Consider the following 57,671-nt stretch of genomic DNA (forward strand, 5'->3'; position numbering starts at 1 on the left):
GTTGCCCAGGCGGCCGATCGCCGAGGCGCCGTTATAGGAGCCGTCGACGCCGACATATTTCTGGTCGCCGGTCTGGAAGTGGGCGCCATAGCGGGCATAGCCGCTGAACTTGAGGCCGAACGGAATGGCCATATCCGGCGAGGCGGCGGTGGTCTGCGGGTTGGTGATCACGTCGACCTTTTTGTCGGCCGCGGCGTCGATTTTCGCCTGGCGGTCGGCCAGCGCTTTATCAACGGCTTTGGCGACGATGGCGTCGATCTGTTCCTGAGTAAATTCTTGCGCCATTACAGAGGTAAGCGGAAAAAACGCGGCGATAACCGCCATGGTTAATGGAAGTTTTTTTATCATTGTCATGAGTTTCTCAATATAGGTTAATTTTATTCAGACAATAACCAGCCTATTCTGAGCTGACAGAATATGTCGCTATCATCAGAACAAGTTATTTTTTATTTTGTACGGTCACAGAGGCATTACACAATTATCGCGACTCTTCCTCCTTCACTAATATTAAACAGGTGGCACAATAGCAGAACCATCCGCACAGCGGATTGTTCATCTATAGACAGTCAAACAGATAGCCTTGCGGCGCAGACAGCATAAATACAACACGAACCAATAAACGCTATTTCCTGGCAGCGGGCAGATGGCGGAATATATGCCCCCGCAGGGGCATATCAGCCAAATTTAACCAAAGATATAGGTATTGACGAGATTTTCGAGTAATTCCTGACGCCCGCTGTGATGCTGCGGATTCAGATTATGCTGCTCAGCGTACCGGGCAATATTATCCAGCGACATGCGGCCGGCCATAATTTGTTGCCCCAGCTCGCCCTGCCAGCCGGCATAGCGTTTTGCCAGAGCCCGATCGAGCTTGCCATCCTCAATCATGCGCGCGGCCAGCTTGAGGGACAGCGCCATCACGTCCATGGCGCCAATATGGCCATAGAACATGTCGTATTTGTCGGTGCTCTGCCGGCGAACTTTGGCGTCAAAGTTCAGGCCGCCGGTGGTGAATCCCCCGGCTTTGAGGATCTCGTACATCACCAGGGTATTTTCTTCCACGCTGTTCGGGAACTGATCGGTATCCCAGCCGAGCTGCGCATCGCCGCGGTTGGCATCAACGGAGCCGAAAATGCCCAGCGCGATGGCGCTGGCGATTTCATGATGGAAAGAGTGCCCCGCCAGGGTGGCGTGGTTGGCTTCAATGTTCACCTTGATCTCATTTTCCAGACCAAACTGCTTCAGGAAGCCATACACCGTCGCGACATCGTAATCGTATTGATGCTTGGTGGGCTCCTGCGGTTTCGGCTCGATAAGCAGCGTGCCGCCAAAGCCAATCTTATGCTTGTGCTCCACCACCATCTGCAGGAAGCGGCCAATCTGCTCGCGCTCCTGGCGCAGATCGGTATTCAACAGCGACTCGTAACCTTCGCGGCCGCCCCACAGCACATAGTTTTCGCCGCCGAGCTGGTGGGTGGCGTTCATGGCGGTCACCACTTGCGTGGCCGCCCAGGCAAACACCTCCGGATCGGGGTTGGTCGCCGCCCCGGCGCCGTAGCGCGGGTGGGTAAAGCAGTTGGCGGTGCCCCACAGCAGTTTCACGCCGGTTTGCTGCTGTTTCTCCGCCAGCACTTCGGTCATCACGGCGAAATTATGCAAATACTCTTTCAGCGACGCGCCTTCTGGCGAGACGTCGACATCGTGGAAGCAGTAATACGGCACGTTGAGCTTATAGAAAAATTCAAACGCCACGTCCGCTTTGCGTTTGGCCATTTCCAGCGCATCGCCCGCGGCCTGCCAGGGACGCTCAAACGAGCCGGCGCCAAACATATCCGCGCCATTCCAGCAGAAGTTATGCCAATAACAGGCGGCAAAACGCAGATGATCTGCCATGCGTTTTCCCAGCACGATTTCATCCGGATTATAGTGGCGAAACGCCAGCGGATTATCGGTTTTAGGTCCGGCAAAAAGAACGCGTTCGAGCTGGTCAAAATAAGTTTGCATGATGAACTCCGAAATTGAGGAAGCCGAAAATTAACAACTGTGACACATCGTGTATTCTCATCGTCGGTTGCTCAATTACGTTATTTCACTCAGCGATTGAGAAAATGCTCAAATGTGAGCCATCTCGCAAATAAAACTATTTTAAATATCTCGCTTCGCGCGCGTATAGCGTACACTTCCTGGGGAATTCAGGTGAACATAGCGAATTAAAATGCCGGTTTTGTCACATTGCATATCTGTCAGAAAATTAGCGGCGGATAACGATTCAACGCAGGTGATACAGGCCTTTGCTTCGAGGATCACAGAAGTAAAAAAACATAATTACTTAATTTAAAAACGTAATAGATTCTTCCAGGTCAACTGTGTCAGAAAGTGTTTCACCTACACAAAACAAACCGGAGTCTGCTTAGAATGAGTAAAAACATAATGCACAGTCGGCATGATGAATATCATAAATTAACCCGCGGAGAACGAATTGGTTATGGCATGGGCGACTTTGCGCAAAACCTGGTTTTCGGCACCATTGGGGGTTTTCTGGCTTTGCATATGCTGACGGTAAATACCATCAGCACGGCAACGGCAGGCTTTATTTTTCTTTTTGTCCGTATCATTAATGTGTTTTGGGATCCGATGGTCGGAACCTACGTGGATAAACGAACCTCGAAAGCAGGAAAATATCGTCCCTGGCTGTTACGAGCCGGCGTGCCGCTGGTGATCCTGTCGGCATTACTGTTCGCGCCCATCCCCGGAGTGAAAGGTTCGGTGGCTTTCGCCTTTATTATTTATCTGGCGCTGGACCTGGTTTATTCCTTAGTCAATATTCCCTATGGCTCGCTGAATGCCTCGCTGACCCGCGACCCGGAATCGATCGATAAGCTGACCAGTACCCGCATGATGCTGGCCAACAGCGCCAACCTGCTGGTCTATACCCTGTTCCCGATGTTTGTGCAGATGGCGGCGCCGAAAGATCGTAGCCTGAAAGACACCGGCTTTTTCGGCCTTGAGCTGAATCTGGGCAACTATACCGATCCGTCGGCGAACTACGCCTGGTTCGGCGTGTACGCCATCTATATGATCATCGGCGCGGTGGCCCTGTTTATCTGTTATAAATTCACCAAAGAACGCGTTGTCGCGACCGCCGAGCAGACCGCCAACGTCAAAACCACCGACCTTTTCCACGAGCTCAGACATAACCGCCCGCTGGTTATTCTCGGCATGTTCTTTATGCTGGCCTTTACCTTCATGTTCTTTATGAACACCGTTAACGGCTTCTTCAACCAGTACGTCGTCGGCCACTCCGAATGGATGGGCGCGGTGGGTCTCGTCGCGTCTATTCCCGGCATCGCCTTTCCGATTTTCTGGCCGAAACTGAAAAAAATCTTTGGTAAAAAAGGCTTCTTCCATCTGTTCCTCGCCATGTTCATCGTCGGCGAACTGCTGACCTACGTCTGGTCCCGTGAAGGGATGCACGACGCCCTGTGGCTGGCCTATATCGCCACCTTTATTAAACAGTGGGGCTTAACCTCCGCCACCGGCTTTATGTGGGCGCTGGTACCGGAAGTCATCGCGTATGGCGAATTAAAATCTGGCAAACGCAATGCCGCCATTATCAATGCCATTATGGGACTCTTCTTCAAGATCGGCTTCACCATCGGCGGCGCGATCCCGCTGTGGCTGCTGGCGGTGTATGGATTTAATGAAAGCGGCGCCGTCCAGAGCGCCAGCGCCATCGACGGGATCATTATGACCGCGGTGTGGATCCCGATTGCGCTGGCCGCTATTTCGATGGTGATCATGCAGGTTTATCCGATCTCCGATAAACATGTTACCGACATCAACCGTCAGCTGGATGAGATCCGCGTGTAGTTAAAAAAATTATAAATCAGACCGATTCGTCACTTTCCATTTTAAAAGGTGTAATGAAATGTCACTTATTCAAAACCCGATATTACGTGGCTTTAATGCCGACCCCAGTATTATTCGCGTCGAGGATACGTACTATATTGCCAACTCGACGTTTGAGTGGTTTCCGGGCGTGCGTTTACATGAGTCGAAAGACCTGAAAAACTGGAACCTGCTGCCTTCGCCGCTCTCCACCACCACCCTGCTGGACATGAAGGGCAACCCCTCCTCCGGCGGCATTTGGGCGCCGGCGCTCTCCTGGGCCGATGGGCAATTCTGGTTGGTGTATACCGATGTGAAGGTCACCGAAGGCGCCTTCAAAGACATGACCAACTATCTGACCACCGCAAAGGATATTCGGGGCCCGTGGAGCGACCCGATCAAGCTGAACGGCGTCGGGTTTGACGCCTCGCTGTTCCATGACGACGATGGCCGGAAATATATCGTCCAGCAAACCTGGGATCACCGGGAGTACCATCACCCCTTCGATGGCATTACCTTAACGGAGCTGGATACCAACACGCTGAAATTAATGCCGGAAACCGCGCGCACCATTTACCACGGCACCGCCGTGGCGCTGGTCGAGGGGCCGCACCTCTATAAACTGAACGGCTACTACTATCTGTTTGCCGCCCAGGGCGGCACCGTGTTTACCCACCAGGAGGTGGTGGCGCGGTCGAAAACCCTCGAGGCCGACAGCTTTGAAACCGAGCCGGGCGACGTGTTCTTAACCAACGTCGATACCCCGGACAGCTACATCCAGAAACAGGGCCATGGCGCGCTGGTCTCCACCCCGGAAGGCGAATGGTATTACGCCTCGCTCTGCGCCCGGCCGTGGAATCGCCCGGGGGAATCCATCTACGACCCGCGCGGCTGGTCAACCCTCGGTCGGGAAACCTCGATCCAGAAAGTGTACTGGGACGACGAAGGCTGGCCACGTATTGAAGGCGGTCACGGCGGGAAAACCTTCGTCGAAGGGCCGAAAGACGCCATCTTCACCGAAAGCGCCAGCGATAATAGCCAGCAGGATGACTTTACGTCGCCAGCGCTCGACCCGAACTGGAATACCCTGCGGGTGCCGTTTACGGCCAAAATGGGCACTACCGGCAACGGCAAATTAACCTTAATCGGCCAGGGTTCGTTAGCCAATACGCATGACCTGTCGCTGATTGCCCGCCGCTGGCAGGCCTTCTATTTTGACGCCGCGGTGAAGGTGAAATTCGAGCCCTTCAGCTATCAGCAGATGGCCGGGTTAACGAATTACTATAACGACCGCCACTGGAGCTTTGTCTTCCTGACCTGGAATGAAATTAACGGCAAGGTCATCGAAGTCGGCGAAAATAACCGCGGGAAATACACATCGTACCTGAAAGATAACGCCATCAAGGTGCCGGACGGCGTGGAATACGTCTGGTTCCGGACCAAAGTCCGCAAGCAGACCTACAGCTATGAATACAGCTTCGATGGCGTGACCTTCACCGAGATCCCGGTCCAGCTGGATGCCGCAGTGCTGTCCGATGACTATGTGTTGCAGAGCTATGGCGGGTTCTTTACCGGGGCGTTCGTCGGCCTGGCGGCGGTAGACTACGCCGGGTACGGTACCCAGGCTGAGTTTTATCAGTTCGAGTATCAGGAGCTGGGCGATAGGTTAGCGGCCGATGGCAGCTACAGCTGGGAGGCTGGCGAGACGCGGGATAAGTAAGGGTGTGTGAGCCCACGCTACCGGTAAGGTAGCGTGGGGTTAGTGGTGTGTTTGATGTAATTAAAGCGAGCGCTGTCGGATGTCAGTCTGCAGGGCGCAGCCGGGCCTTCAGCTCTTCGGGAGTAAACGGCGGATCTCGCCGGTGCAGCATTGCATGGCAGTTGGGACATACCGGGATCAGATCGGTTTCTGGGTTCAGACGGTAGTCCTGCTTTATCCCGGACAGCGGAATGAGATGGTGGATATGAATAAAGCCCTGGCCGATATCGCCATAGCGGCTGGCCATATCCAGACCGCATACCTTACACTGGCAGCCGTGCAGGCGAAGCGCCGCCTGACGAGCCTGACGGTCGCGCTCATAGCGATTGACCACCACCTGCATCGCCGCCCCTTCCACGTACTCCATGGTCGTCTGCCCCTCATCGGGGAAACGCGCAACCTCGTCATCGCCAGCGCCCTGCGACGCGATCGTAAATCCTTGCTCCAGTAACAGACGCACGCATTTGGATTTAATCCCCCCGCTGAAATCCGCCGGGGTAAATTCCGTCCCCGTCTCAAGCGTGGCCGCTAACCCGACGATGGCTTTTGAAGGATACCGACGCCCCTCAAACTCGATCTCATACAGACGCGCGCTTTTAAACTGATGCGCAACGCCTGCATCGTAAGCGCGAATGGCGGCGATGATGCATTCCCTGGATAAATGGTCCGGTAGTTTTTTCATAAGACATAGCTATCTGATGGCGCGAAGCTTGAGTATAAATAGAAAGCTATGGGCTTTTCGAACAAATAACTGGCAGTGATAGTTAAATAGCGATCCACGTAGAATCGCCGCATCTGGTAGGTTGATCGGCAAGGATTTTGCGAGCATCATCGCATTTATTTAGCTGCCAATATCACGCTATGCCCTCCAGCATGACCCTGCAACACGCGATCGAGAACATCACCATCTGGCGCAAAGGCGAACAGCGTGCACCGCATAAGCCACTGCTGCTGCTGTACGTCCTCTCACAGTACCAGCGCGGCCATGCGCGGATGTTCGACTACGCCTCAGAGATACGCGATGAGCTGCATAGCCTGCTGGAACGCTTTGGCCCGCAGCGCCGCCAGTACCGGCCGGACATGCCCTTCTGGCGCCTGAAAGGCGACGGCTTCTGGGAGCTGCACAACAGCGAACAGTGTTCAACCCAGGGCAGCCGACAGCCGCCCGGCAAAGAGCTGGAGCTCTGTCAGGTCGCCGGCGGCTTCGATGAGCCGCATTTTGCACTACTCAACAGAAATAAGAAGCTGATCAATACCCTCGCCCATCAGATCCTCGAAGCGCATTTCCCGGAGAGTATTCAGGAAGAGCTGGCAGAAGAGATGGGGTTTGATCTGCAGCAGATCCGTAAAGAGCGCGACCCGCATTTTCGCCAGCAGGTGCTGCGCGCCTATAACTATGAGTGCGCGATCTGCGGCTTCAATATGCGCCATGATAATACCTCCGTCGCCCTGGAAGCGGCCCATATTAAATGGAAGCAACACGGCGGCCCCTGCGAAATCCCTAACGGCCTGGCGCTCTGCGCGATTCACCATAAGGCTTTTGATAAAGGATCCATTGGTCTGGATGAGGATATGCGCATCCAGGTTTCGCCGGCGGTGAACGGCGGAGGCATCGTTGGCAGGCTGTTCTGGGATTTTGATGGTAAGCCGATTACCTTGCCGCTGGGGAAAGAATGCTATCCCCAGGAGGGATTTGTGGCGTGGCACCGGCGGGAGGTGTTCAGGGGGTGAGGGGGGATGGGATTAGTGGTGGCTCAGCTTTGCATCCCTTAGCCTGTCGTCATCCTTCTGAACAGGCATAAAACACGCCAGGAAAACATAAAGGGATATCAAATGCGCTACTGAATTTGGTTGAAGGACACTCGTTCCAGGCACCGCTGAACTGAATATTACCGCCGTGGATTCGCCAGGTGATTTTCTCATAATGCAGGCTAACGCTTTCAACCTGGTTAATTTTGTCATTCGAGGAAAGAGAATCACCCCAGGTTAAATCAGCGCTTCGAACTAATTTGCAGACTCGGGGTAAATTATATCTCTATATAAGGTACGGCATCATCATTAGCTATTTCTCTCCCTAGCTATCGGGCCGGTTAATAGACTCTTAATGTCGGCACATCTCCCGGAACCAGGATGTGGAGGCATAGCATCTTAAGGCCATACCTCCTTGAGTAGCGCTAAATTAATTCAACACATTCGATACCTGCATTGCTTTAAGCCCCCCTATAACTTCCGCTGCTCCAGGCTGGAATAAATCGCTCTAATTTCCGCTTGTAAGCTTTCGCCACGGTATACCATCGACGTATCGTATCGTTTGTACTTCTCATCACGCGTAGCGCTAAACCAGTTGAACGATCCTATGCACAACAGCCCTTCATCGCCAATCACGATTTTACTGTGAACACGGTTAACCAGCATAGTCACAATGCCCAGCGCATTTAGTTTTTCCACTGCATCATTAAGGCGCTGCTGTTTTGCTTTGTGCTTCTCATAACTGACGTCTTCGGTATTAAAGCTTTTATCCGTTACAACAGTAATGTCGATACCACGAGCACGTGCCTGGATCATTGATGTTAAAAAACCGGTTTGTTCCAATTTTTCCCAGGTCAGCCAAGGGGAAACAATAGTAATACTTTTACCAATAGCGTCAAAAGTCTGGTTCAGAAACTCATCATGCTGTTCAACACCGTGCAAGGTAGAAATCTGTGTTTGCGCTGTATTAAGGTCCTGTCGTTCTTTGTACTCAAACTGCAGTGCATTATTAACGGATGCAAACAGGTATTTTGAAAGCAATCCTCTCGGCGAAGAAGCGGGCTGAATCTCAAACAGGTCCATATCGCCAAAGACCAAAAAGCTATCTTTAGCACGTGAAACGGCAACGTTCAGCATGCTGCTGTCTCTATCAATAAATCCGCCATCTTCATGTTTCGAATACACAGGAGAGAACAGCACAATTGCCCGTTCCGCCCCCTGCAATGAATGAACCGTGCCCACTGTCAGCGAATTTTCATCGCCACTACAATTGATATCCAGCTTACGTAATGACGATTTAATCGCACTGACCTGCGCCGAAAATGGGGTCACAATGCCGACTAATTCATGTAACGGTTTATTGTAGTGATGCTCAATCTCTTCTTTGTGCGCTGCAAGCCATGCAGCAATCGTCTTCGCTTCAAAGTCGTTATAACGACTTCCACCATTGGCCTGCATACCCTTACCATCTATATGCAGATAGCCCATTGCAGGTAATATAGTCCCTTTTTCTTCCCCTCGTTTGGGCTGCAACTTACCGTGATAACTAAGGGTGTTACAGTAGCCAATGATGTTATCGAAGCAGCGACGGTGTTCGTACAGATACATCCCCCGCGCCAGATCCGGATCGTACTGGTAGCGCGAGTTAAACTGTGCAACCTTCATAACGCTGCCGGATGCAGCGCTCTTTCCTGATTCACACACCAAAGCATAAGCTTCCGTAAGTTCTTCCTGAGAACCTTCTGGAAGGATATGCTCCTCAACCATATTGCCAATATCAATACAAGGCAGGCTGTTCCAGATAGGCGCAATCTGTTCTGTGTCACCAATTACCAGAGCTTTCTTCGCCAGTGCGAAAGAAGCTGCAGCAACCTCAGGAAGCACCTGCCCCGCTTCATCGACGATCAACAAATCGGCGAAGTTATATAAATAACCATCATCAAATTTCTTGCCACCAACATGTTCTCTGATAAGCATATGGTGAGGAAGCATAAAGCAGGTCATGACGACACAAGGGGTGAGCTTCATTCTACGCAGCCAGCGGGCTTTAATTGCCTTCGCCCCTTTGCGATCTTTTTCTTTTTGAAGGTCCTCGATAGCAGCCATATCCATCAGCCACCGACCTTCCCAGTAATGCGTCGCCAGCAAAAACGCCGGGAAACGGAGCTGTGTATCGGCAAGCTCATCGGCTTCGCTCAGATTCAGCTCCGTCTCGCCTGCATAACCCAGCGAATGGGTTATCTCGCACCAACGGATGACGGCTTCACTTTCACGTCGGGAAATGTCCTCAGCGTGATCAATTTGCTGTTGGTACCCGGCCTGTTCTTTATGAGCTTGCTCAATCAATCCATCGATAAAGGCATCAATTCCATCAGGCTGAGATCCCTGGAATGCTGTCATTCTTTCGCCAAACGTAGCCTCCAAAAACAGCTTCATTTGATAGTGACGCTTAGTACGAACGGCGGGAAGCCAGGAGAAGAGAGTGAACATGATCGACTCTCCGGCTCGATATTGTTCCCACTGTTTTTTGCCCTGCGTTAATAGCGAGATTTCATTGGTGCTATTAAGCAGTAACGTTCTCTTATCCTGAATATACTGTTCGAGATCGTCACTGATGACATGCCGCTCCTGACGGATTGCGTTCAGGTCATCCCACGCAGGCTCGATTTGCTCAAGCTCTGCAGAGAGTTCAACCAAACGCTGATGCAGGAGATCCACAACCTGTTCTGATGAATGACATTTCTCATTCGGAAAAGCTGCCCTTGCCTTTTCAAGGAAGAAGCACCGGGCATCTTCAACATATTCAAGAGATTCAACACGGTTAAAAAAGTCTTCCGTCTGGTATTTTTTTACCGCCTCGGCTCTTCGTCCCGAAGACGGGAAGTAAGCGCCAAAGCTTTTTACATCTGGTAACCAACGCCCGGCCATAGGCCCGGTACCGATAGAAAAATCTTTGCCGAAGGCCTCGATAATGTTGGTTACGGCCTGATTATTGGTTGATGTCGCAACCACCACAGGTGGTTCAGTTTTGTTTAAAGCTGCTCTCGCCCACTCAGTAGCGATGATGGAGAGAACCAGAGTAGTTTTCCCGGTACCCGGAGGACCATTCACGGCAAGAATATCGCCGGGCTGTTGAGTGAGGTAATGGCTCAGGGCATCGCGCTGCGCGACAGCCAGCGGAAACTTATCACCGGAGTGTCCCAGACGCTCACTAAACATGGCATTACTGGCGAGGAGCGGCTCAACAGGAGACTTCTCTTTCGAGGCAAAGCGCGCCAGCAATGGCACCTCTTTTTTGCACGTCAGCAAATGATCGTACATAGGCAGGATATGGGTGCTGGCCCCTCCAGGCTGGTTGGCTTTAATAATGTAGCCATAGCCAGCTGGTTCATATTGCTCAGGTGATGCGAGCCATTTGCCAGCAACATGTTTTAAAAGTTCATTTGAATCTTTAAGGTACTTTTGCCACCACTGCTGATAACGAGCATATCGTTCTACTCGTTGTTCATCAGTCTCCTCACGGAGCTCATCCTCATTACCGGGACCAAAAGTGAATGAATCATGCGTGGTTTTGTACTTGTCATATTCCGCCATCTCACCAACAGAAAAGGTGCCTTTGGGAAGGGGTTCGAGCAGGTCACGGGGAATGGTGGCTGGCGATGTAGGGAATAAAAAGCCTTCGCGGTTGAGGAGTGCAGCGGTAACCAAAGGTGAAATAATATCAGGTGCTCCAGCAGTCCGCGCCTTGCCATGCTTTAACAGGCGGATCCATACCTCTGGCCGTAACAGCACCTCGACGGTCTTGACCTGGGTGTCTTCACCATTGAAGAATAATTCCACAATATCTTCACCCAACCTCCCTCTATCGACGTTCGTCCATTTCGTAAATGATTCATCCTCTCTACGCTCAAACGCCCCTTTTCCAGACTCGGCATCTGCTAAGGTATTACGCCAATATGAAGTGAATCCCTGAGTATTACTGTCCATTCCCCATCCCGTAAATTAAATGAGACAATTGATGTTGTCGTATAAGTTCATCATGGTTAAACATTGTCCACGATGCGAGGGGGATCGCAAGAATTGTTTGTATCACTAAACATGGCGTGCCAATTTACACATCGATGGCTACTGAACGGGTATTCTCAATTTTTAAAATGCTGTTTGTCATATCTCTGATGCAATAAATGAGGATAGGAATTGTCCTCCTGATACGGGTCATTTCTTTGTCCCTTTCCGGTTGCGATAGTCCCTGTAGCAGGTATTATTTTGCGTACTACGTTCCAACACGATTTTTTGCCGGAGCACTTTGCTCCATGGCCGCATTCTCTTCCGAGGGCTTCATGTCTAACACTAACTTTTCTAAAACGGCTGCGTTTATCTGGTCGGTGGCCGATCTGCTGCGCGGTGATTTCAAACAGTCTCAGTACGGGCGCGTGATCCTGCCCTTCACGCTGCTGCGTCGTCTTGAGTGTGTGTTGGCGGAAACCAAAGATGCGGTGGTGGAGAAATATGATGAATTAAAAACCAGCACACTGCCGGAAGATGCCAAAGAGAAGATTCTGCTGCGCGCCAGCGGGCTTTCCTTCTTCAACACCTCGAAGATGGATCTGGGCAAGATGGGCCAGAACGACATCAAAGCCAACCTGGAAAGCTACGTACAGGCGTTCTCCCCGGATGCGCGTGAAATCTTTGAACATTTCAAATTCAGCGAGTTCGTCGGCCTGCTGGAAGATGCCAACCTGCTATTTAAAGTGGTCAAGAAATTCGCCACCATCAATTTGAGCCCGAAAGCGATTTCCAACTATGAAATGGGCCTAGTGTTTGAAGAACTTATCCGTCGTTTCGCGGAGAGCTCTAACGAGACCGCCGGTGAGCACTTCACCCCACGCGATATCGTACGTCTGACCACTTCGCTGGTGTTTATGGAAGATGATGAAGCCCTGACACAGGACGGTATCATCCGCACCATTTACGACCCGACGGCTGGAACCGGCGGTTTCCTCTCTGCGGGCATGGAATATGTGCACGAGCTAAACCCTAAAGCCGTCATGCGTGCCTTTGGCCAGGAGCTGAACCCGGAATCCTACGCTATCTGTAAAGCCGACATGCTGATCAAAGGTCAGGACATCAGCCGCATTAAGCTAGGCAACACCCTCTCTAACGACCAGCTGCCGCAGGACCAGTTCGACTACATGCTCTCTAACCCGCCGTTTGGCGTGGACTGGAAAAAGATTGAGGGTGAGATTAACGACGAACATACGCAGAAAGGCTTTAACGGTCGCTTTGGCCCGGGCCTGCCTCGTGTTTCCGACGGCTCGCTGTTGTTCCTGATGCACCTGATCAGCAAAATGCGCGACAGCCACAATGTGGATGGCATCTTGAGCAACGGCGGGCGTATCGGGATTATCCTTAACGGTTCATCACTGTTTACCGGCGGGGCGGGCAGCGGTGAGAGCGAAATCCGGCGCTACATTCTGGAAGCCGATCTGCTGGAAGGCATCGTCGCTCTGCCAACAGATATGTTCTACAACACCGGCATTGCCACCTACGTCTGGATCCTCTCCAACAAAAAAGCGCCTGAGCGTAAAGGTAAGGTACAGCTGATTGATGGCACCAACCTGTGCGGCAAAATGCGTAAATCGCTGGGTTCCAAGCGTAACCTGATGGGCGAAGATGATATCAAACTGATCACCCAGACCTTCGGTAACTTTGAAATGGTGGATGCCACAACCCTGGGAGAACTGGGCCTGGAAAAAGCCGCCGAGCAAAAATCCAGCCGCGGTCGCCAGCCTGCAACTGCCAAAACCGAAACGCCCAAAACCTTCGCCAGCAAAATTTTTAACAGCACCGACTTTGGCTATCGCCGCCTGACCATTGAGCGCCCGCTGCGTTTATCCGCTCAGGTGACGGATGAGGCGATTGCGACTCTGCGCTTTGCACCGAAGCCGTTTAACGCGCCGATGGAACGTCTGTATGAAGAGTTTGCATCCCAGTGGCAGAAGGATACCTACGGTGATTTCTCCGGACTGGAAACAGAAGCGCGCGCCATCATCAAAGCCGAATTTGCTGAGCTGAAAGAGAAGCAGATTAAAGACCTGCTCGACAATAAACTGTGGCTGGTGCAGCGCGCCTTGCTGGAAAAAGCGCAGCAGATTCAGACGGCTCTGGGTACGCAGGCGGGTGGCAAAACGCTGGTGAGCAATGACTTCAACCAGTTCCAGCTGACTCTGAAAGGCGCCATCAAAGCGGCTGGCGTGAAGCTGGATGAGAAAGAGAACAAGCAGTTTATCGATGCCATCACCACCAAAAACCCGGAAGCCGAGCCGGTGGTGAAGAAGGTGCTGAAAGAAGCCGTTCAGCCGCTGTACGGTGCGTTTGAGTACAAAGGTAAAGTGGTCGAGTTTGAGCAGGACGACGACCTGCGCGATAACGAAAACGTGCCGTTGAACCCTGCGGTGTCGACCAGCGACCTGATTGAAAACTACTTCAAAGCGGAAGTACTGCCATTGGTAGCTGATTGCTGGATTAATGCTGAAAAGCAAGATAATAATGATAATAATGTCGGAATAGTTGGTTATGAGATCAACTTTCATTCCTATTTTCAACGAAAGCACTACAGAGATAAGCTTCTTCAAGGAAAATCGGTTCGTTTAAAAGAAATAGTGAGAATAAACAATTCTGGGTTTTATGTATTGGATCAATTAACTGGAAGGATAAATGAATTTTCTTCCTTAAGTGAAAAGAGAATAGCACTAAATCCAGTTCGCTTTGATTTTCACAATGAAACACTTCTCCCTGATTTTTATAATATATTTTTACAACAGGAAGAAGGTGTGGACTGGCTTAAAAATAATTTTAAATCCTCTTCCGCACTCTCAAAAAATATATCAATGTCAGCATGGTTAAATGCGAGATTCTCGCTTCCAACCTTAGGTAATCAGTCACGATTAATAGAGTTTTGGAATGAGTGTGAGGCAGTGTTAGCTAGAGTAGCTTTACTTAAAAAATCTGTTTTTTCAAATTTTAACTCGGCACAAGAACAATTACTACCATATCTAAGTGTTGCGCATAGATATGAACAAGAATTCTCAGCAATGCTGCCTACACCTTTAGCCATCCTATGGGAGTTAGCAGAGTCAAAATTTAATAACAGGGAGCGATGTGAGGCTTTTATCAAGTTTTTTGAATATCTAGGTTTGTATTTTGTTTCATTTATTTTTGGGCATAGAAAGCCATCAAAAGAATGCTTTTGTAAAAAGAAAAAAGACTTGCCAGATATTACAATGGCCTTCAGTTATAATCGAATTAACGACTATAAGAATATATTTGATTTAAGTGATGGTAATATCAGCTTGATATGTAGTGACGAGATTGCAAACATTCTCCGTGAAGCCACTGAGCTAAGAAATGATATATCTCATAGAGGATTACCCTCTGCTACAGCTGTAAATTCAACGAAAGAGATCGTTCAGCATTTAGTTAATCGCATGCAACTTGAATGTCGAGTTTTTTTTGAAATAACCACTCTTATAAAACCAATTCAAGCAAAATTCGATGGGAGTGGATTTTTGAATGAAGTTGAGGTTCTTAAAGGGTTAGGAATTAATCCGAGTAAAACTACGCAATTTAAAACTTCTGAGCCAATGATCTCCGGAGAATTATATCTTGCACATGGTGATTTATCGGCCAATGAAAATATAATCGTAACAAAAATTTTTCCTTTAATGGTCATGAGAGAAATTTTACCCGAAAGTGATATAATGGGGTTTTACTTTTATAGTGACATTTTTGACGATAATATTCGTTTTGTTTGTCCTTATCCTAACGTTACAACTTACACATTCCTTGAGAAAAACATTATTACAAATAGCTTCGGGTGAATTGTCTTACTTGGTCAGGATCTCTGATAAAAAATTAGATTTGTCACTAGTTATGTCCTCGCACAAATAAATCTTGGAATGTGAGGGCATCCAGTATAGTGAGTTTTGACGTCTGTAACTCACAAGCATATGATTCAGCAAATTTTCTTTTCCTCATAAGGGATGGGTATGAGCAACAGAGGGTGGATGATTCGCGGTGATGGCGGCAAACTCTATGATGACTTTCGCGATAGACAGATCGTAGGTATCGGTTGGTCGCAACTGGCTCCTTTGATCAAACCCGGTCTGTCCCCAGCCCAGCTACTGGCGTTATATCAAAAAGCAGATCCTCTCACTAAATTAGGAGCAGCCCGTTCTGGGGCGTCTCAGGTTTGGCGTTTTGTAAATGAAATCCAAAAGGGTGATTGGGTTATTACCTATTCGCCAGCCAACCGTACCTATCTGTTAGGCAAAGTAACAACCGACTTTTAGTACCATCCAGAATGGGCAGAAGAGGGGATGGGAATTGCTCGGCAGATTAAATGAAATACTGAAGAAATCGACCGCGATCGTTTTTCTGCTGCGACCAAAAATACACTAGGCTCTACGCTGACAATTTTCCAGCTGCCGGAGTATGCGTTAGTAGAGCTTTTACAGGATAAGAAACCCGCCGTAGAGGTTATTACTCAGAATCTCGTTCGAATGGATGAAGATGAAGTTGTTTCAGAGCCGCTTCGAGATATGGAAATGCTTGTGTAAATAGACCCTCCACCGTGCAGAACTGGCCGCTCAGTAGCCCTTTCAACAATTCCCGCAAATCCCGCTGTTTTCCCGTAAAAAAGCCATGTATGCGTAAGGTGCATGGTTTTGCATGCGTTTTACCGACACTGGATCCCTCGCCAGCGCCAGCACTGGCGGGCCCTGAGGCCGTTCATGCACCTGCATTAAAAGCGCCCCCTTAAGCGGGCAGGCGGGGCGGGGAGAGCATTGCGCGCCAACATCAGAAGCATTATTAGAAATTGATGACCTTTCAATCATAAATGATGTAGCCTTATAACACTTGTAATACAATTACATTGAGCTGATTCGAAATTTAAGCAACAAAATGATGAATCTTAAATTTTTATCATTAGAGAGATTAAATATTAAACTACAGGGTAATCATGAAAATTAAAAATGAGATCTCAGCAGCCACAATCCTTTCAATAATGATGTTCATTTCAGTTTATGCTTTCAAAAGTGGCGAAGCTATGTTTTTTGGCTATCCGTCATATTATATTTATTTAGATACAAATGAGGTCATTAACACCTTACTTAAACTATCAGTTGTAATAATAACGCTTATCACACTAACTCTATTTATACGCATCCCCACCAAATTTTTTATTTTATTTGTTGCTGTAGCACTTATCACAAAATTTATAAGAATTGCTGTTTTAAGCCATCACCAGCCCTTAAATGTCATGGCTGTAATAAATCTTGGCACTAGTCATATTCTTTTTATATGCTTGTTATTCTTAATTCCAAAAGCTATTAAGCAAGAAACTGTATATTACTCATTGAATGCTAAGCCATGTATGTTCGCAGTCCTAGCCTTCCTTAGCTTCTCCTATTTCTTCGGACTTAATTACCATAGTTTTTTCCCTGGTGGAATTTGGCAAACAGATGATGAAAAAGTTGTAGTTGGACGATACCAAGACAAATTTATCTTGAGACAATGCAACAATGGCAAGGCTTTATTCTATATAGATGAAATTAGTAAAAGTAAGTTTGAGAAATTTAAAATTGACACCCGTAGCGTTCTTCTTCTTAGATGTCAAACAGAACTCGATGAGATGAAAAAAACAGAACCAATGGTAAACTGGTAATACTATAACCATCAATTCAATCAGAACATTAATATTGAGGAGTTAAAAATGAAAAGAATAATATTTTACTCTTGGCAATCCGATTTACCGTCAAAATCGAATAGAAATATAATTGAGGGCGCTTTAAAAAAAGCTTTATCTGCGATAAAAAAAGATGCAAGTGAAACCGTTGAGCCTGTGCTGGATCGAGATACTGCTGGAACCCCTGGCTCGCCATCAATAAGCGATACGATTTTTAAAAAAATATCGACATCAGATGTTTTTATAGCAGACGTTTCGATTATTAATGCTTCTGAGAGTAGCAAAAAAACTTCAAACCCAAATGTTTTAATTGAGCTAGGATTCGCTATTTCTCAATTAGGGTGGGATAGAATAATTCTTATACAAAACACATTTTTTGGTGGGCCAGAAGAATTACCTTTTGATTTACGCGGGCGCAGAGTTGTCACTTATAGTTACGATCCAGAAGATGATACTAAGTCTGAAGTAAGAGGTATATTACAAGGCAGACTTGAACATGCTTTAAAATATGCACTGAAAGACTCAAGCGTCGGTTCGTTACAAAGCGGTTCAAGTGCCCCTGTATGGTGGGGCGAATGGATTAATTACAATCATAATAGAAGCTATGGAGGACATTTATTCATAAGAGAAACATCCTCAGCTGGTTTTTTATTTGACCTATCAGTTTATAGTGGTTCTCATTCTGGTAAAATAACATCACAAGCTGTCTTTGTCTCAAGAGATATGGCGTATGCAAAAATACAAAACCAGAATGGCGAATATGGTGAAATCAGTTTCAGACGCAACATAGTTGATGGGAAAAAATTTCTATCTATAGATGAAACAGCTGATTGTTCAAGCCATAGAGGTATGGGCGTAATATTTAGTGGTGAATTCCAATGGTCCAGTGATAACCTTTTTGAACTAGGGTTTTTAAACGAACTTGACTTACAAAGAATATACAATGTTTTAGGCTCATATTATTTTGATTTTAAAAAGAGAATGGAAGGTATCGGTGAAGGCGAAAATCTAGATACTTTTGATGCCAAAGTTTTTTATGGCGGCGTTAGAGGAATGTATACCTATATGGAAGGGATAATAATGCTCTCTTCAAAAGGAGGGATATGGTTGGCATATTTAGATGATAATGATATTAAATACTTCACCAATGACATTAACTGGAAAACCAAAACACCTAGGACAATTGATAATTGGCGTAGTCGATTTCAACAGGTAGAAATAAAATACATATCAGATACAAGTACTTTACCACATGATGCCTTAGGCGATATACTCAAAAATTTAGAAGATGAAATGACAGAAGAATAGAAATAAAAACAGTGAGTATATTAAGGCATCGTTTGACCATTGATGCTTCAATATACTCACATTAACTAAAAAAATAACCTCGAAATAGTTTACTCCCTTTTATTTTTAGCATAATCGTATGGACTCACTTCGCTCGATTTATTTGCATCAAGGTAATCTGACCACCATTGCACCATCATACGACGTTCATCCAAATGCTCAGATGTATGAATATAAGCTGCACGTACATTATTTCGCTCTGAATGGCTCAATTGTCGCTCTATAGCATCATCACTCCATAACCCCGACTCACCCAATGCACCACGCGCCATTGTTCTAAATCCATGCCCGCAGACCTCAGTTTTCGTGTCATATCCCATCGCACGTAATGCGCTGTTCACCGTGTTTTCACTCATAACCTTAGCTGCGTCATGATCCCCCGGAAACAGCAACTCTTTATCACCACTAATCTGCTTTAACTGGTCTAACAAAATCATCGCCTGCCGACTAAGCGGAACGATATGCTCCTCTTTCATCTTCATGCCACGGTACGAGTAACGCACGCCTTTAATTTCTTCTCGTTTTGCAGGTACTCGCCAGAGAGATTTATCGAAGTCGAACTCATCCCAACGCGCGAAACGTAACTCACTGGAACGCACAAAAGTTAGTAAGGAAAGCTCGACCGCGATCCGCGTCATTACCCTACCGCGATATGCAGCAAGACGAGCAAGAAACTCAGGGAACCGGCTTGAAGGTAAAGCGGGGTAATGTCGCGCTTTGGTTGTCGATAGCGCACCGGCCATATCACTTGCTGGATTTGAGTCGATGTAATCGTTCTGTACGGCATAACGCATAATGGCCGTGACGCGCTGTTGTAGGCGCTGAGCGACATCGTGTTTACCACTGGCATCAACTTTTTTAATCGGGGCTAACAGGTGACTGGTTTTGAGCTGGCGAATGTCGGACGAACCGATATGAGGGAAGATATAAAGCTCAAGATAGCGAAGAACACGCGATCGATGATCTTCACTCCATCGCTTGTTACTCGCATGCCATTCGCGAGCAATGGTTTCGAAAGTATATGCACCCGAATTCTCGGCCTGAGCTTCTTTCTGTTCGGCTTTTGGGTCAATGCCCAGCACTAACAGCTTTTTAGCTTCATCGCGCTTTGCTCTTGCCTGAGCAAGCGTCACCGTTGGCCAAACACCAAAAGCGAGGCGATCTTCTTTTTTGTTTGAAGGGCGTCTGTATTTCATGCGCCAGTATTTAGCCCCCCTTGGCCGAAACCGCGAGATACAACCACCGCCACCGGCCATTTTGTAGGTTTTGTTTTTTGGTTTTGCGGTCTCGATCTGTCTGGCGTTGAGCTTCATTTGGGGCACATTTCTAATCAAAGTTAAGATGTCCCCAATGACATCCGGATTTCAACGGACAACCTCGGACGACTCAGGACGTGAAAATCGCTGCAAGCATTGATTTTAAAGGGATAATTTGACTTTCTCGGATGGTCTTGGAAGTACTAATGGTGCCGAAGGCCGGACTCGAACCGGCACGTATTTCTACGGTTGATTTTGAATCAACTGCGTCTACCGATTTCGCCACTTCGGCACTGAAGGGGATGCGGAAACGTTCTGGATTATACCTGTCGGCGGCGGTCATGCAAGCGACAGCGTGTCGTCATTGCGCTAAGTGTTGAAAAAAACAGCGCTATCCTGCGCGGCGTCACCTTTTGCTACCGTTCCATAGAGCAACTGCCACCAGCAATCTTCATCGTCCCCTCCCGCAAACCCAGCTCCCCCTGCCAGCCATCTCCCTTCTCCCCCAGTACTCCCAAACCCCACTCAAACTTATCTCAAATTTTTCTCATTTCATTCTCACCTGCATCCCCATCATAATCCATCTCTTCCCAAACAAATCCCCTCACCAATCGCCAAATATCTCACCAACCCCACCCGCCACCATTCCCATATATTCCAGAAAGTTTTAGCCAATGCCTTTTTGTTATTCATCCGTTCCCGCAGCTGCGTATTAATTTCATCAATATTTTTATAACTTTACATTAATGAAAAGTTTTCTTTTTGCCGTTTATTCCAGGATTTTCCTCAGGCGTGAAGGGTTCCGGTAAACACTATTTTTACTAGTCGCTGTACGAGTCTTGATGGACATATTCACTCGATGAATTAACTCAGGAGAATACTTGTGACGACGTTAAAACCTTTGCTGGCCCGCAACCGCAGCTGGGCGCTGCAAAAGTGTCAGCATGATCCGGACTATTTCGAAAAATGGGTCGACGGGCAGCGGCCCCACTCACTGTGGATCGGCTGCTCCGACAGCCGCGTTCCCGCCGAGGTGCTCACCGGCAGCCAGCCCGGCGAGCTCTTTGTCCACCGCAATATCGCCAACATGCTCGACCCCACCGACGACAACGTCATGAGCGTCCTGCAGTATGCCCTCCACTACCTTGAGGTGGAGCGGGTGGTGCTCTGCGGCCACTACGGCTGCGGCGGCGTGCAGGCGGCGCTTTCCCTGCCCACCCTGCCGCTGGCGCAGGAGTCCTCGGCGCTGGCTCGCCGCATCGGCCAGCTGCGCCACACCCTGCATCAAGAAATTGCGCAGATCGCCGATGGGTGTTGTGTTGCGGCCTCCCCCGGCGCCAGTGCCAGCGCCAGTTCCGACGCGGAGCCCTCTCGCCGTGCCCTTGACGCCCTGGTGGAAGCCAACGTTCGCGCCCAGTTCGCCCGTCTGCTGGAGAGTGAGCCGGTGCAGAAGGTGCTCGCCAGCGGGCGGCCGCTCAGCCTGCACGGCTGCGTCTACGATCTGGCCTCCGGCCATTTAACCACCCTCGTCGAACACCTCTCACTGCAGGAGCACGCCCCATGAACACGCTTCGTCAGGACTCTCTCGCCGGCATCGTCGTCTTCCTTGTCGCCCTGCCGCTGTGCCTCGGCATCGCCCAGGCCAGCGGCTTACCACCCTTCGTCGGCCTGCTGACCGGCATCATCGGCGGCCTGGTCGTCACTGCCCTCAGCCCCTCCCGCTTCGCCGTCAGCGGCCCCGCCGCCGGACTGGTCACCATCGTCGTCGCCGCCATTGAATCCCTGGGTTCCTTCTCCCTCTTCCTGATGGCGCTGGTGCTGGCCGGCGTGCTGCAGCTGCTGTTCGGCATCCTGCGGGCCGGGCGCTTTATCTCGCTGGTTCCCGCCAGCGTCATCAAAGGCATGCTGGCGGCGATCGGCATCCTGCTGATTATGCAGCAGATCCCCGTCGCGCTCGGCACGGCGGAAGAGACCGGGCTTGCCGATGTGGTTCAGGGCAATGCCGCTTTCTCTGTCACTGCGATGGCCGTGGCCGCGGGCGGCCTGCTGGTACTCTGGCTGTGGGGCTCGCCGCTTATCCGCCGGGTGAAGAGCCTGCGCTGGATCCCCGGGCCGCTGATCGCCGTCCTGCTCGGCTGCGTGACCACCCTGCTGCTGACCCATTTTGCGCCGCAGCAGCTGGCCGCCCTGCCGCGCATTACCCTGCCAGCGTTCGGCAGCCTCGGCGATCTGCTGGGCGAGCTGGAGTCTCCGGCGTGGAGCGCGTGGCGCAATCCGTCGGTGTGGGTGGTGGCGGTAACCCTGGCGCTGGTCGCCAGCCTCGAAACCCTACTCAGCCAGGAGGCGCTGAAAAAGCTGCGCCCGCAAAATCCGCCGCCTTCGCCGAACCGCGAAATGGTCGCTCAGGGCGTCGGCAACCTGCTCTCCGGCGTGCTGGGGGCGATGCCGATCACCGCGGTGATCGTCCGCAGCTCGGTGAACGTCAGCAACGGCGCGCAGAGCAAACTGTCGATCTTTATCCACGGTGTGCTGCTGTTGATCTGCGGCCTGTGGTTTAGCGGTCTGCTGACCCTGATCCCGCTCGCCAGCCTCGCCGCCGTGCTGTTGTATACCGGCTATAAGCTGGCGACGCCGCGGCTGTTCATCGAGCAGTTCCGCCAGGGGGCGGCGCAGTACGTCCCGTTCCTCGCCACCATCGGCGGGATTATTGCCTTCGGCATGCTGGCGGGGATCGGGATTGGTCTTGCCACCCAGATGGCGTTCAGCCTCTGGCGCAGCCATCGTCACTCGCTGCAGCTGGCGCGCTACGATGACCACTACGTGCTGCGCATCCAGCAGAATCTGACCTTTATGCACAATCCGCATCTGCTGGCCCTGCTGGCGAAAATTCCGGAAAAGAGCGTGGTGATCGTCGAGCACGACAGCGTCGGCTACCTCGACCCGGACGTGCGGGCGGTGCTGGATGATTTTGCCGAGAGCGCGCCGCAGCGCGGCATCCGCCTTAATCAGTGGCCGCTCGCCAGCCGCTGACCTTAACGGGCGGCTGGTCCGCCCGCTTCGCGACCCCTCCGATTGCCAAGCGCCGTGGAATGCCATGCTCTACACTTTCTGGGTTATCACGCCAACCCCAAGGAAATGAACATGAGCATCATTAAAAGCTACGCCGCCAAAGAAGCGGGCGCCGATCTGTCGCTGTGGGAGTACGATGCCGGCGAGCTGCAGCCGGAAGATGTCGAAGTTGAGGTAGAATACTGCGGGATCTGCCATTCGGACCTGTCGATGATCGACAACGAATGGGGGATGTCGAGCTACCCGCTGGTAGCCGGCCACGAGGTGATTGGCCGGGTGGCGGCGCTGGGCAGCGCGGCGCAGGATAAAGGCCTGAAGATTGGCCAGAAGGTCGGCATCGGCTGGACGGCGCGCAGCTGCGGCCATTGCGACGCCTGCATCAGCGGCAACCAGATCAACTGTCTGGAAGGCTCGGTGCCGACCATTCTCAACCGCGGCGGCTTCGCCAATAAGCTGCGTGCCGACTGGCAGTGGGTGATCCCCCTGCCGGAGAGCATCGCTCTGGCGTCCGCCGGCCCGATGCTGTGCGGCGGCATCACCGTCTTTAAACCGCTGCTGACCCACCATGTCACCGCCACCAGCCGCGTCGGGGTGATCGGCATCGGCGGCCTCGGCCATATCGCTATTAAGCTGCTGCGGGCGATGGGCGCGGAAGTGACCGCCTTCAGCTCCAACCCGGCCAAAGAGCAGGAAGTGCTGGCGATGGGCGCCGATCGCGTGGTCAACAGCCGCGATCCGGAAGTCTTAAAAGCGCTGGCCGGCCAGTTTGACCTGATCATCAACACCGTGGCGGTGGATCTCGACTGGCAGCCGTACTTCGAAGCCCTGGCTTACGGCGGCAACTTCCATACCGTCGGCGCGGTGATGAAGCCGTTCCCGGTGCCGGCCTTTACCCTTATCGGCGGCGACCGCAGCATCTCCGGCTCGGCGACCGGCAACCCGTCCGAACTGCGCACGCTGATGAAGTTCGCCGGGCGCAGCAAAGTGGCCCCGACCACCGAGCTGTTCCCGATGTCGCAGATTAACGAAGCGCTGAAGCACGTTCGCGAAGGCAAAGCCCGCTACCGCGCGGTGCTGAAAGCCGACTTCTGATGGTTCTCTCCCGCCGGGCGGCCCGCTCGCCCGGCGTTTTCCCCGTCGCTTCATCAAACCGTCATCTCCCCGCCATGCCTCTGTAGTCATTGCTTCCCACAATCCGGGCTTCGATAAATGGCTGAACGAGATGCGCGTCACCATGAGAAAGACCTGGCTTCCCTGGCTGATCCTGTCGCCTTCCCTGCTGTTTTTACTGCTGTTTACCTGGTTCCCGCTGGGGCGTTCGGTGTATGACAGCCTGTTTGATACCCGCATGGCCAGCGACGGCGCACAGTACGTCGGGCTGGATAACTTCGCCCGCCTGTTTGCCGATAACGTCTTCTGGCAGTCGCTGGGCAATAACCTGCTCTATATCCTGCTGACGGTGGTGCCCGGGGTGACCCTCGCCCTGCTGCTGGCGGTGGCGCTGAGCGAGAACCATCGCGTCAACCGCTGGCTGCGCACCGCCTTTTTCTTCCCGATGATTATCCCGATGGTCAGCGCCGCCGCGCTGTGGCTGTTTATCTTTATGCCCGGCCTCGGCCTGCTCGACCACTATCTGGCGAAGCTGTTCGGGCCGATGAACAACAACTGGCTGGGGCGCAGCAACAGCGCGCTGCTGGCCCTGGCGCTGATCGGCGTATGGAAGTTTGCCGGCTACTACATGCTGTTTTTCCTCGCCGGGCTGCAGAGCATTCCGGCCTCGACGCGGGAAGCGGCGCTGATGGAGGGGGCTACCCGCACGCAGGTCTTTTTTAAGGTCACGCTGCCGCTGCTGCGCCCGACCCTGAGCTTTGTGATCACCACAGCGCTGATCTACTCCATCACCCAGATCGACCACGTGGCGGTGATGACCCGCGGCGGGCCGGACAACGCCACCACCGTGCTGCTCTATTACATCCAGAATCTCGCCTGGGATACCCACGACCTTGGCAAAGCCTCCGCCGCCACCTTCCTGACCCTGGCCGGGCTGTTCGCCTTCTCGCTGATTAACCTGAAACTGCTGGAGAAAGGAGCCCACTATGAGCGCTGACATCTCGCCGCTGCTGGTCCGCACACCCGCCGCTGCGCGTCCGCTGTGGCTGCGCCTGCGCCGCTCGTCGCCCTTTACGCTTACAGTATTAATGTGCTGCCTGGCGCTGCTGTGGATCAGCCCGTTTATCTGGATGCTGGCCACCTCGTTCAGCGCCACCACCTTCGGGGAAGACATGGCCTCGCTGCTGCCGCGCCTGCCGCTAACCCTCGATAACTTCCGCGACGCCTGGAACAGCGCCGACTGGCTGAGCCTGTACGCCAACACCCTTATCTTCACCTTCGGCACCTTCTGCGTGCAGCTGTTGACCATCACCACCGCCGGGTACGTCTTCGCCTGCCACGAGTTTCGCGGCAAGCAGACGCTGTTTCTCCTGTTCCTGGTGCAGCTGATGATCATGCCGGTGGTGATGATGGTGCCGAACATGCTGACCCTGAAAACCTTCGGCCTGCTCAATACCCTCACCGGGGTGATGATGCCCTACTTCACCTCGGCGTTCGGCGTGTTCCTGATGCGTCAGGCGTTCCTCGCCATCCCGAAAGAGCTGGAGGAGGCGGCGCTGATGGAGGGCTGCCGCTGGTGGCAGGTGTTGTTCCGCGTGCTGCTGCCGATGTCCTGGCCGTCGGTGCTGGCCTTCGCCACCGTCAGCATTACCTACCACTGGAACGAGTACCTGTGGCCGCTGATGATGCTCAACGATCCCGACAAGCAGGTGCTGACCGTCGGGCTGGTCTCCTTCGCCATGGGCGCCGAATCCGGCGGCCAGTGGGGCACCATCGGCGCCGGGACGCTGATGGTCTGCCTGCCGCTGATGCTGGCGTTCATCCTTTTTCAGAAACAGTTCCTGCGGAGCTTCGGCTTCTCCGGGATCAAATAAGGAGTGATTCATGCTGTTAGCGCACATTTCCGATACCCATTTCCGCAGCCGCGGCGAGAAGCTGTACGGCTTTATCGACGTCAACGCCGCCAACGCCGATGTGGTCTCGCAGCTTAACGCGCTGCGCGAGCGCCCGAACGCGGTGGTGGTGAGCGGGGATATCGTCAACTGCGGCCGCCCGGAGGAGTATCAGGTGGCCCGCCAGATCCTCGGCAGCCTGAACTATCCGCTGTATCTGATCCCCGGCAACCACGACGACAAAGCCCATTTTCTGGAGCATCTTCACCCGCTGTGCCCGCAGCTGGGCAACGATCCGCAAAATATGCGCTATGCGGTGGATGATTTCGCCACCCGCCTGCTGTTTATCGATTCCAGCCGCGCCGGCACCTCGAAGGGCTGGCTGACCGACGAGACCATCGGCTGGCTGGAAGCCCAGCTGTTCGAGGGCGGCGACAAACCGGCGACCATCTTTATGCACCACCCGCCTCTGCCGCTGGGCAATGCGCAGATGGACCCGATCGCCTGCGAAAACGGCCACCGTCTGCTGGCGCTGGTGGAGCGTTTCCCGTCGCTGACGCGCATCTTCTGCGGCCATAACCACAGCCTGACCATGACCCAGTATCGCCAGGCGCTGATCTCCACTATCCCTGGTACCGTCCATCAGGTGCCGTACTGCCACGAAGACACCCGGCCCTATTACGACCTCTCCCCGGCTTCATGCCTGATGCACCGCCAGGTCGGCGAGCAGTGGGTGAGCTACCAGCACTCGCTGGCCCACTACGCCGGGCCGTGGTTGTACGACGAAAACATCAGTTGCCCAACGGAAGAGCGCTAACCGCCATGCTCAGTCTGCAAAACATCAGTAAACGTTTCGACGGCAAGCCGGCGCTCAGCGCCCTGTCGCTGGATATTCACGAAGGCGAATTCGTGGTGCTGGTCGGCCCGTCGGGCTGCGGGAAAAGCACCCTGCTGCGCCTGCTTGCCGGGCTGGAGCCGGTTAGCGAAGGCCAAATCTGGCTGCATGATGAGAACATCACCGCCGCCACGCCACGCGAGCGCAACTTCGCGATGATCTTCCAGAACTATGCCCTGTTTCCGCATCTGTCGGTACGCGACAACATTACCTTCGGCATGCAGGTGCGCAAGGAAGAGAAAAGCAGCTGGCAGCCGCGGGTGGACAAAGTGGCGCAGATGCTGCAGCTGGAGGCGCTGCTTGACCGCAAACCGGCGAAGCTCTCCGGCGGCCAGCGCCAGCGGGTGGCGATGGCCCGGGCGATCGTGCGCAATCCGCGGCTGTTCCTGATGGACGAGCCGCTCTCCAACCTCGACGCCCGCCTGCGCAGCGAAGTGCGCGACAGCATTATGGCCCTCCACCAGCAGCTGAAAACCAGCACCATCTATGTGACCCACGACCAGACCGAGGCGATGTCGATGGCCGACCGCATCGTGGTGATGAACGGCGGCCACGTGCAGCAGGTCGGGCGCCCGGAGTATCTGTACGCCAACCCTGCCAACCTGTTCGTCGCCGGGTTTATCGGTTCGCCGGCGATGAACCTGCTGTCGCTACCCTGCGCCAACGGTGAAGTACTGTTGGGAGAACAGCGCCATCCGCTGCCGCCGCGCCACCGGGATCAGACTCGCGTCTGGCTGGGCGTTCGCCCGGAACATATTACCGACCGCGTGGAGGAGGGCCATCTGCGCCTGCCGGCCACCGTTCTGCAACGAGAACTGATGGGAGCCGACTACCTGCTCCACGTCAGCACCCCGATCGGCACCCTGCGCTTTAGCCGCCGCCACCGCGGCACGGTGCCGGAGAAAGGCGAGTCGCTACCGATCGGCTTCTCGCCTGCCGATGTGCATCTTTTTCATGCTGAGACCCAGCATAATTTACTGATGGAGTGTAATCATGTTTAAACCTCTTACGGTAGTCGCGGTTGGCCTCAGTCTTGCCCTGAGCGGCGCGGCGCTGGCAAAAGAGAAAATAGACTTCATGTTCCCGGCGCCGGTGGACGGCAAGCTGACCATGGAGATGACCCGCGTCATTAAGCAATTCAACGACTCGCAGCAGGATGTCGAAGTGCGCGGCATCTTCACTGGCAACTACGACACCACCAAGATCAAAGCCGAATCGGCGCAGAAGGCCGGCCAGCCGCCGGCGCTGGTGATCATGTCCGCCAACTTCACCACCGATCTGGCGCTGAAGGATGAGATCCTGCCGATGGACGAGCTGTTTAAATATGGCGATCAAAAGGCTGGCGATTTTCTGCAAAAGGAATTCTGGCCCGCGATGCATAAGAACGCCCAGGTGATGGGCACCACCTATGCGATCCCGTTCCATAACTCGACGCCGATCCTCTACTACAACAAGACGATGTTCGATCGGGCCGGGATCAAACAGCCGCCGCAGACCTGGGCCGAGCTGCTGGCTGATGCCAAAAAGCTGACCGACGAGAGCAAAGGCCAGTGGGGGATCATGCTGCCGTCGACCAACGACGACTACGGCGGCTGGATCTTCTCGGCGCTGGTACGCGCCAACGGCGGGAAATACTTTAACGAAGACTATCCTGGCGAGGTCTATTACAACTCGCCGACCGCCATCGGCGCCCTGCGCTTCTGGCAGGATCTGATCTACAAGGACAAGGTGATGCCGTCCGGGGTGCTGAACTCGAAGCAGATCAGCGCCGCGTTCTTCTCCGGCAAGCTCGGGATGGCGATGCTCAGCACCGGCGCGCTGGGCTTTATGCGCGAAAATAGCAAAGATTTTGAGCTTGGGGTGGCGATGCTGCCGGCCAAAGAGCAGCGCGCGGTGCCGATCGGCGGCGCCAGCCTGGTGAGCTTTAAAGGCATCAGCGATGCGCAGAAGAAAGCGGCGTATCAGTTCCTGACCTATCTGGTGAGCCCCGACGTGAACGGCGCGTGGAGCCGCTTTACCGGCTACTTCTCGCCGCGCAAGGCGTCATACGATACGCCAGAGATGAAGGCCTATCTGCAGCAGGATCCGCGGGCGGCGATCGCCCTTGAGCAGCTGAAGTACGCCCATCCGTGGTACTCCACCTGGGAGACCGTTGCGGTACGTAAGGCGATGGAGAACCAGCTGGCGGCGGTGGTTAACGATGCCAAAGTGACGCCGGAAGCGGCGGTGCAGGCGGCGCAGAAGGAAGCCGACGCGCTGATGAAACCTTATGTGGATAAGACCGCGCTGGCGGAAGTGAAGTGACGCTTTACCCGTCATCGTCACCCTCACCCTGGCCCTCTCCCTGAGGGAGGGGGGACGGTACGGCGCTGTGGTTAAGCCCTGGGCCCGGGAGAGGGAACTGTCCGGCGCCGTGGTTGAGCCCTGGGTCCGGTTGAGAAAGGAAAAAAGCAGGCCATACCCGGTATGGCCTGAAAATGTCACAACGATTAGATCCCTGCCGTTTCGCGAATATATTTGCGCGCTTTGACGGCGTATTCGAAAGGATTGGCCAGGGCAGGATCCTGCTCGGCTTCCACCACCATCCAGCCTTTATAGCCAAAGTCGTCCAGCAGCTTGAACACCGGACGGAAATCGATCACCCCGTCGCCCGGGACGGTGAAGGTGCCTTTTTTCACGCCGTCGAGGAACGACAGGCCGTCGCGGCGCACCTGGTCGATCACCGGCGGACGGACGTCTTTCAGGTGAACGTGGTTGATGCGCGGCAGATACTTTTTGAGGATCGCCAGCATCGGCGCTTCGCCGCCTTCGGAATACCAGGCGTGGCCGGTGTCGAACAGCAGGAAGACGCGCTCGTCCACCAGCGACATAAACTTGTCGATTTCCGCAGTGGTCTGGATGCCGGTGCCCATGTGGTGGTGCAGACAGACCTGCATCCCCTTCTCCGCCGCCAGGCGACCGAGGGTGTTATAGCCTTCCGCTACCCGCTGCCACTCTTCGTCGCTGAAGCACGGCTTCGCATCGCCGAGGATCGGTTTATCCAGCCCCTGGATGCTGCCGCTCTGCTCGGAGCAGCCAATCACTTTCGCGCCCATCGCATGAAGGAAGTTCATGTGATTGACGAATTCATCAATGGTTTTTTCCCGCTGGCCGTTGGCGAAAAAGGTGCTGAACCAGGCGTTGCAGATCTGAATGCCGCGGATGTCCAGCATCGGCTTGAGGACCGCCGGGTCGCGCGGATATTTGCTGCCGACTTCGCTGCCGGTAAAGCCGGCCAGCGCCATTTCGCTGACGATCTGCTGGAAGGTGTTTTCGCTGCCGAGCTCCGGCATATCATCGTTAGTCCAGCCGATCGGGGCGATAGCCAGTTTGACGTTATCTTTGTTCATAGTAGGGCTCCTGCCGCTGCGCCTTAGCGGCGCAGCAATTCACGTTCAATGAGTTCACGGGTTTCCACTGCCTGGTATTTCATTTTTTCCGGGTAGCCAAACAGCGAGGTGGCGACAATCGGCTCCCCGCCGACCTTGAAGGTCTGCTCGGCGAATTTCATTTCGCGCAGGGTGCGGAACAGCGCGTCGAAATCCACATCCCCTTCCCCGACGCCTACGTGCTGGTGCACCACGGCATCCACGCCCGGTGGGTTAACGATATAGCGGCAATGTTTCGTATGATTGCGGGTGTCCGCAATCAGGACATGGGAGAGATCGCTCCCGGCATAGCGCAGCATGCTCGCCACATCGCCGACGCCTTTGTCGTAGAAAAAGGTGTGCGGCACGCTGTAGACGTACTTCACGTTATCGCTGCGGAACGACTTCACGATATCGACGGTTTCATTGTTCTCTTCGCAGAAATCCCAGGGATGCGCCTGGATCTCCACGCGGATGCCTTCCCGCTCAAAAATCGGCAACAGCTCTTCCATCGAGCGATAGAACATTTCATCGCAGATCTCAGGCTGATTCGGATCGCCGGAGAACTCGGTGTTGATCACCTGAACGCCCATCTCCACCGCAATTTCCACCAGCCGTTTCCAGTTTTTCACCGCCGCCTGACGGCGCAGTTCGTCCGGGCCGGACCAGCGGTAGACGCAGATAAACGACGATAGCTCAAGGCCGGTATCGCGCAGCGCCTGCTTGTACTCCGCCATGATCTCCCGGCTGGCGCGCGGGTGCTTGTAGAACGGGTTAATCTGCGGGTGCGGCGACTGTTCAATGTACTTGTAGCCCCACTCCGCTACCTGATGGACCATGCGGGTGATCCCGAGGTCCTTAATCACATCCACATCAAAGGCAATTTTCATCGTCGTTACCTGTGCAAAGAAGTTCCGTCAGCAAAACGTGCTTAACGTTTATAGAATGCCGGGCACTCAGGCAGCGTCACTTCAACCGGCTCGCTGGTTCCCTGCGCTTTAATGCAGGCGTCCGCCGCCACCGACGCCGCGTAGCCGTCCCAGGCCGAGGGGCCGTGCAGCTGGCCGGCTTTGACGTCGTTGATAAAGGCCTGCAGCTCGACGTCGTAGGCTTTGATAAAGCGGTCTTTCCAGTCGGTGAGAATGGCGGTCGACAGGCTGGCGGACTTGCGCATCTGGACGGCAGACGGCTCCGGCAGACGGGCAATCCCGGTCTCGCCGACCACTTCGCACTGGATGTCATACCCGTACTGGCAGTTCACGAACACTTCGACGTCGATCAGGGTGCCTTTTTTGGTTTCAAAGGAGACGATCTGCGGATCTTTCAGGCGCGCATGGGTGTGCGAGGTGGAGCGCGGGAAGCGCACCTGCACGGAACGGTAGTCATCGTTCAGCAGCCAGCGCAGCACGTCCAGCTCGTGGATCAGGGTGTTAGTGATCGCCATATCGGTGGTGTAGTTCTCGCCGACCGACTGGTTGCGGTGGGCGCAGCGCAGCATCAGCGGCGCGCCGATATCGCCATCGTCGATCACTTTTTTCAGCGCCAGATAGCCTTCGTCGTATGGGCGCATAAAACCTACCTGCACCAGGCGACGGCCGGCCTTCATTTCGGCATCGACGATGCGGCGGCAGCCTTCCGCAGACATCGCCAGCGGTTTTTCGCAGAACACTGGCTTACCGGCGGCGATGGCGGCCAGGGTGTACTCTTCGTGGGTCGGGTCCCAGGAGGTGACCAGGATGGCATCGACATCGCTGGCGTTAATCACGTCGTGGCCGTCGGCGTAGACTTCCGCCTGCACGCCCGGCAGCGCGACCGCCGCGCGGGCGTTGTCGGCATTGATATCAGACACCGCCACAACGGTGGCGCCCTGCAGAACCTGGGTGCAGCGACGGATGTGTTCTTTACCGATAGCGCCAGCGCCGATGACACCTAATTTGAGCGACATAATGGTTTTCTCCGTAAGTCTGTAGGATTCAGGGTGGATGTTCGTTTTAGTAATCACGCGCCTGGGCGCGTTTTTCATTAATCATTTGCGCAACTTTGCGGATCCGCTCAGAGAGCGCCGTCTGGGCGACCCCAACGTTCCACCAGCTGCCGTATTTGTGCACCATGGTCTTCGGCAGCACTTTAATATCAATCAGGGTGCTGACCGTTTCGCGACGGGCGGCGTCCAGCGCGTGGCGCAGTTCGTCCAGGGTGGTGACGCGCCAGGTTTTGCAACCGTAGCCGGCGGCGATGGTGGCGAAGTCCACCGGCACCAGGCCGCCCTGCAGCTGGCCGGTTTCCGGCTGGCGGTAACGGAACTCGGTGCCGAAGCTGTCCATCCCGTGCTCCATCTGCAGGTTGTTGATGCAGCCGTTGGCCATGTTGTCGAACAGCACGACGTTGATCTTCGCCCGCTCCTGCAGAGAGGTGACCAGTTCAGAGTGGAGCATCATGAACGAGCCATCGCCGACCAGGGAGTAGACTTCGCTCTGCGGCTGCGCCAGCTTCACGCCCAGCGCGGCGTTGACCTCATATCCCATGCAGGAGTAGCCGTACTCCACGTGGTAGGTGTTTTCCGCGCGGTTGCGCCAGACGCGCTGCAGATCGCCAGGCAGGCTGCCCGCCGCCGCGACGATCACCGCCTCGGCCGGCAGCGTTTCATTCAGTACCCCAAGGACGCTGCTCTGGGTCAGGGTGGAGTCGGTGATCTGGCGGAATTCGCGATACACTGATTCGCGATCGAGATGATCGTCGATCTCCGGGACAAAGGATTTCTCCTGCCACACCGCCTGGTAGACGCGCTGGGTCTCTTTTAACTGACGGCTCTGCACGCTCTCGATCTGCGCGCCCCAGCCGGCCTGCCAGCCGCTGTCCGCCAGCGCCGCGTCGAGGGCGGTCATCGCTTCCCGGGCGTCCGCCAGCATGGCAATGCCGTCCAGCTTCCAGGCGTCGAAGTTGCTGACGTTAATATTCAGGAAACGCACCTCCGGGTGCTGGAAAATCCATTTCGAGGCGGTGGTAAAATCGCTGAAGCGGGTGCCGACGCCGATCACCAGGTCGGCCTCTTTCGCCAGCAGGTTCGCCGCCAGACAGCCCGTCTCGCCGACGCCGCCGACGTTCAGGGGGTGAGAAGAGACCACCGTCCCCTTCCCGGCCTGGGTTTCGGCGAAGGGCACCCCGTAGCGCTCGGCGAAACGGGACAGCGCTTCGCCCGCGCCGGAGTATTTCACCCCACCGCCGCAGACGATCAGCGGTTTACGGCTGGCTTTGATGGCCGCCACGGCGTCCGCCAGCTGCGCGGCGCTGGCCGGGCGGCGGTCAAGACGGTGCACCCGGCGCGCAAAGAAGGATTCCGGGTAGTCCCAGGCTTCGCCCTGCACGTCCTGCGGCAGGCACAGCGTCACCGCGCCGGTTTCCGCCGGGTCGGTCAGGACGCGCATGGCGTTGATGCAGGCGCTCATCAGCTGTTCCGGGCGGGTAATGCGGTCCCAGTATTTGCTGACTGCGCGGAAAGCGTCATTGGTGCTGATGCTGAGATCGTAGCTCTGTTCAATCTGCTGGAGCACCGGGTCCGGCTGGCGGGTGGCGAAGACATCGCCCGGCAGCAGCAGCAGCGGAATGCGGTTGGCGCTGGCGGTGCCGGCGGCGGTGATCATGTTGGCCGCCCCCGGACCGATGGAGGAGGTGCAGGCGATAATCTGCCGGCGCAAGGCCTGGCGGGCAAAACCGGTGGCCGCGTGGGCCATCCCCTGCTCGTTGCGCCCCTGATAGACGCGCATGTCGCCGCTGTCCTGCTCCAGCGCCTGCCCCAGCCCCAGGACGTTGCCATGGCCGAATATCGCGAAAATGCCTTTCACGAACTTCAGCTCTACGCCATCCACTTCCAGGTACTGGTTATCGAGGAACTTCACCAGCGCCTGCGCCGTTGTCAGTCTCAGTTTGCCCATGATGCACAATCCTTATTGTTCAGTATTTGTGTGTGGCGTCGCGCCGATGCCGCCGGGGCCGTCGTTCACGTCACTGGAATACCTGTGGATTATAGGCAAACATTTTTTTCATTAAATACAAATACAGAAGAAATATTTCATTTTGCGAGAAGGATCAAACTCTCTACCCATTTCATACGTTTCACTTACATTCCTGACACGTTTTCGGGCCCTTTTTTGCCGCAGCACACGGCAATATCCCCTTAAAAATCATAGGTAAATGGATGTCGTGTGGCGTTTCATTTCCTCCCGGGTCAACAGTGGGGACGATCCGCGCTCACGCGAGGCTCAGTGCGGCAGAGTGGTAGATCCCTCACACTTTTGGTTTTTTAATTTCGAACGAGTTTGCAAATGAAATATTTATTTCTCAAACTAAGGGTAACCAATAACCCTCAGGCTGTTCACGGAGTCGACGTCGGGATCCCGACCCTTCCAGGCAGCAGACACCAAAAAGGAAATCCTAGCTATGAATGCAGCAGTAAAGCGGCTCGACGTCATCTGTATAGGTCGGGTGGCCGTCGACCTCTATGCCCAGCAGATCGGTTCGCGGCTAGAAGACGTTGCCAGTTTCTCGAAATATCTGGGCGGCTCCTCCGGCAACGTGGCCTTTGGCACCGCGATTCAGGGGCTGAAATCGGCCATGCTGGCGCGCGTTGGCGATGAACACAACGGCCGTTTCCTGCGTGAAACGCTCAACCGCGCCGGGGTGGATACTGAGTATCTGATTACCGACAAATCCCGCCTGACCGCGCTGGTGATGCTGGGGATCAAGGATCAGGAGACTTTCCCTCTGATTTTCTACCGCGATAACTGCGCCGATATGGCCTTAACGCCTGACGACATCAGCGAGGAGTATATTGCCTCCTCCCGGGCGCTGGCGGTGACCGGCACCCATCTGTCGCACGCCAACACCCGCGCCGCGGTGCTGAAGGCGCTGGAGTACGCCCGCCGTCACGGCCTGCGTACCGCGCTGGATATCGATTACCGTCCGGTGCTGTGGGGACTCACCTCGCTCGGCGATGGCGAAACCCGTTTCATTGAGTCCGGGCCGGTCACCAGCCAGCTGCAGGAAGTGCTGCATCTGTTCGATTTGGTGGTGGGAACCGAAGAAGAGTTTCATATTGCCGGGGGCAGCACCGATACCCTGACCGCGCTCAAAAATGTGCGCCATGCCACCAAAGCCACCCTCGTCTGCAAGCGCGGGCCGATGGGCTGCGTGGTGCTGGAAGGCGACATCCCGGACAGCTGGGACCAGGTGCCGCTGCAGCAGGGCGTGCGCGTGGAGGTGCTCAACGTGCTGGGCGCCGGAGATGCCTTTATGTCGGGCCTGCTGCGCGGCTGGCTTAACGACGAGGGCTGGGAGCAGGCTTGCCGTTATGCCAACGCCTGCGGGGCGCTGGTGGTCTCCCGCCACGGCTGTGCGCCGGCGATGCCGACCAAAGTCGAACTCGATGACTACCTGCAGCGCGCCGAATCGGTGCCGCGCCCGGACGTCGACGAGCGCCTCAACCACCTGCACCGGGTGACCAGCCGCCGCCAGCAGTGGCCGGAGCTGTGCATTTTCGCCTTCGACCATCGCAAACAGCTGGCCGATCTGGCGCGGGAGGCCGGGCGCGATGAAGCCTGCATTCCGCAGCTCAAGCTGCTGTTGTTGGCCGCGGCCGAAGCGGCGGCGCAGGAGGCGGGTCTTGACCAGCGCAGCGGTATTCTGGCCGACGGCACCTACGGCCAGCGTGCGCTGAACGCCATTACCGGCAAGGGCTGGTGGATCGGGCGCCCTATCGAACTGCCCAGCTCGCGACCGCTGCGTCTGGAGCATGGCAACATCGGCTCGCAGCTGATCGAGTGGCCGCTGGAGCATGTCGTCAAATGTCTGGTCTTCTATCACCCGGACGACCCGGCGGCGCTGCGTGCAGAGCAGGACGCCCTGCTGCTCGAGGTGTGGCAGGCCTGTAACAAGTCAGGCCATGAATTGCTGCTGGAGGTGATCCTGCCGGAAAATGGCCCGGACAAAGACGAGCGCCATTACCACACCATGCTGGAACACTTCTATCAGCTGGGGATCAAGCCGGACTGGTGGAAGCTGCCGCCGCTCTCCAGCGCCAGCTGGCAGCAGATCACCGCCCTTATCGAGCGCGAAGATCCGTGGAGCCGCGGGATCCTGATCCTCGGCCTCGACGCGCCTTCCGACAAACTGCGCGCCGGTTTCGCCGAAGCGGCCGCACACCCGATGATCAAAGGTTTCGCCGTCGGGCGCACCATCTTTGGCCAGCCGTCGCGGCGCTGGATGCAGGGTGAGCTCAGCGATGAGGCCCTGATAGAGGAAGTGAAACGCAACTACCTGACGCTTATTGGCTACTGGCGCGAAGCCCGCCGCTGATCCCCCGACGCCCGTCTCCGTCACCTTGCGGAGCGGGCGTTTTTCTGTTTCTTCGTGAAATGAATCGCGTATTTCGTCGCAATAAATGAAAAATTCGCTTCATTTGGTACACTGGAAGCCATATTCCTTCCATTTTCTCAGAGCGCACTCTATGGCCAATAACCCAACACAGCTGACCATCCTGCAGGATGAAATCAGGCGTCGCTACGATACGTTAAGCAAACGCCTGAAACAGGTCGCCCGCTATATCCTTGATAACAGCAATAGCGTGGCTTTCGATACCGTGGCCTCCATTGCGCAACAGGCGGACGTTCCCCCTTCCACGTTGATTCGTTTTGCCAACGCCTTCGGCTTCAGCGGCTTTAACGAAATGAAACAGATGTTCAAGCAGCATTTGATGGAAGAGACCGCCAACTATACCGAGCGCGCCCGTCTGTTCCGCCAGACCACCAGCGATGAGTCCAGCCCGCCGGAAACGCCGACGGAAATCCTCAATATGTTCACGATGGTGAACAACCAGGCGCTGCAGCAGCTGGCGATGCAGACCTCCAGCGATGAGCTGGAGCGCGCGGTGGCCCTGCTGGGCGAGGCGGAAAATATTTACGTCATTGGCCTGCGCCGGTCGTTCAGCGTCGCCTCCTATCTGACCTATGCGCTGCGCCACCTCGATCGCAAAGCCTTTCTGATCGACGGCCTCGGCGGCATGTTCACCGAGCAGCTGAGTCTGGTCGGCCCGAAAGACGTGGTGGTGGCGGTGAGCTTCTCGCCGTACGCTCGGGAAGTGGTCGAGCTGGTGGAGCTGGGCGCGCAGCGCAAAGCGCGGCAGATCGCCATTACCGACAGCCAGGTCAGCCCGCTGGCGGCCTTCAGCGATGTCTGCTTTGTGGTGCGGGAAGCGCAGGTGGATGGCTTCCGCTCGCAGGTTGCTTCGCTGTGCCTGGCCCAGACGCTGGCGGTCTCGCTGGCGCTGAACAGCAGTCAGGAGTCTGAGGCCAAGCAGAAGGCGTGAAATAAGCCGCCTGGCGTTAGTTGCCCGGCGGAGTAGCATAAGCCTGTGGGAGGCGCCGGTAGGCCGGGCAAGGCATTTATGCCGCCATCCGACACAAAGGCGGGTATGGCGCCGGAGGTGTCCTGCCCGGCGGCGCTGCGCTTGCCGGGCCTGGGGTATGTGCGCCTGCGGGTCGCCGTAGAGACTGTTATCGGTTTGCAACTTTCCCGGCCAGACAATGCGTTTATCACGTGTAACTTCAGCGAAATTTGCGCTCCCGGTTAATCGTCTGCGTTATGCCTGGCATGGCGCAGGGAGCGCACAGGGGGCGGCCAGTCGCCGCCGCCCCCTGTACCCCCGGGCTCCGGCCAGCAAAATCGCCGCTGCGCGGTCCCTTCGACTTATCCCTGCAGGCTTCGGGTCGGGCCGAGGCAGCGTCCCTGCAAAACACGGCCCTCAGCCCGCATCCATGCGGGCTGCCCCGGCCTTCCGGGAACGTCTCAGCGATTTTGAGGCCGTCAGCACCGGCAGTTTCAGTCGCGCAAGTGGGTAAATCAAGGACAGGTCGCACGAACCCTGTAGGCCGGATAAGCGTAGCGCCATCCGGCACAGTCACGGGTACGGTGCCTGACGGCCCGGCAACGCTGCGCTTGCCGGGCCAGGGAGTGGGATTCCGCGGAGCCTTTCGCTAAAAAACACCCGCAGCCTCAAACAACAAGGCCGGTTAGCATCGCTAACCGGCCTTTTTTATCGGCGTCTGCGCGTCACGTTAGTCGTGGCGCGGATATTCCGGCGTGTTGATCCAGGCGTGGTCCTCTTCCCAGGTGAACAGCCATTTCCGATCCGGCCCGGCCATGACGTTCAGATAGTAGCTGTCGTAACCGGCAATCGCCGCCACCGGATGGTAACCGCGCGGCACCATCACCACATCGTGGTTATAGGGCGCCATGCAGGCGTCCAGGCTGCGGTCGTCGGTGTAGACCCGCTGGAAGGCAAAGCCCTGCGGCGGATCGAAGCGGTGATAGTAGGTCTCTTCCAGTTGCGTTTCTTTGCCCGGCTGGGCGGTATCGTGCTTATGCGACGGCCACGAGCTGGTGGCCCCTTCGTCGGTGTAGACTTCCACCACCAGCAGGCAATCCGCCTCGGCGCTGTCCGGCAGAATATTATGCACCCGACGCTGGTTGCGCCCTTTCCCACGATGCTCGACGCCGACATCTTCCGGCCGAATAAGGCGTGCCGGGAAGCTGCCTTTGCCCGGCGCGCTACACACCGCCAGCTCCAGATCGGAATCGGCGGTCACCTCGACCCGATCCTGCGGCGGCACGTACACCGACCACGGCGGGGTGCGTTCAAACGGCGACATCCGTTTACCGAGATTCGGGAAATCGGCCTGCTGCGTTTTCACCGACGCCAGGCCGGCGACCAGCACCAGGCACAGCTCGCGGTCGCCGCTCTCCAGCGTCACGGTCTGCCCTTTTTTCAACATCCAGACATCAAAGCCGATATAGCGCCAACCGGCGCTTTGCGGCGTAATATGCTGGATCTGTCCCTCTTTTCGCGATTTAGCCAGTAACGACATGGCGCTCTCCTTCGCCGATTAACCTAACGTCGGCATGCTGAATTCAGATACGGTCTGCTGCCCTGCCGGCCAGCGTACGGTGGCGGTCTTCATGCGCGTGTAGAAGCGCACGCCGTCCGGCCCGTGAACGTTCAGCGCCCCGAACACTGAGCGCTTCCAGCCGCCGAAGCTGTGGAACGCCATCGGCACCGGGACCGGCACGTTCACCCCGGCCATCCCCGCCTGCACGTCGTGGACGAATTCACGCGCGGTGTGGCCGTTGCTGGTGAAGACGGCGCTGCCGTTGCCAAACTCGTGGCTGTTGACCAGCTCGAGGGCGCTGTCATAGTCCGCCGCGCGCACAATCCCCAGCACCGGGCCAAAGATCTCTTCGCGCCAGATGGTCATCTCCGGGGTGACGTGATCGAACAGGGTGCCGCCGACATAATAGCCCGCGTCGTAACCCGGCACGCGCAGTTTGCGGCCATCGACCACCAGTTTTGCCCCTTCGCTTTCGCCTTTATCAATATAGCCGAGGACTTTTTTCTGGTGAGTATCAGAAACCACCGGCCCCATCTCGTTCTCTTCCTGGCCGCGCATGCAGCCCGGGCCCACTTTCAGCGCTTCCACCAACGGCTTCAGGCGGGCGATCAGTTTGTCGGCGGTTTCATCTCCCACCGCGACCACCACCGGCAGCGCCATGCAGCGCTCGCCCGCGGAACCGAAGGCGCCGCCCATAATGGCGTTAACGGTGGCGTCGAGATCGGCATCCGGCATCACTATCGCGTGGTTTTTGGCAGCGCCAAAGGCCTGCACGCGCTTGCCGTGGGCGCTGGCGGTCTTATAGATATACTCCGCCACGCCGGAGGAGCCAACGAAGCTCACTGCCGCAATGCGCGGGTCAGTGTACAGCTGCTCGGCATCTTCATTGCTGCAGTGCACGACGTTAAACACGCCGTCCGGCAGACCGGCCTCTTTCAGCAGCTCTGCCAGACGCACGGCGGCCGTCGGCGCCAGCGCCGGCGGTTTGAGGACGAAGCTGTTGCCGCAGGCCAGCGCCAGCGGGAACATCCACATCGGCACCATCGCCGGGAAGTTGAACGGGGTGATCCCGGCCACCACGCCCAGCGGCTGCATCAGCGAATAGCTGTCGACGCCGGTGCCGACGTCAGAAGAGTATTCACCTTTAATCAGGTGCGGGATCCCGCAGGCGAATTCGACCACTTCCATGCCGCGGGTCAGCTCGCCCAGCGCATCCGACCACACTTTGCCGTGCTCGCTGACGATGATCCCCGCCAGCTCTTCCACGTGCTGCTCCAGCAGCATTTTGAAGTTGAACAGCACGCGGGCGCGGCGCAGCGGCGTGGTACGGGACCAGCTGTCAAACGCATCGCGAGCAACCTGAATCGCCTCAGAGACTTCCTGCGCGGTCGATACCGTGACTTCGCGCACCGCTTTGCCCGTCGCCGGATCGTACACCGGCATCGTTTCGTTGCTGCTGCTGATAACGGTTTTCCCGCCAATAAAGTTTCCTGTGATCGTCATGTTCTCGCCTCATAGTGAAGAGGGCCAGCGCACACCGGCCCGTCGCTGATTCTGCTGTGCTATAACCGTAGTAAAATGAAATTTATATTTCAACATTGTTGTGAAATGAAATTTCATTTTGGTGATAACAGTCGCATTTTGCGCTCACGCATCGCTTACACGCTTCCCCCATCGAGCCGCGCCGCCTCGTGATGCCAGGCTCCCCGTCCCGGTCGCTCCCGCCGCGGCGGCCGGGAATATTTTGCGAGGCAGCTCAAACAATCATCATTTTCATTCTTGCTTATTTTGGAATAAACGTTTTGACTGTTAGCCAATTGAACGAACCTACCCCTCTTCCGTCAGGAGTGTCCTATGGCCATCGCAATGCAACGTTTTTGTATTAACCGCAAAATCGCGCCAGCGCTCAGCATTGAAGCGTTTTTCCGTCTGGTGAACCGTCTGGGCCTGAATAAAGTCGAGCTGCGCAACGATTTACCCAGCGGGAAGGTGACCGACGATTTAAGCCATCAGCAGGTGCGCGAGCTGGCGGCGCGTTATCACATCGAGATCCTGACGATTAACGCGGTCTATCCCTTTAACCGCCGTAGCGAAGAGGTGCGGCAGCTGACCGAGTCGCTGCTGAAAGAGGCTCAGGCCATCGGCGCCAAATCGCTGGTGCTCTGCCCGCTCAACGACGGCAGCGAGGTGCCGGCCAGCGACACCCTGGGCGCCCTGCGCGATCTGGCCCCGCTGTTCGCCTTCTACGGCATCCACGGCCTGGTGGAGCCGCTGGGCTTCCCGCAAAGCTCGCTGCGATCGGCGCACCAGGCGCAGACGCTGATCCATGACGCGCGCGTGCCGTTTAAGCTGCTGATCGACACCTTCCATCACCATCTCTACCCGCAGGCGGCGGACGAGTTCAGTCAGGTGGAGGTAGCGGACATCGGGCTGGTCCACCTTTCCGGAGTGGACGATACCCGTCCGCGCGAGCAGCTCACCGATGCCGAGCGCATCATGCTGACGCCGCAGGATCGTCTCGGCACCTGCGAGCAGGTTAAGGCCCTGGAAGCCCGCGGCTATCAGGGGATATACGCTTTTGAACCCTTCGCTCCCGAGCTGGCGCAGTGGAGCGAAGCGGATATCGAGCGCGAAATTGAGCAGAGCATCGCGCTTATCCAACGCCACTGCGCCTGAGGCCTCTCGCGACAGCGTGCGCGGCGCGTGACGATTTCCCCAACGCCGGACGACGAGGTTGCCTATAATCGTCGCAGGATAAATGGAGGAATCGATCATGAGCTCACCCCTGTTGATTGCGCGCACGCTGGATAACACGCTCTATTTGCTGCCCGCCATGGCCAACCGCCATGGGCTGATCACCGGTGCGACCGGCACCGGTAAAACCGTCACCCTGCAAAAGCTGGCTGAGTCGTTTTCGGAGATTGGCGTGCCGGTATTTATGGCGGACGTCAAGGGCGACCTGACCGGCATTGCCGCCGCGGGGCAGAGCTCAGAGAAACTGCAGGCGCGGCTGGAGAAGATCGGCGTCAGCGACTGGGAGGCGCACGCCAACCCGGTGGTGCTCTGGGATATCTTTGGCGAAAAGGGCCACCCGGTGCGGGCGACGGTCTCCGATCTTGGCCCCCTGCTGCTGGCGCGCCTGCTCAATCTCAATGAGGTGCAGAGCGGCGTGCTGAACATTATTTTCCGCATCGCGGACGACCGCGGCCTGCTGCTGCTCGACTTCAAAGATCTCCGCGCCATCACCCAGTTTATCGGCGACAACGCCAAATCTTTCCAGAATCAGTACGGCAATATCAGCAGCGCCTCGGTCGGCGCCATCCAGCGCGGGCTGTTGACCCTGGAGCAACAGGGCGCCGGGCACTTCTTCGGCGAGCCGATGCTGGATATTGCCGACTGGATGCGCGTCGATGCCAGTGGCAAAGGGGTGATCAATATCCTCAGCGCTGAAAGGCTCTACCAGATGCCGAAGCTCTACGCCGCCAGCCTGCTGTGGATGCTCTCCGAGCTGTACGAGCGCCTACCGGAGGCGGGCGATCTCGACAAGCCCAAACTGGTGTTCTTCTTCGATGAGGCGCATCTGCTGTTCAACGATGCGCCGCAGGTGCTGCTGGATAAAATCGAACAGGTGATCCGTCTTATCCGCTCCAAGGGCGTCGGCGTCTATTTTGTCTCGCAGAACCCGGCGGATATTCCCGACGCTGTGCTCGGCCAGTTGGGCAACCGTGTGCAGCACGCGCTGCGCGCCTTTACGCCGAAGGATCAGAAAGCGGTGAAAACCGCCGCCCAGACCATGCGCGCCAACCCGGCCTTCAGTACCGAACAGGCGATCCAGGAGCTGGGCACCGGCGAGGCGCTGATCTCCTTCCTCGATGAGAAAGGCAGTCCGTCGGTGGTCGAGCGGGCGATGGTTATCGCCCCCTGCTCGCGGATGGGGCCGGTAAGCGATGACGAGCGCAATGGCCTGCTGAATCACTCGCCGCTGTACGGCAAGTATGAAGAGGAGGTGGACCGCGAGTCGGCCTTCGAGATGCTGCAGCAAGGGGTGCAGGTCACTACCGAGCAGCAGTCGGCTCCGCCGGCGAAGGGTCAGCAGAGCGGAGAAGACGACGGGCTGCTCGGCGGCCTGAAAGATATCCTGTTCGGCAGCACCGGCCCGCGCGGCGGCAAACGCGACGGTATCGTGCAGACCGCGGCGAAAAGCGCAGTTCGCCAGGTCACCAATCAGATCGTCCGCGGCATGCTGGGCAGCCTGCTGGGCGGACGCAAGCGCTAAAAAAAAGCCCCCTCATCAATGAGGGGGCTTAGGTTTCAGACTTACCCGCTAGGCCTTACGCATCATCAGCCAGAGGCTTATCAGGAAGAAGCTGGCGCTTGGCAACAGCGCGCCGATGATCGGCGGTATGCCGTACACCAGGGTCAGCGGGCCGAAAATCTGATCCAGCACGTAGAAGATAAAGCCGAAGCTAATCCCCGTCACTACCCGGACGCCCATCGGCACGCTACGCAGTGGGCCAAAGATAAACGACAGCGCCATCAGCATCATCACCGCCACTGACAGCGGCTGGAAGATTTTGCTCCACATATTGAGCTGGTAGCGTCCCGGATCCTGACCGCTGGATTTCAGGTATTTCACATAGTTGTGCAGCCCGCTGATCGACAGCGCATCCGGATCCAGGGCAACCACGCCGAGCTTGTCCGGCGTCAGGTTGGTTTTCCAGGTACCGCTCACCATCTGCGACCCGGTCACCTGCTTCGGATCGGTCAGATCGGATTCATCCACCTGCGACAGGCGCCACACTTTATTCTCGCTATCGAATTTTGCCGAGGCGGCATAGCGCACCGACTGTAAACGACGCTCCGGGTTGAAGGCATAAATGCTGACGCCCCCCAGCTCATCGTTACCTTTCACCCGTTCGATATAGACAAAGTTATGGCCATCTTTCGCCCACAGCCCCTGCTGGGTGGAAAGTAGCGAACCGCCGTACATCTGCTGGGCGCGGTAGTTGCGCGCCATCTGTTCGCCCTGCGGCGCCACCCACTCGCCGATCGCCATGGTCAGCAGCACCAGCGGGATAGCGGTTTTCATCACCGCCAGCGCCACCTGCAGCCGGGTGAAACCGGACGCCTGCATCACCACCAGCTCGCTGCGCTGGGCCAGCATCCCCAGCCCCAGCAGCGCGCCAAGCAGCGCCGCCATTGGGAAGAAGATCTGGATGTCTTTCGGCACGCTGAGGATGGTATAGAGGCCGGCGCCCAGCGCGTCGTAACTGCCCTGCCCGGACTTTTTCAGCTGATCGACAAACTTGATAATGCCGGAGAGCGACACCAGCATGAACAGCGTCATCATGATGGTGTTGAAAATCGTCTTACCGATATAACGGTCAAGTACGCCAAACGCCTGCATCAGGCCGCTCCTTTATTAAAACGGGCGCGGAAGCGGCGCATCGGCACCGTGTCCCACAGGTTTAACAGCACCGCCAGCGCAAAATAGAGCAGGTTGATCGCCCACATCCAGATAGCCGGGTCCATTTTGCCTTTGCCGCCGTTCGACTTAATCGAGGTCTGCAGCAGGAAGAACACCAGGTAGAGCAGCATCGCCGGCAGCATCGACAGCACGCGGCCCTGCCGCGGGTTCACCACGCTGAGGGGCACCACCATCAGCGCCATAATGAAGACCGTCGCCACCAGCGTGAAGCGCCAGTGCAGTTCGGCGCGCGCGCGGTCGGTGTGGGTCTGCCACAGAGTGCGCATATCCATCTGTTCGGTGTCGTCCGGATCGGAGGTCACCGCCTGGTGGCCGATAATGGCCTGATAGTTATTGAAATCGGTAATGCGGAAATCGCGCAGCATCGCGGTGCCTTCAAAGCGGGTGCCCTTGTTGAGGGTCACCACCTGCGAACCGTCTTTCTGCTGCGACAGCTCGCCGGAATCCGCCACCACCACGGAAGGTCGCGCGTTGCCTTTCGGACGCAGCTGGGCAAGGAAGACGTCATGGAAGCGGTTGCCGTTGACGCTCTCGATAAACATCACCGCGTTACCATCGCTGGCCTGCTGGAACTGGCCCTGGGCCAGAGCGGCCATGCCGGGGTTGGCTTTGGCTTCCGCCAGCACTTCATCCTGATGGCGCGACGACCACGGCCCCGCCCACATCACGTTGACCGCCGCCACCGCGCCGGTGAACAGCGCGAGGATCATCGCCGCCTTGATCAGCACGGCTTTACTCAGGCCGCAGGCGTGCATCACCGTAATTTCGCTTTCGGTGTACAGCTTGCCGAGGGTCATCAGCAGGCCAAGGAACAGACTTAACGGCAGGATAAGCTGCGCCATCTCCGGGATGCCGAGCCCCAACAGCGAGAGCACCAGATTGGTTGGGATATCGCCATCCACCGCAGCGCCGAGGATCCTGACTAATTTCTGACAAAAGAAAATCAGTAACAGGATGAATAGGATCGCCAACTGGCTTTTCAGCGTCTCACGAACCAGATATCTTATGATTATCACTATAAATACGCCCGTAAAAACCCGTTTTAGTGCAGGAAAATTGCTTGTTTCATGGCTTAAACGTCATTTATTCTCTTTGGTCGTCGAAAACGTCGCTAAGATTAAATGACTCATCGGTTCTGCATGTCAGGATCTTTTCTGACGAACCCAGGCCTTAATAACGTTAAGATTAACACGAAGTCACCGCAACAGCGGATATGAGTTACGAAAGCTTGCAATTATATACTCAATGGATTTCGAGTTGTAAGAAGGCAGCAGGGCTGTGGCCCCTGGCGCGCACAATGTGCCACGTCAGGGTAAGCAGGCGCAGCCGGCGCATCTGCAACTTGAAAGGCGACGAGTATAGCCGTAGCCACCACTGTTGTCTTTAAGATTCAGGAGCATAGTGCATGGAGTTCAGTGTAAAAAGCGGTAGCCCGGAGAAGCAGCGGAGCGCCTGTATCGTGGTCGGCGTCTTTGAACCACGTCGCCTCTCCCCCATCGCCGAACAACTCGATAAAATCAGCGACGGCTACATCAGCGCCCTGCTGCGTCGCGGCGAGCTGGAAGGCAAACCTGGCCAGACGTTATTGCTGCACCATGTGCCAAACATTCTGTCTGAGCGCATTCTGCTGATTGGCTGCGGCAAAGAGCGCGAACTGGATGAGCGTCAGTACAAGCAGGTCATCCAGAAAACCATCAATACCCTGAATGATACCGGTTCAATGGAGGCGGTCTGCTTCCTGACCGAGCTGCACGTCAAGGGCCGTAACAACTACTGGAAAGTTCGCCAGGCCGTTGAAACCGCCAAAGAGACGCTGTACAGCTTCGACCAGCTGAAGACCAACAAAAGCGAGCCGCGTCGCCCGCTGCGTAAAATGGTCTTTAACGTGCCGACCCGTCGCGAGCTGACCAGCGGCGAACGCGCCATTCAGCACGGGCTGGCGATCGCCGCTGGCATCAAAGCGGCGAAAGATCTCGGCAACATGCCGCCGAACATCTGTAACGCCGCCTATCTGGCCTCCCAGGCACGCCAGCTGGCCGATACCTATAGCAAAAACGTTATCACCCGGGTGATCGGCGAACAGCAGATGCGCGAGCTGGGAATGAACGCCTACCTCGCCGTCGGCAACGGTTCGCAGAACGAGTCGCTGATGTCGGTCATCGAGTATAAAGGCAACCCGTCGGAAGACGCGCGCCCTATCGTGCTGGTCGGTAAAGGCCTGACCTTCGACTCCGGCGGCATCTCCATCAAGCCGGCTGAAGGCATGGACGAGATGAAGTACGACATGTGCGGCGCGGCGGCGGTGTACGGGGTGATGCGGATGGTTGCTGAGCTGCAGCTGCCGCTGAACGTGATCGGCGTGCTGGCGGGCTGTGAAAACATGCCTGGCGGTCGCGCGTATCGCCCGGGCGATGTTCTGACCACCATGTCCGGCCAGACGGTGGAAGTGCTGAACACCGACGCCGAAGGCCGTCTGGTGCTGTGCGATGTGCTGACCTACGTTGAGCGCTTCGAGCCGGAAGCGGTTATCGATGTCGCAACGCTGACCGGCGCCTGCGTGATTGCCCTCGGCCATCACATCACCGGCCTGATGTCGAACCATAATCCGCTGGCCCATGAGCTGATCGGCGCCTCTGAACTGGCGGGCGACCGCGCATGGCGTCTGCCGCTGGCCGATGAGTTCCAGGACCAGCTGGAATCCAACTTTGCCGATATGGCGAATATCGGCGGCCGTCCTGGCGGCGCGATCACCGCCGGCTGCTTCCTGTCGCGCTTCACCCGCAAGTACAACTGGGCGCACCTCGACATCGCCGGCACCGCCTGGCGTTCCGGCAAAGCCAAAGGCGCCACCGGTCGTCCGGTCGCTCTGCTGTCGCAGTTCCTGCTCAATCGCGCGGGTTTTAACGGCGAAGAGTGATTGCCGTCTGATGCCCGGTGGCGCTACGCTTACCGGGCCTACGGAAAGATGCCGTTTGTAGGCCGGGTAAGCGTAGCGCCACCCGGCTTTGCATTTAAATCCACGACAAGAAGCCCCATATATGAAGAATGCAACGTTCTACCTTCTGGACAACGAAGACACCGTCGACGGCCTGAGCGCCGTCGAGCAGCTGGTGTGTGACATTGCCGCAGAACGTTGGCGCAACGGCAAGCGCGTCCTGATCGCCTGTGAAGATGAGCAGCAGGCGATTCGTCTCGATGAGGCGCTGTGGTCGCGGCCGCCGGAGAGCTTTGTGCCGCACAATCTGGCGGGCGAAGGCCCGCGAGGCGGCGCGCCGGTGGAGATTGCCTGGCCGCAAAAGCGCAACAGCAGCCCGCGGGATATTCTGATCAGCCTGCGGCTTAACTTTGCAGATTTTGCCACCGCTTTCACAGAAGTGATAGACTTTGTCCCTTACGAAGAAAATCTGAAACAACTGGCGCGCGAACGCTATAAGGCGTACCGCATGGCTGGTTTCAACCTGAACACGGCAACCTGGAAATAATGGAAAAGACATACAACCCACAAGATATCGAACAGCCGCTTTACGAGCACTGGGAAAAGCAGGGCTATTTCAAACCGAATGGTGATGAAAGCCAGGAGAGCTTCTGCATCATGATCCCGCCGCCGAACGTCACCGGCAGTTTGCATATGGGTCATGCCTTCCAGCAAACCATCATGGATACCATGATTCGCTACCAGCGCATGCAGGGCAAAAACACCCTGTGGCAGGCGGGGACCGACCACGCGGGTATCGCTACCCAGATGGTGGTTGAGCGTAAGATTGCCGCTGAAGAAGGGAAAACCCGCCACGACTACGGCCGCGACGCCTTCATCGACAAAATCTGGCAGTGGAAAGCGGAATCCGGCGGCACCATTACCCGTCAGATGCGCCGTCTCGGCAACTCCGTGGATTGGGAGCGCGAGCGCTTCACCATGGACGAGGGGCTTTCCAATGCCGTGAAAGAAGTCTTTGTTCGCCTGTACAAAGAAGATCTGATCTACCGCGGTAAACGCCTGGTTAACTGGGACCCGAAACTGCGCACCGCCATTTCCGACCTCGAAGTGGAAAACCGCGAATCGAAAGGTTCGATGTGGCACATCCGCTACCCGCTGGCCGATGGCGCGAAAACCGCTGACGGTAAAGACTACCTGGTGGTCGCCACTACCCGTCCGGAAACCCTGCTGGGCGATACCGGCGTGGCCGTTAACCCGGAAGATCCGCGCTACAAAGATCTGATTGGCAAATTCGTGGTGCTGCCGCTGGTAAACCGCCGCATCCCGATCGTGGGCGACGAACACGCCGACATGGAGAAAGGCACCGGCTGCGTGAAGATCACCCCGGCGCACGACTTTAACGACTACGAAGTGGGTCGTCGTCACCAGCTGCCGATGATCAACATCCTGACCTTTGACGGCGACATCCGCGAAAGCGCGGAAGTGTACGACACCAAAGGCAATGAATCTGACGTCTACTCCAGCGAGATCCCGGCGGAGTTCCAGAAACTGGAACGCTTCGCGGCGCGTAAAGCCGTCGTTGCGGCGGTTGACGCCCTCGGCCTGCTGGAAGAGATCAAACCGCACGACCTGACCGTCCCTTACGGCGACCGCGGCGGCGTGGTTATCGAACCGATGCTGACCGACCAGTGGTACGTGCGCGCGGACGTGCTGGCCAAGCCGGCGGTGGAAGCCGTTGAAAACGGCGACATCCAGTTCGTGCCGAAGCAGTACGAAAACATGTACTTCTCCTGGATGCGCGATATTCAGGACTGGTGTATCTCCCGTCAGCTGTGGTGGGGTCACCGCATTCCGGCATGGTATGACAACGACGGCAACGTCTACGTGGGCCGTAGCGAAGACGAAGTGCGTCAGGAAAACAACCTGAGCGCCGACGTTGCGCTGCGTCAGGACGAAGACGTTCTCGATACCTGGTTCTCCTCCGCGCTGTGGACCTTCTCCACCCTCGGCTGGCCGGAAAACACCGACGCCCTGCGTCAGTTCCACCCAACCAGCGTGATGGTGTCCGGCTTCGACATCATCTTCTTCTGGATCGCCCGCATGATCATGATGACCATGCACTTCATCAAAGATGAAAACGGTAAACCGCAGGTTCCGTTTAAGACCGTCTACATGACTGGTCTGATCCGCGATGACGAAGGCCAGAAGATGTCCAAATCCAAGGGTAACGTTATTGACCCGCTGGATATGGTTGACGGCATCACCCTGCCGGAGCTGCTGGAGAAACGTACCGGCAACATGATGCAGCCGCAGCTGGCGGAGAAAATCCGTAAGCGCACCGAGAAACAGTTCCCGAACGGCATCGAGCCGCACGGCACCGACGCCCTGCGCTTCACCCTGGCGGCGCTGGCCTCTACCGGCCGCGACATCAACTGGGATATGAAGCGTCTGGAAGGTTACCGTAACTTCTGTAACAAGCTGTGGAACGCCAGCCGCTTTGTGCTGATGAACACCGAAGATCAGGATTGCGGCTTCAACGGCGGCGAGATGGTGCTCTCCCTGGCCGACCGCTGGATCCTTGCGGAATTCAACCACACCGTCAAAGCGTATCGCGAAGCGCTGGATAACTTCCGCTTCGATATCGCCGCCGGCATCCTGTATGAGTTCACCTGGAACCAGTTCTGCGACTGGTACCTGGAACTGACCAAGCCGGTCATGAACGGCGGCAGCGAAGCGGAGCTGCGCGGCACTCGCCATACGCTGGTGACTGTGCTGGAAGGTCTGCTGCGCCTGGCGCATCCGATCATTCCGTTCATCACCGAGACCATCTGGCAGCGCGTGAAGGTCATCTGCGGGATCACCGCCGACACCATCATGCTGCAGCCGTTCCCGCAGTACGATGCCTCTCAGGTGGACGACGCGGCGCTGGCCGACACCGAATGGCTGAAGCAGGCGATCGTCGCCGTGCGTAACATCCGTGCGGAAATGAACATCGCTCCGGGCAAACCGCTGGAACTGCTGCTGCGCGGCTGCAGCAAAGAGGCCGAGCGTCGCGTGAACGACAACCGCAGCTTCCTGCTGAATCTGGCGCGTCTGGAAAGCATTACCGTGCTGCCTGCCGAGGATAAAGGTCCGGTCTCGGTGACCAAGATCGTCGACGGCGCCGAACTGCTGATCCCGATGGCGGGCCTCATCAACAAAGAAGATGAGCTGGCGCGTCTGGCGAAAGAAGTGGCGAAAATCGAAGGCGAGATTGGCCGCATCGAAAGCAAGCTGGCCAACGAAGGCTTTGTCGCCCGCGCGCCGGAAGCGGTGATCGCCAAAGAGCGCGAGAAGCTGGAAGGCTACGCGGAAGCGAAAGCGAAGCTGATTGAACAGCAGGCAGTGATCGCCGCGCTGTAACCCTCCCGCCCCTTGCCACCCGGCAAGGGGCGTTTTTATGAAACATCCTCGCTTGCGCTCTCCCCTGCCGCGATGTTATTAACATCATCATTCGTCTTTTTTGGGTAATGAGTCATTGTATGAATACGAGCGTCCCCGCGGCGACGTTGCTGCGTCGCATTACGGCGGCAGACAATCCCGCCATCGCCAGGGTCATCCGTCAGGTCTCCGCTGAATACGGCCTGACCGCCGATAAAGGCTATACGGTCGCCGACCCGAATCTCGATGAGCTGTATGAGCTGTACAGCCAGCCCGGCTCCGCCTACTGGGTGGTGGAGAAAGAGGGAGAAGTGGTTGGCGGCGGCGGCGTCGCGCCGCTCGCCTGCAGCGAGCCGGATATCTGCGAGCTGCAGAAAATGTATTTTATGACCAGCGCCCGCGGCCAGGGGCTGGCGAAGAAGCTGGCGCTGTTGGCGCTGGACTACGCCCGCGAGCAGGGCTTTAAACGCTGCTATCTGGAAACCACCGCCTTCCTGACGGAGGCGATCGGCTTATATGAGCATCTTGGCTTCGAACATATTGACGGTCCGCTGGGCTGCACCGGCCACGTGGACTGCGAAGTGCGGATGTTGAAAACGCTGTAGCGCCTCGATATCGCAGGCGTCCCCGGTAGCGCTACGCTTACCGGGGCGACAGTTCGGTAGCCCGGCTAAGCGCAGCGCGAGCCGGGGTATGTCCCGGATGGCACTGCTTGCACCTTACCCGTGCTCGCGGTGCCGTTTTTTTGTCGGGTGGCGGCTAACGCCTTACCCAACCTACTGCCCGTACTATTGCGAGCTGAAGCTCTCAACGCTATCTCTCCCCATGACTACTGAAACTGCCGGTATTAGTGGCTACCGGGGCTACAGGGGCCGAATAGCGTGGGCTACGCCGCCGCCGGCACGCCGCTGTGAAAGCGGAACTCGGCCTCCGGACGGAGGATCAGCGCCGCTTCCGCCTCGCCGAGCTGGCGTACCCGCTCGCTGATATCTTCTCCGGCAATCTTCTGCGCCAGATCCAGGTAGTCCTGATAGTGACGCGCTTCCGAGCGCAGCAGCGACAGATAGAACTTCTGCAGATCGTCGTCCAGCCACGGCGCCAGCGCCGCAAAGCGCTCGCAGGAGCGGGCCTCGATATAGGCGCCGCAGATGAGCTTATCGATCAGCATCACCGGCTCATGTGAGCGCACTTCGCGCCGCAGGCCGCGGGCATAGTTGCTGGCGGTGATTTTGACATAGGGGATATCGCGCGCCAGCATCATCTCCCGCACTTGCCAGAAGTGATGCAGCTCCTCTTTAATCAGCAAAATCATGCTGTCCAGCAGCTGACGGCCCCATGGGTCGTCGGTCTGCGGCATGGCGCTTTTGTTGATCCGCTTATGCAGAGCGACAAAATCCGGCTCCGGCCCCCGGCGGTAGGTGAAGTCTTCATACGGCTTCAGGCAGTCCAGAAGCTCATCGGCGTCGGCTTTATCCGCGACGTAGCGACGCACCAGCAGCATGGCGTTCTGCGCCGCTTTCAGTTCGCACACCATATGGTCGGTCAGCAGCAGCGGCAGGTTTTCCGGCTTGCGGGCTTCGTCAATCCACGCCTGCGGCGTCGGGCAGTGCAGGAAGTTGATAATCGGGGAGAGTATCTGCGGGTAATCCATGGAAGTTCCTTGCTATACGGCGGCTGGCGCCGCCGTATCCATCTACAACATCTGCGACTTAGTGACGAACGCCATCGTCGTCTTCATCGACAAAATCTTCGTCATCATCGCCGTCTTCTTCGCCGTTGGGGTCTTCATAGTAGGTGCCCCACCCGTCATACTCGACGTCAAATTTTTCTGCCAGCGTCATCAGCTGTTCCACCTGGGCATCGATCAGTTCTGCGTTCAGGGCGCATTCGCTCAGAATATCGCAGCAGATGACCACTTCACCCTCTTCCACTTCCAGCTCTTCGGGCTCGGTTACTTCGTAGCCCAGCTTAAAGGCTTCCACCGCCACTTTCTCCAGGGTTTCGAAATCGTCTGCAGAGAGGTGATGCTCAATCGTGTACAGTGCGTCCGGATCGCTGCCATCCTCCAGCAGCTCTTCGATAATCAGACGCGTCTCTTCACGCTGTTCTTCCAGGTGTTCCGGGTTTGCCATGGCTCGTTCCTCATAATGTGCGGCAGTTATCCCTATTGTCACATACCGCCGTCATTGCCTCCACTTCTCAGTGAAAGATTTCGATCACAGACTTGCAAATGAATATTCATACATATAAATTGAATTTTAATTCAATTAGTGGCCTATGCCAGGTGAGGGAACCATGTCTGCGTTTTACCAGAAGCATTTTTTAAAGTTACTCGATTTTACGCCTGCAGAAATCACCGCCCTGCTCGAGCTGGCGGCAAAGCTGAAAGCCGATAAGAAAAACGGTATCGAAGTCCAGAAACTGGCAGGGAAAAACATCGCGCTCATCTTCGAAAAAGACTCAACCCGTACACGATGCTCTTTCGAAGTTGCCGCATACGATCAGGGCGCCCGCGTGACCTACCTGGGGCCCAGCGGCAGCCAGATTGGCCATAAAGAGTCGATCAAGGACACCGCCCGTGTGCTCGGACGGATGTACGACGGCATTCAGTATCGCGGCCACGGCCAGGAAGTGGTGGAGACCCTGGCGCAATATGCCGGCGTGCCGGTATGGAACGGCCTCACCAACGAGTACCACCCTACCCAGCTGCTGGCGGACCTGCTGACCATGAAAGAGCACCTGCCGGGCAAAGCCTTTAACCAGATGACGCTGGTCTACGCCGGCGACGCGCGCAACAACATGGGCAATTCGATGCTGGAAGCCGCCGCGTTGACCGGTCTGGATCTGCGCCTGGTGGCGCCATCGGCCTGCTGGCCGGAGGCCGCGCTGGTGGAAACCTGTACCGCGTTGGCGAAACAGCAGGGCGGCAACATCACCCTGACGGAAGATATCGCCGCGGGGGTGAAAGGCGCCGATTTTATCTATACCGACGTCTGGGTCTCAATGGGCGAGGCGAAGGAAAAATGGGCCGAACGTATCGCCCTGCTGCGCGACTATCAGGTTAACAGCGCGATGCTGGCGCTGACCGGCAATCCGCAGGTCAAGTTCCTCCACTGCCTGCCGGCGTTCCATGACGACCAGACCACGCTGGGCAAACAGATGGCGGCCGATTACGGCCTGCACGGCGGCATGGAAGTGACTGACGAGGTGTTTGAGTCGGCGGCAAGCGTGGTCTTTGACCAGGCGGAAAACCGGATGCACACCATCAAAGCGGTGATGGTGGCGACGCTGAGCAAATAGTCCTTCGCTCGCCGTCAAATCCCGGATCGCTCGGCGCGTATCCGGGATACCGCCCGTCAGGGCGCTGCGTTACGCCATCAGCATCTTCACCACCGCTTTGCGCACCTTCGCCGGCGCGCCCACGGCGCACAGCGGTTTATGCACTTCCCCGGGATAAAACACCACAAAGTCCCCTTCGTTAAGGATCACCGTTTGCTCCTGCGTCCCCTCCGCCAGGAAAGCGATGTCTTTCTCCGCCAGCCAGTCGGTCTGCGGCTCTCCTGCCGGCAAGGTGCTGAAGGTCATCCCCTCGCTGCCGCGGAGCACAATCTGGATATCGAGATAGCGGGTATGATATTCCGCACGGCGTGCGGCCTGCGGCTCGGTGGTGTCTTCGGAAATCAGATAAAACAGGTTGTCGCCGTCGATATCGTGTTTACCCAGCGGCGTCGCCTCGCTGACATGGGCGATAACGTGTTCGATAGCCTCGCGCAGCGCGGCCGGCAGCCACGGCTGCAGATGGTGGATATTGCCAATAATCATCGCTTACCTCAAATATAAAACAACATTTCATTTTTGCGTTTTATACCCCCATCGCCGCTGCCATACCAGTACAGTTTCATGGTTCTTTGCGCTGGCGCACTTTTCTGCAGGCAAACGATTACCTGATTGTGAATGAATCGCTTGATCGTCATAACGGTCTGCGTATAATGCCAGTCGTTTTGCCGGGAGGAAGCATGGCCAATTGCGTACGACATTCTGTCTTAGCGCGTCTCAATGCAGACGCTGGCCTGCCGTTTTTCTTTCCGTTGCTCATTGGATTCCCGAAGCCCCTTATTTAAGGGGCTTTTTTTTTGCCCAGGCGTCAGGAGATAAGCATGGCTAACCCGCTATATCAAAAACATATCATTTCCATAAACGATCTCAGCCGCGAAGACCTCGAACTGGTGCTGGCGACGGCGGCAAAGCTGAAAGCCAATCCACAACCCGAGCTGCTGAAGCATAAGGTTATCGCCAGCTGTTTCTTTGAAGCCTCGACCCGCACCCGCCTCTCTTTTGAAACCTCGATGCACCGCCTGGGGGCCAGCGTGGTCGGCTTTTCCGACAGCGCCAACACCTCGCTGGGCAAAAAAGGGGAAACGCTGGCGGATACCATCTCCGTCATCAGCACCTACGTTGACGCCATCGTGATGCGTCATCCGCAGGAGGGCGCGGCCCGCCTGGCGACCGAATTCTCCGGCGGCGTGCCGGTACTGAACGCCGGCGACGGCGCTAACCAGCACCCGACCCAGACCCTGCTCGACCTGTTCACCATTCAGGAGACCCAGGGCCGACTCGAAAACCTCAACGTGGCGATGGTCGGCGATCTGAAGTATGGCCGTACCGTCCACTCCCTGACCCAGGCGCTGGCCAAATTCAGCGGCAACCGCTTCTACTTCATCGCCCCGGACGCGCTGGCCATGCCGCAATACATCCTCGATATGCTGGATGAAAAAGGTATCGCCTGGAGCCTGCATAGCGCCATCGACGACGTAATGGCGGAAGTGGATATTCTGTACATGACCCGCGTGCAGAAAGAGCGTCTGGATCCGTCGGAATATGCCAACGTCAAAGCGCAGTTCGTCCTGCGCGCCACCGACCTTGAAGGGGCGCGCGCTAACATGAAGGTGCTGCACCCGCTGCCGCGCATTGACGAAATCACCACCGATGTCGATAAAACGCCGCACGCCTGGTACTTCCAGCAGGCCGGTAACGGCATCTTCGCCCGCCAGGCGTTACTGGCACTGGTACTGAATAGCGAGCTGGCTCTGTAAGGGGGAAATGAGAGATGACACACGACAATAAACTGCAGGTAGAAGCGATCAAACGCGGCACCGTGATCGACCACATCCCGGCGCAGGTCGGCTTTAAGCTGCTCACCCTGTTCAAACTGACCGAAACCGACCAGCGCATCACCATCGGCCTGAACCTGCCCTCCGGCGAGATGGGCCGCAAAGACTTGATTAAAATCGAGAACACCTTCCTGACCGACGAGCAGGTTAACCAGCTGTCGTTATACGCCCCGCAGGCGACGGTAAACCGCATTGATGATTACGAAGTGGTGGGCAAATCCCGCCCGAGCCTGCCGGATCGTATCGACAGCGTGCTGGTCTGCCCGAACAGCAACTGTATCAGCCACGCCGAACCGGTTTCTTCCAGTTTTGCAGTGAAAAAGCGCGCTGATGACATCGCACTCAAATGTAAATACTGCGAAAAAGAGTTTTCTCATTATGTGGTGCTGGCCAACTAAATGCGGTTGGTATTGGTGGTAGGCCTCCCTATAATGGCTACCACCCTACGCTTCGTCCTTCAGGCGGCGTCTGCGCCGGCGATACAGCGCTTATCGCCTGGCGGCAACCTGAATGATTTTGCGTAACATTACTCAGTTCATCTGGAGATAACATGAGCAAAACTATTGCGACGGAAAATGCACCAGCAGCGATTGGCCCATACGTTCAGGGCGTTGACCTCGGCAGCATGATCATCACCTCTGGCCAAATCCCGGTCGACCCGAAAACCGGCAGCGTTCCGGAAGACGTGTCCGCACAGGCGCGCCAGTCGCTGAACAACGTGAAAGCGATCGTTGAAGCCGCTGGCCTCACCGTCGGCGATATCGTCAAGACCACCGTTTTCGTCAAAGACCTCAACGATTTCGCTACCGTTAACGCCACTTACGAAGCGTTCTTCACCGAGCACAACGCCACCTTCCCGGCGCGCTCCTGCGTTGAAGTGGCGCGTCTGCCGAAAGATGTGAAGATCGAGATCGAAGCCATCGCCGTGCGTCGCTGATCGCTAACCTCGGCATGAAAAAAGGCAGCCCGCAGGCTGCCTTTTTTACGTGGGTCATCCGTAAACCTTCCCCTCATTGCCAGCCGTAGCGGCGGCTGTAGAAGCCTTTGACGGTTTGGGTCAGCACCATATAGCCCGCCAGGATCGCCACCAGCCACGGGAAGTAGCTCAGCGGCAGAGCCTGCAGCTGCAGATAGCCCGCCAGCGGCGAGAACGGCAGCGCGATCCCCACCGCCATCACCACCAGGGTCATGGCGAACAGCGGCCAGGCGGCGCGGCTCTGGACGAAGGGAATGCGCCGGGTGCGGATCATGTGCACAATCAGCGTTTGCGACAGCAGCCCCTCGATAAACCAGCCGGACTGGAACAGGGTCTGCATCTCCACGGTATTGGCGTGGAACACCCACCACATCAGGCCGAAGGTGAGGATATCGAAAATCGAGCTGATCGGGCCGAAGAAGACCATAAAGCGCCCGAGATCGGCCGGGTTCCAGCGCTGCGGTTTGCGGATCTGTTCATCATCGACGTTATCGAACGGGATCGCCACCTGGGAGACATCGTACAGCAGGTTTTGAATCAACAGGTGCAGCGGCAGCATCGGCAGAAACGGCAGGAAGGCGCTGGCCACCAGCACGCTGAAGACGTTGCCGAAGTTGGAGCT

43 protein-coding genes, 1 tRNA gene and 4 pseudogenes (1 of these 48 running past the window's edge) are annotated in these 57,671 nt (G+C 56.1%); 29 read left to right on the forward strand and 19 right to left on the reverse strand.

Features of this window, described 5'->3' with window-relative positions:
* Together GT756_RS22300 and xylA are read right to left on the reverse strand one after the other, a co-directional pair.
* Nucleotides 1-354: pseudogene (locus GT756_RS22300) on the reverse strand (carbohydrate porin); the annotation flags it as partial.
* Nucleotides 355-684: 330 nt separating this feature from the next.
* Nucleotides 685-2,004 (reverse strand): xylose isomerase, encoded by a 1,320-nt coding sequence (gene xylA / locus GT756_RS22305; RefSeq protein ID WP_017900971.1) that lies wholly within the window; start codon nt 2,002-2,004, stop codon nt 685-687.
* A 426-nt stretch (nt 2,005-2,430) separates the two neighbouring features.
* Between xylA and GT756_RS22310 the strand changes: the two genes are divergently transcribed.
* The gene (locus tag GT756_RS22310) at nt 2,431-3,870 is read left to right on the forward strand and encodes an MFS transporter (protein WP_072206957.1); all 1,440 of its coding nucleotides are present in this window, start codon (nt 2,431-2,433) and stop codon (nt 3,868-3,870) included.
* 58 nt (nt 3,871-3,928) lie between these two features.
* Nucleotides 3,929-5,608 carry a glycoside hydrolase family 43 protein gene (locus GT756_RS22315; RefSeq protein ID WP_160125077.1) on the forward strand — a complete coding sequence of 560 codons (1,680 nt, stop codon included), beginning with the start codon at nt 3,929-3,931 and terminating at the stop codon, nt 5,606-5,608.
* A gap of 82 nt (nt 5,609-5,690) precedes the next feature.
* On the opposite strand, the gene GT756_RS22320 is transcribed toward GT756_RS22315, so the two are convergent.
* Nucleotides 5,691-6,329 carry an HNH endonuclease gene (locus GT756_RS22320; protein WP_064178479.1) on the reverse strand — a complete coding sequence of 213 codons (639 nt, stop codon included), beginning with the start codon at nt 6,327-6,329 and terminating at the stop codon, nt 5,691-5,693.
* Between the two features lie 179 nt (nt 6,330-6,508).
* On the opposite strand from GT756_RS22320, the gene GT756_RS22325 reads away from it, so the two are divergent.
* Nucleotides 6,509-7,378: a phosphorothioated DNA-binding restriction endonuclease gene (locus GT756_RS22325; protein ID WP_109882721.1), complete on the forward strand. Its 870-nt coding sequence runs from the start codon at nt 6,509-6,511 to the stop codon at nt 7,376-7,378.
* Between the two features lie 121 nt (nt 7,379-7,499).
* Here GT756_RS22325 and GT756_RS26275 read toward each other — a convergent pair.
* Both GT756_RS26275 and GT756_RS22330 read right to left on the reverse strand, forming a co-directional pair.
* Nucleotides 7,500-7,619 (reverse strand): annotated as a pseudogene (locus tag GT756_RS26275) (type VI secretion system tube protein Hcp); the annotation flags it as partial.
* A gap of 248 nt (nt 7,620-7,867) precedes the next feature.
* Nucleotides 7,868-11,383, reverse strand: coding sequence for an AAA domain-containing protein (locus GT756_RS22330; protein WP_106939499.1), 3,516 nt, complete (start codon nt 11,381-11,383; stop codon nt 7,868-7,870).
* Nucleotides 11,384-11,736: 353 nt separating this feature from the next.
* On the opposite strand from GT756_RS22330, the pseudogene GT756_RS26395 reads away from it, so the two are divergent.
* The 4 genes and pseudogenes from GT756_RS26395 to GT756_RS22350 all read left to right on the forward strand — a co-directional run.
* A pseudogene (locus GT756_RS26395) lies at nt 11,737-13,998 on the forward strand (N-6 DNA methylase); the annotation flags it as partial.
* 1,446 nt (nt 13,999-15,444) lie between these two features.
* Nucleotides 15,445-16,008: pseudogene (locus GT756_RS22340) on the forward strand (restriction endonuclease); the annotation flags it as partial.
* Nucleotides 16,009-16,418: 410 nt separating this feature from the next.
* Entirely contained in the window at nt 16,419-17,123 is a 705-nt protein-coding gene (locus GT756_RS22345) for a hypothetical protein (RefSeq protein ID WP_106939501.1), read from the forward strand.
* A 48-nt stretch (nt 17,124-17,171) separates the two neighbouring features.
* The gene (locus tag GT756_RS22350; protein ID WP_142689665.1) at nt 17,172-18,452 is read left to right on the forward strand and encodes a hypothetical protein; all 1,281 of its coding nucleotides are present in this window, start codon (nt 17,172-17,174) and stop codon (nt 18,450-18,452) included.
* A gap of 89 nt (nt 18,453-18,541) precedes the next feature.
* Here the strand turns inward: GT756_RS22350 and GT756_RS22355 are convergent, their stop codons facing one another.
* Both GT756_RS22355 and GT756_RS22360 read right to left on the reverse strand, forming a co-directional pair.
* Nucleotides 18,542-19,804, reverse strand: coding sequence for an integrase arm-type DNA-binding domain-containing protein (locus GT756_RS22355; RefSeq protein WP_160125078.1), 1,263 nt, complete (start codon nt 19,802-19,804; stop codon nt 18,542-18,544).
* Between the two features lie 150 nt (nt 19,805-19,954).
* A tRNA-Leu gene (locus GT756_RS22360) sits at nt 19,955-20,039 on the reverse strand.
* A 591-nt stretch (nt 20,040-20,630) separates the two neighbouring features.
* Between GT756_RS22360 and GT756_RS22365 the strand changes: the two genes are divergently transcribed.
* From GT756_RS22365 to GT756_RS22400, 8 genes are all read left to right on the forward strand, one after another.
* On the forward strand, nt 20,631-21,311 hold the full coding sequence (locus GT756_RS22365; protein ID WP_160125079.1) for a carbonic anhydrase: 681 nt from the start codon (nt 20,631-20,633) through the stop codon (nt 21,309-21,311).
* Entirely contained in the window at nt 21,308-22,777 is a 1,470-nt protein-coding gene (locus GT756_RS22370) for a SulP family inorganic anion transporter (protein WP_117130497.1), read from the forward strand. Before GT756_RS22365 ends, GT756_RS22370 begins: the two co-directional genes overlap by 4 nt.
* A 111-nt stretch (nt 22,778-22,888) precedes the next feature.
* Nucleotides 22,889-23,908, forward strand: coding sequence for an NAD(P)-dependent alcohol dehydrogenase (locus GT756_RS22375; protein ID WP_160125080.1), 1,020 nt, complete (start codon nt 22,889-22,891; stop codon nt 23,906-23,908).
* 130 nt (nt 23,909-24,038) lie between these two features.
* Complete coding sequence (locus GT756_RS22380) at nt 24,039-24,923, forward strand: carbohydrate ABC transporter permease (protein ID WP_004146807.1); 885 nt, start codon at nt 24,039-24,041, stop codon at nt 24,921-24,923.
* A complete protein-coding gene (locus tag GT756_RS22385) occupies nt 24,913-25,800 on the forward strand; it encodes a carbohydrate ABC transporter permease (protein WP_004206543.1) in 888 nt (295 codons plus the stop codon). Before GT756_RS22380 ends, GT756_RS22385 begins: the two co-directional genes overlap by 11 nt.
* A 10-nt stretch (nt 25,801-25,810) precedes the next feature.
* Nucleotides 25,811-26,635 carry a phosphodiesterase gene (locus GT756_RS22390; protein ID WP_023284524.1) on the forward strand — a complete coding sequence of 275 codons (825 nt, stop codon included), beginning with the start codon at nt 25,811-25,813 and terminating at the stop codon, nt 26,633-26,635.
* 5 nt (nt 26,636-26,640) lie between these two features.
* A complete protein-coding gene (locus GT756_RS22395; RefSeq protein WP_023319610.1) occupies nt 26,641-27,714 on the forward strand; it encodes an ABC transporter ATP-binding protein in 1,074 nt (357 codons plus the stop codon).
* A complete protein-coding gene (locus GT756_RS22400) occupies nt 27,707-29,017 on the forward strand; it encodes an ABC transporter substrate-binding protein (RefSeq protein ID WP_073901621.1) in 1,311 nt (436 codons plus the stop codon). The genes GT756_RS22395 and GT756_RS22400 overlap by 8 nt, the downstream gene beginning before the upstream one ends.
* A gap of 185 nt (nt 29,018-29,202) precedes the next feature.
* Here the strand turns inward: GT756_RS22400 and iolE are convergent, their stop codons facing one another.
* Genes iolE through iolD form a run of 4 tightly spaced genes read right to left on the reverse strand, consistent with a single transcriptional unit; the run spans nt 29,203 to nt 34,052 of the window.
* Nucleotides 29,203-30,102, reverse strand: a complete 900-nt coding sequence (iolE, locus tag GT756_RS22405) for a myo-inosose-2 dehydratase (RefSeq protein WP_002886970.1) — start codon at nt 30,100-30,102, stop codon at nt 29,203-29,205.
* A 23-nt stretch (nt 30,103-30,125) separates the two neighbouring features.
* Nucleotides 30,126-31,010 carry a sugar phosphate isomerase/epimerase family protein gene (locus GT756_RS22410; protein ID WP_004152193.1) on the reverse strand — a complete coding sequence of 295 codons (885 nt, stop codon included), beginning with the start codon at nt 31,008-31,010 and terminating at the stop codon, nt 30,126-30,128.
* A gap of 41 nt (nt 31,011-31,051) precedes the next feature.
* Nucleotides 31,052-32,065 carry a Gfo/Idh/MocA family protein gene (locus GT756_RS22415; RefSeq protein ID WP_004152192.1) on the reverse strand — a complete coding sequence of 338 codons (1,014 nt, stop codon included), beginning with the start codon at nt 32,063-32,065 and terminating at the stop codon, nt 31,052-31,054.
* Nucleotides 32,066-32,111: 46 nt separating this feature from the next.
* Nucleotides 32,112-34,052 carry a 3D-(3,5/4)-trihydroxycyclohexane-1,2-dione acylhydrolase (decyclizing) gene (gene iolD / locus GT756_RS22420; RefSeq protein ID WP_004152191.1) on the reverse strand — a complete coding sequence of 647 codons (1,941 nt, stop codon included), beginning with the start codon at nt 34,050-34,052 and terminating at the stop codon, nt 32,112-32,114.
* Nucleotides 34,053-34,557: 505 nt separating this feature from the next.
* On the opposite strand from iolD, the gene iolC reads away from it, so the two are divergent.
* Both iolC and GT756_RS22430 read left to right on the forward strand, forming a co-directional pair.
* Complete coding sequence (gene iolC / locus GT756_RS22425) at nt 34,558-36,471, forward strand: 5-dehydro-2-deoxygluconokinase (RefSeq protein ID WP_160125081.1); 1,914 nt, start codon at nt 34,558-34,560, stop codon at nt 36,469-36,471.
* Between the two features lie 151 nt (nt 36,472-36,622).
* Nucleotides 36,623-37,480, forward strand: coding sequence for a MurR/RpiR family transcriptional regulator (locus tag GT756_RS22430; RefSeq protein WP_004206536.1), 858 nt, complete (start codon nt 36,623-36,625; stop codon nt 37,478-37,480).
* A gap of 748 nt (nt 37,481-38,228) precedes the next feature.
* On the opposite strand, the gene iolB is transcribed toward GT756_RS22430, so the two are convergent.
* Both iolB and GT756_RS22440 read right to left on the reverse strand, forming a co-directional pair.
* Entirely contained in the window at nt 38,229-39,038 is an 810-nt protein-coding gene (gene iolB, locus GT756_RS22435) for a 5-deoxy-glucuronate isomerase (RefSeq protein WP_023291777.1), read from the reverse strand.
* A gap of 18 nt (nt 39,039-39,056) precedes the next feature.
* Nucleotides 39,057-40,562, reverse strand: coding sequence for a CoA-acylating methylmalonate-semialdehyde dehydrogenase (locus tag GT756_RS22440; protein WP_160125082.1), 1,506 nt, complete (start codon nt 40,560-40,562; stop codon nt 39,057-39,059).
* Nucleotides 40,563-40,913: 351 nt separating this feature from the next.
* Here GT756_RS22440 and GT756_RS22445 point away from each other — a divergent pair, with 351 nt between their 5' ends.
* Together GT756_RS22445 and GT756_RS22450 are read left to right on the forward strand one after the other, a co-directional pair.
* Nucleotides 40,914-41,735 (forward strand): TIM barrel protein, encoded by an 822-nt coding sequence (locus tag GT756_RS22445; protein ID WP_023319606.1) that lies wholly within the window; start codon nt 40,914-40,916, stop codon nt 41,733-41,735.
* Nucleotides 41,736-41,832: 97 nt separating this feature from the next.
* Entirely contained in the window at nt 41,833-43,335 is a 1,503-nt protein-coding gene (locus GT756_RS22450) for a helicase HerA-like C-terminal domain-containing protein (protein ID WP_160125083.1), read from the forward strand.
* A 48-nt stretch (nt 43,336-43,383) separates the two neighbouring features.
* Here GT756_RS22450 and lptG read toward each other — a convergent pair whose 3' ends face one another.
* A complete protein-coding gene (gene lptG, locus GT756_RS22455; protein WP_002886956.1) occupies nt 43,384-44,466 on the reverse strand; it encodes an LPS export ABC transporter permease LptG in 1,083 nt (360 codons plus the stop codon).
* The gene (lptF, locus tag GT756_RS22460; RefSeq protein WP_012969078.1) at nt 44,466-45,563 is read right to left on the reverse strand and encodes an LPS export ABC transporter permease LptF; all 1,098 of its coding nucleotides are present in this window, start codon (nt 45,561-45,563) and stop codon (nt 44,466-44,468) included. The genes lptG and lptF overlap by 1 nt, the downstream gene beginning before the upstream one ends.
* A gap of 389 nt (nt 45,564-45,952) precedes the next feature.
* Here lptF and pepA point away from each other — a divergent pair, with 389 nt between their 5' ends.
* From pepA to GT756_RS22480, 4 genes are all read left to right on the forward strand, one after another.
* Complete coding sequence (gene pepA, locus GT756_RS22465) at nt 45,953-47,464, forward strand: leucyl aminopeptidase (RefSeq protein WP_004206531.1); 1,512 nt, start codon at nt 45,953-45,955, stop codon at nt 47,462-47,464.
* Between the two features lie 121 nt (nt 47,465-47,585).
* Nucleotides 47,586-48,029: a DNA polymerase III subunit chi gene (gene holC, locus GT756_RS22470; RefSeq protein ID WP_004206530.1), complete on the forward strand. Its 444-nt coding sequence runs from the start codon at nt 47,586-47,588 to the stop codon at nt 48,027-48,029.
* On the forward strand, nt 48,029-50,884 hold the full coding sequence (locus tag GT756_RS22475) for a valine--tRNA ligase (protein ID WP_017900564.1): 2,856 nt from the start codon (nt 48,029-48,031) through the stop codon (nt 50,882-50,884). The genes holC and GT756_RS22475 overlap by 1 nt, the downstream gene beginning before the upstream one ends.
* A 119-nt stretch (nt 50,885-51,003) precedes the next feature.
* Complete coding sequence (locus GT756_RS22480; protein ID WP_017900565.1) at nt 51,004-51,507, forward strand: GNAT family N-acetyltransferase; 504 nt, start codon at nt 51,004-51,006, stop codon at nt 51,505-51,507.
* Between the two features lie 281 nt (nt 51,508-51,788).
* On the opposite strand, the gene miaE is transcribed toward GT756_RS22480, so the two are convergent.
* Both miaE and rraB read right to left on the reverse strand, forming a co-directional pair.
* Complete coding sequence (gene miaE, locus GT756_RS22485; protein ID WP_043519333.1) at nt 51,789-52,553, reverse strand: tRNA isopentenyl-2-thiomethyl-A-37 hydroxylase MiaE; 765 nt, start codon at nt 52,551-52,553, stop codon at nt 51,789-51,791.
* A 58-nt stretch (nt 52,554-52,611) separates the two neighbouring features.
* The gene (rraB, locus tag GT756_RS22490) at nt 52,612-53,034 is read right to left on the reverse strand and encodes a ribonuclease E inhibitor RraB (protein WP_004206524.1); all 423 of its coding nucleotides are present in this window, start codon (nt 53,032-53,034) and stop codon (nt 52,612-52,614) included.
* Nucleotides 53,035-53,197: 163 nt separating this feature from the next.
* Here rraB and argF point away from each other — a divergent pair, with 163 nt between their 5' ends.
* Nucleotides 53,198-54,202 carry an ornithine carbamoyltransferase gene (gene argF / locus GT756_RS22495; RefSeq protein ID WP_032456908.1) on the forward strand — a complete coding sequence of 335 codons (1,005 nt, stop codon included), beginning with the start codon at nt 53,198-53,200 and terminating at the stop codon, nt 54,200-54,202.
* A 69-nt stretch (nt 54,203-54,271) separates the two neighbouring features.
* On the opposite strand, the gene GT756_RS22500 is transcribed toward argF, so the two are convergent.
* A complete protein-coding gene (locus GT756_RS22500; protein WP_017900567.1) occupies nt 54,272-54,724 on the reverse strand; it encodes a YhcH/YjgK/YiaL family protein in 453 nt (150 codons plus the stop codon).
* Between the two features lie 194 nt (nt 54,725-54,918).
* Between GT756_RS22500 and GT756_RS22505 the strand changes: the two genes are divergently transcribed.
* The 5 genes from GT756_RS22505 to ridA all read left to right on the forward strand — a co-directional run bounded on the left by GT756_RS22505 (nt 54,919) and on the right by ridA (nt 57,010).
* Complete coding sequence (locus GT756_RS22505) at nt 54,919-55,023, forward strand: pyrBI operon leader peptide (RefSeq protein WP_002886930.1); 105 nt, start codon at nt 54,919-54,921, stop codon at nt 55,021-55,023.
* Nucleotides 54,998-55,057, forward strand: coding sequence for a pyrBI operon leader peptide (locus GT756_RS26285; RefSeq protein ID WP_227650304.1), 60 nt, complete (start codon nt 54,998-55,000; stop codon nt 55,055-55,057). The genes GT756_RS22505 and GT756_RS26285 overlap by 26 nt, the downstream gene beginning before the upstream one ends.
* A gap of 2 nt (nt 55,058-55,059) precedes the next feature.
* Nucleotides 55,060-55,995: an aspartate carbamoyltransferase gene (pyrB, locus tag GT756_RS22515; RefSeq protein WP_065878153.1), complete on the forward strand. Its 936-nt coding sequence runs from the start codon at nt 55,060-55,062 to the stop codon at nt 55,993-55,995.
* Nucleotides 55,996-56,009: 14 nt separating this feature from the next.
* Nucleotides 56,010-56,471: an aspartate carbamoyltransferase regulatory subunit gene (gene pyrI, locus GT756_RS22520; protein WP_002886927.1), complete on the forward strand. Its 462-nt coding sequence runs from the start codon at nt 56,010-56,012 to the stop codon at nt 56,469-56,471.
* A 152-nt stretch (nt 56,472-56,623) separates the two neighbouring features.
* Nucleotides 56,624-57,010 carry a 2-iminobutanoate/2-iminopropanoate deaminase gene (gene ridA, locus GT756_RS22525; RefSeq protein WP_002886926.1) on the forward strand — a complete coding sequence of 129 codons (387 nt, stop codon included), beginning with the start codon at nt 56,624-56,626 and terminating at the stop codon, nt 57,008-57,010.
* Between the two features lie 73 nt (nt 57,011-57,083).
* Here ridA and mgtA read toward each other — a convergent pair whose 3' ends face one another.
* A protein-coding gene (gene mgtA, locus GT756_RS22530) for a magnesium-translocating P-type ATPase (RefSeq protein ID WP_049092405.1) crosses the window boundary here: on the reverse strand, nt 57,084-57,671 show its 3' end. 2,121 nt of this gene lie beyond the right edge of the window; the window shows 588 of its 2,709 coding nt (coding positions 2,122-2,709); the start codon falls outside the window, past its right edge — the gene reads right to left on this strand; its stop codon occupies nt 57,084-57,086.

The organism is Klebsiella sp. Q2, assembly GCF_009900705.1.
Classification (GTDB): Bacteria; Pseudomonadota; Gammaproteobacteria; order Enterobacterales; family Enterobacteriaceae; genus Klebsiella; species Klebsiella quasipneumoniae.

Excerpts from the sequence above, each read along its gene's own strand:
- iolC (WP_160125081.1), top strand. The coding sequence starts at position 34,558 with ATGAATGCAGCAGTAAAGCGGCTCGACGTCATCTGTATAGGTCGGGTG.
- holC (WP_004206530.1), top strand. The coding sequence starts at position 47,586 with ATGAAGAATGCAACGTTCTACCTTCTGGACAACGAAGACACCGTCGAC.
- GT756_RS22475 (WP_017900564.1), top strand. The coding sequence starts at position 48,029 with ATGGAAAAGACATACAACCCACAAGATATCGAACAGCCGCTTTACGAG.
- GT756_RS22330 (WP_106939499.1), bottom strand. The coding sequence starts at position 11,383 with ATGGACAGTAATACTCAGGGATTCACTTCATATTGGCGTAATACCTTA.
- iolE (WP_002886970.1), bottom strand. The coding sequence starts at position 30,102 with ATGAACAAAGATAACGTCAAACTGGCTATCGCCCCGATCGGCTGGACT.
- GT756_RS22325 (WP_109882721.1), top strand. The coding sequence starts at position 6,509 with ATGCCCTCCAGCATGACCCTGCAACACGCGATCGAGAACATCACCATC.
- GT756_RS22480 (WP_017900565.1), top strand. The coding sequence starts at position 51,004 with ATGAATACGAGCGTCCCCGCGGCGACGTTGCTGCGTCGCATTACGGCG.
- xylA (WP_017900971.1), bottom strand. The coding sequence starts at position 2,004 with ATGCAAACTTATTTTGACCAGCTCGAACGCGTTCTTTTTGCCGGACCT.
- GT756_RS22415 (WP_004152192.1), bottom strand. The coding sequence starts at position 32,065 with ATGTCGCTCAAATTAGGTGTCATCGGCGCTGGCGCTATCGGTAAAGAA.
- GT756_RS22355 (WP_160125078.1), bottom strand. The coding sequence starts at position 19,804 with ATGAAGCTCAACGCCAGACAGATCGAGACCGCAAAACCAAAAAACAAA.
- GT756_RS22500 (WP_017900567.1), bottom strand. The coding sequence starts at position 54,724 with ATGATTATTGGCAATATCCACCATCTGCAGCCGTGGCTGCCGGCCGCG.
- iolB (WP_023291777.1), bottom strand. The coding sequence starts at position 39,038 with ATGTCGTTACTGGCTAAATCGCGAAAAGAGGGACAGATCCAGCATATT.
- GT756_RS22375 (WP_160125080.1), top strand. The coding sequence starts at position 22,889 with ATGAGCATCATTAAAAGCTACGCCGCCAAAGAAGCGGGCGCCGATCTG.
- GT756_RS22400 (WP_073901621.1), top strand. The coding sequence starts at position 27,707 with ATGTTTAAACCTCTTACGGTAGTCGCGGTTGGCCTCAGTCTTGCCCTG.
- GT756_RS22380 (WP_004146807.1), top strand. The coding sequence starts at position 24,039 with ATGCGCGTCACCATGAGAAAGACCTGGCTTCCCTGGCTGATCCTGTCG.
- pepA (WP_004206531.1), top strand. The coding sequence starts at position 45,953 with ATGGAGTTCAGTGTAAAAAGCGGTAGCCCGGAGAAGCAGCGGAGCGCC.
- GT756_RS22450 (WP_160125083.1), top strand. The coding sequence starts at position 41,833 with ATGAGCTCACCCCTGTTGATTGCGCGCACGCTGGATAACACGCTCTAT.
- GT756_RS22395 (WP_023319610.1), top strand. The coding sequence starts at position 26,641 with ATGCTCAGTCTGCAAAACATCAGTAAACGTTTCGACGGCAAGCCGGCG.
- GT756_RS22410 (WP_004152193.1), bottom strand. The coding sequence starts at position 31,010 with ATGAAAATTGCCTTTGATGTGGATGTGATTAAGGACCTCGGGATCACC.
- GT756_RS22445 (WP_023319606.1), top strand. The coding sequence starts at position 40,914 with ATGGCCATCGCAATGCAACGTTTTTGTATTAACCGCAAAATCGCGCCA.
- GT756_RS22505 (WP_002886930.1), top strand. The coding sequence starts at position 54,919 with ATGGCCAATTGCGTACGACATTCTGTCTTAGCGCGTCTCAATGCAGAC.
- GT756_RS22310 (WP_072206957.1), top strand. The coding sequence starts at position 2,431 with ATGCACAGTCGGCATGATGAATATCATAAATTAACCCGCGGAGAACGA.
- GT756_RS22320 (WP_064178479.1), bottom strand. The coding sequence starts at position 6,329 with ATGAAAAAACTACCGGACCATTTATCCAGGGAATGCATCATCGCCGCC.
- miaE (WP_043519333.1), bottom strand. The coding sequence starts at position 52,553 with ATGGATTACCCGCAGATACTCTCCCCGATTATCAACTTCCTGCACTGC.
- GT756_RS22385 (WP_004206543.1), top strand. The coding sequence starts at position 24,913 with ATGAGCGCTGACATCTCGCCGCTGCTGGTCCGCACACCCGCCGCTGCG.
- GT756_RS22345 (WP_106939501.1), top strand. The coding sequence starts at position 16,419 with ATGAAAATTAAAAATGAGATCTCAGCAGCCACAATCCTTTCAATAATG.
- GT756_RS22370 (WP_117130497.1), top strand. The coding sequence starts at position 21,308 with ATGAACACGCTTCGTCAGGACTCTCTCGCCGGCATCGTCGTCTTCCTT.
- argF (WP_032456908.1), top strand. The coding sequence starts at position 53,198 with ATGTCTGCGTTTTACCAGAAGCATTTTTTAAAGTTACTCGATTTTACG.
- pyrI (WP_002886927.1), top strand. The coding sequence starts at position 56,010 with ATGACACACGACAATAAACTGCAGGTAGAAGCGATCAAACGCGGCACC.
- rraB (WP_004206524.1), bottom strand. The coding sequence starts at position 53,034 with ATGGCAAACCCGGAACACCTGGAAGAACAGCGTGAAGAGACGCGTCTG.
- ridA (WP_002886926.1), top strand. The coding sequence starts at position 56,624 with ATGAGCAAAACTATTGCGACGGAAAATGCACCAGCAGCGATTGGCCCA.
- GT756_RS22430 (WP_004206536.1), top strand. The coding sequence starts at position 36,623 with ATGGCCAATAACCCAACACAGCTGACCATCCTGCAGGATGAAATCAGG.
- GT756_RS22315 (WP_160125077.1), top strand. The coding sequence starts at position 3,929 with ATGTCACTTATTCAAAACCCGATATTACGTGGCTTTAATGCCGACCCC.
- pyrB (WP_065878153.1), top strand. The coding sequence starts at position 55,060 with ATGGCTAACCCGCTATATCAAAAACATATCATTTCCATAAACGATCTC.
- GT756_RS22390 (WP_023284524.1), top strand. The coding sequence starts at position 25,811 with ATGCTGTTAGCGCACATTTCCGATACCCATTTCCGCAGCCGCGGCGAG.
- GT756_RS22350 (WP_142689665.1), top strand. The coding sequence starts at position 17,172 with ATGAAAAGAATAATATTTTACTCTTGGCAATCCGATTTACCGTCAAAA.
- iolD (WP_004152191.1), bottom strand. The coding sequence starts at position 34,052 with ATGGGCAAACTGAGACTGACAACGGCGCAGGCGCTGGTGAAGTTCCTC.
- lptG (WP_002886956.1), bottom strand. The coding sequence starts at position 44,466 with ATGCAGGCGTTTGGCGTACTTGACCGTTATATCGGTAAGACGATTTTC.
- GT756_RS22440 (WP_160125082.1), bottom strand. The coding sequence starts at position 40,562 with ATGACGATCACAGGAAACTTTATTGGCGGGAAAACCGTTATCAGCAGC.